This is a genomic window from Clostridioides sp. LIBA-6622, from assembly GCF_056716095.1.
The window spans coordinates 767,229-824,899 of record NZ_CP196998.1 but is presented as its reverse complement, the minus strand read 5'-3'; the positions used below and the strand labels follow the sequence as shown (position 1 = coordinate 824,899).

The following is a 57,671-nucleotide window of genomic DNA, read 5'->3' as shown; positions in this document are numbered from 1 at the left end:
TAGCATTAAAACTGCAACTTCACTATTTATATTAATTATAGAACGTTTACTGATATATTTAAACAGGATTAACAACATATTTAAAAGCAATTAAGAAACATATAGTTACAAATATTGAAAATAAAGCCTTTACATAATTTTTATTTCTAAATGCACCAAACGATACTAGACCTTGCTGTATAGCTACTGTAATCACTAAAAGTATCATTATTACATTAAGTTGAACTAATTTAAATAAATAAAGCAAAGAAAATATTACTAAAAGGACACATAATACAATACTAGACTTATTGATAATATCATCAATTTTATCTACTTTTTTAGAATTTTTATTAGTTTCTTTTAATTTTTCTTTATTTAAAGTCTCAACTTTTTTGTTATACCTTTGTCTTGTTTTATCTTTATACTTTGTGTTTTTATTCTTATTACTCATTTGTTCCCTCACCCTCTATTAAAATTTTTTAAATTGAGTTTTTTATCATCTAAACATTTATATATTTAAGATACCATATATTCTTCCAAAAAGGTAACTTACTGTTCATCTATTTTTAATTTTTGCATAAAAAAACTATCTCTTTTTAGAAATAATTCTTTACTGAGATAGTTCATTTAACTATTTATTTTCACCAACATTTTCTACATTATCATATTTACTATCAACTAAAACTATATCAACTCTTCTATTTTTTGACCTACCATCTTGAGATGAATTTTCTGCTATTGGCCTGAATTCTCCATACCCTACAGCAGACAACTTATCTGGTGCTATACCTGCATTGTCAATAAGAAGTTGAACAACATTAGTTGCTCTCATAACTGATAAATCCCAGTTTGATTTAAACTCAGAATTTTTTATAGACATGTTGTCTGTATGACCTTCTACCCTTATGTAACTATTCATTTCATTTAACATCTTACCTATTTGAATAATCTTATCTCTAGAATTATTCTTTATGACTGCTTTTCCAGTATCAAATAATATAGTATCTTTAAGACTTATTACCAACCCTCTATCTTGAGCCTTTAATGATACAGAATTAGACATACCATTTTCATTTAAATACTTCTGAATTTCCTCTCCAACTTTTTTAAATTCAGCATTTTGCAAACTATCTAAATTACTACTTCCTGGTTCAACTACTGGTTCCATTTGACTCTTACCACCTTCAATAACCCCAGAAGAACCACCAAACGCAGAATTTAGAGATTCAGATAATTGTTTATATTTCTCTGCATCAACATTACTCATAGAATACATTATGACAAAGAAAATCATAAGTAGTGTTATGAGGTCTGAATAAGTTAAAAGCCATCGCTCATTGTTTTCTTCTTTTTCATCTTCATCATGTAACATAAATATTCCATCCTTATTATATTATTCAGTTCTACTATCATTTCCTTCAAGTTCAATTAATTCCTTTGAATTTAAAAATATTTTTAATTTTTCTGTCATTAAATTAGAATTATCACCCTCAAGTATAGATAATATCGCTTCTATCACCAAAAGTCTTTCATTTATTTCTTGTTGATTTATAGCTTTAAGTTTTGATGCTACTGGTATCCATATTAAGTTGGCAGAACCAACACCATATAATGTAGCTAGAAATGCAACAGATATTTGAGGACCCAGCGCATCTGGATTACTCGAAAGATTACCTAAAATATGTACTAACCCCATAACTGTACCTATTATCCCCAGTGTAGGCGCAAATCCCCCTGCTGAATCGAATATTGATATACCTTCTTTATGTCGTTTTGATGTTATTTGTATCTGCGATTCCAAAATATTTCTTATAGTAGCTGCATCAACTCCATCTACCATAAGTTCAAGTCCTTTTCTAATAAAGGGGTCTAAGTCATCATTCTCACTTATTTCTTTATCAATGCTAAGAAGACCCTCTTTTCTAGCTTTGATTGCAATTTCTTTAAAATAGATTATATTTTCTACATTATTAGGTTTTTTATTTTTAAAAGCTAATAACATTATCTTTATTGACTTTTTAAACACAGGGAAGGGTGTTGAGGCTCCAACAGCCCCTATAGTTCCACCAAAAACAACCAGTGCTGATGAAAATACAAATAATGCTCCAACATGTCCTCCATCAATAACAAAAGCAACCACTAAAGATGCTATTCCCACTATGAAAAAAATTAAAGTTGTCATCTATTTCCTCCTTTCTCTAGTTCTTCTTTATAAATTACTTTTATTAATAGACACTACAAAAAGACTACCTTTTAACAAGAATAGCCTTTAATAATTGGCGGAGAAGGAGGGATTCGAACCCTCGCACCGGTTACCCAGCCTAATCCCTTAGCAGGGGATCCTCTTGAGCCACTTGAGTACTTCTCCAGATTATCTATACTAGTAAATTATATAATAAAATTATATTTTAGTCAATTATTTTGTAAAATTTAAGTTATTTAGAATTATTAAATATCTATTTTTACTTTTTTGTTTAAATGTAAGTTTCAAATAATGAATGTGTATTGTCTTCTATATTAGATAAGGAAGATGCTGATTTATTAGTTAGCAATGGTGTTTTTGGAGAAAGACTAGAAAAAATATTATCTGCTTATAATGTCACTTTAATAGCTATTAATGAAACTTTAACCGAATTTTTAGAAGAGGACAATAAAATAGAAAGATATAGATAATGTTCTGCTAGTAACTTTTCTTTTTAACGCTCTTTAATCTTTATTGATTAAATTCTATAGAATATTAGTACAAATTGAATAGACTGATTTTTTAAATTTTAATTTAACAAGTTATATTTTTTATTTAATATAAGGATAAACTCTAAATATATAAAGTTCACCCTCATATTAAATTTTATATTGATGCAACCTTTTATGTTTAATTATTTTATATTTTTAATACAATCGTTTTAGATTTGGTTATCTTATATTTTTAATACATTTGTTTTTAGATTTGGTTATTTTATATTTTAATACATTTTTTAAATTTAATTATCCTATATTTTTGATACAATGTTTTTGAATTTAATTACTTTATATTTTTATACAAGCATGTTTACATTTAATATTATTTTTCAAGCTCATCAAAGTAGTTATATACAACAACTTCACCTGTTTCTTTATCTGTTGTCTTTATAATTCCTTTTGCTCCATTTACTTCTTCTTTTGTAAATTCATCATCTAATACAACTTTAAACTTATCTTCTTTTCCATATCCTTGTTGGAATTCGTCTCTTAAAATCGAATTTTTTTCTTCTTTTGGCTTCAACTCAAATTCAATTCCAGATTTCATCTCATCAAAATAATTTAATATTACTACTTCATTATTCACTTTATTAGTCGTCTTTATAAGCCCCTTAGCTCCATTAACTTCTTCTTTTGTAAATTCATCATCTAATGTTATATTGAATTTGTCCTCGTTTCCATATTCCTCTTGAAAATCTCTTTTCATTTCATTGTATTTAGTCTCAAATTCCTTACTCTTATTTAATTCCATAGCTGATACATTTGTCAATGATGCTCCAATCATCATAATTGTTAATGCTGATACTACACTATTTTTTAATTTTTTCACTTTCATATCTTACCTCCTAAATTAAATATTCTCAATGCAATTATATAAAGAAAGTCATAAGTTTTACAGTTTCATTCTTGTAACTAAAATTACTATTATGTAACCAAACTTTTTGTTTCAACTATTCCTTAAAAGCTACTTTTTTGAGGAATAGTTGAAATCAAATAATAAGATTTTTATATTTATCAATAGCTTTAAAATCAAACTAATAAAATATCTTTTTAATAAAATGAAAAGTTTGAATATATCTCAATCCAACTTATTTACTTAAAAACTTATAATAATTAAATCTAAAATATCTACCTATTCTAGCACCAATTTATTTATTTCTGCTATACAAGATATATAAGACATATTAAGAACAATTATCTAAATATTCAAAAAACACATACCCTATCTTAGTATATATATTTACATATTAAAAAAAAGTTTTAAATAAAGTTATATTTTTTACAACAGTTTTGTAATTAAAAACATATTGAAGCTAAAATTAAATGTACTATATACTATAAATATGTCGACAAAATAAATTAAAAAAGGAGAGATAGAAGTGAAAAAAAATCTATTAATAATAATATGCTCAGTTGTCTTAGTGTTATCAAGTATGATTACTATATTTGCATATTCCAATATCAAGAATAATAAATTAGTTTATTCTAATATGATAGATAAAAAAGTTCAAAATAATGTAAAAGAAGTTTTAGAAGAAAATAAGGTTAATAAAAAAGACATAGATATATTTATTAAAGCAGTTAATAATTATAACAGACATCAAGTTAAAATACTTCAAAATAATATAAACATATCTAAATCTGGATATTCTTCAACTGGTGAAAAACAAGTTCCATACGACCTAGAAAAACTACAAGATAATTGGATGAAAAAATATACTGATTATATGGATGTAAATTGTAGAATAACAGCTTTTAGACTTTTCAAAGATTTTATAAATTCAAATAAGAAATTTACTGGAGACTCCATTGATTTAAGTATAGATTTAGATACTATAACAAACAATAAAGATGCTAAGTTTAGTCCTAAAGATGTAGATAAATTTATTAACTTTTTTTCTGCAATACCAACTAAAGATACAGATGATATAAACAAAAATGCAGAACAAATAAAAAATGAATGGAAAAAGAGAAAAATATCTTTTAAAGATAATAAAAATATGTCTATTATAAGTGGATTTATTCGCTATCCAGAAACTAAAAACGTATTTATAGGTCATACAGGTATATGTATTAAGACTAATAATGATATTCTATTTATAGAAAAGTATGGAGTTACATCTCCTTATCAAGTTACTAAATTTAAAAGTAAAAAAGATGTAAAAAATTATATGTTCAATAGATTGAAAATGACAGAGTGGGGAGAAGAATTGCTTGACCCAATAATAATGGAAAATGATAAACTTATGAAGTAATAGCTTTAAACACAAAATAATTTTTCAAATTACTAAATTGACATAAGAACATACAAATAAAATATATTAGTTTTAATTTCCATTATTATTTTAAATTAACTAAACTTGAAAAAGACTGTAGATAAATTTATTTTATACAAACTTATCTACAGTCTTTTATGTGAATATCTCTAAAAAATATTATAGTTATTTATTTCCTCTGCACAATGAGAATCTGAACCTAGCACTAGTGGAATATCATATTCTTTTACTAACTTTAATAAGTATCCATCTATATAAGGTTCTTTACAGTATTCTTTTCTATTTCCAGAAACATTGTAGTCAAGCTCGTAGCTTTTTTCTTTGACTAGCTTTATTAACTCTTCAAGAGTTTTATTTCCTTCATAATTATATGGGAATACTTGATTAAACTTTCTAACTAAATTTAAATGACCTATTCTTCTTGGCTTATATATTCCTAAATCTGAATTTATAGCTTTTATCAATGTTTCATAATATTTATTATAAACAGCTTCAATACTTCCTAGTTTATCAATCAAATTTTGAAACTCTTCCACACTATAATCCACACAATAGTAGTCATCATCAATCTTAATTATATGTACTGATAAAAGAGAATCCTCTAATTCATATCCATATTTATCTAAGTTTTGCTTTATTCCTTCTTCATAACCCTCTATAAAATCTACTTCCGACCCTACATTTATCTTGATTTTACCTTTATATTTATCCTTCAACTTCCTAACATCATTGAGATACTTAGGTAAGTCTTCAATACTCATACAACTATCATTTTCAGGAGCAGGGTCTTTAAATCCATCTGCATATGGAAAATGCTCTGTAAATGTCATTTCTGTTATGCCAACATCAATTGCTCTTTGTATGTATTTCTCAAAATCATCCTTGCTTCCATGAGGACAATAAGGTGAATGTATATGACCATCTTTCATAAATAACTCATCTCCTTTTCAAACAAAAAATTTCATATAAACATATAAATTTTTTGAACTCTAAAATAAAATCTTTTAATCATATTAATCTTTATTATATCTAATATTGAAGTAATTTTAAACAGTTTTAAGAGTATCTTAACATTAGTACTAGTTTTAAATAATAATACACAGTATATCAACACTGAGCATTAAATAATTCAATTTTATAATAAAATTTACTCATTAAAGTATATTACATAACTTCTAGAAATTTCAATAATTAAATATCAAAAAACGTAAAAATCGCCTATATCAAACAATATAAGCGATTAATCATATTTACATATGTTTTTTAGCCTCTAACAACATCTTATTAGCCTCTTCCATACACTCTATAGCTTTTTCAATATTTTTTGCTGTCTCTTCTTTTCCAATAGCTCTAGCCTTTTCAACCCACTCTCTAAATCCTTCTTCATGAGTTTCATTGTGATTTATCCAATGTACTAAAAGTATTTTTAAAGTTTTTTCATCCTTAGACTCTGATGATTCCTCATGACTATGTTCGTGGTCATTATCATGAGCATGGTCATGTGGATGTTCATGACATATATCTCCATGAGTATGTTCGTGGCAGTGGTCATGGTCATGATTACCATGATGATATCTTACAATCTCTCTATCAAAAATCATTAGTTATTCCCCCTGTTATTTTATATTAAATTCTTTCTTTATAAGACTTACAGAATCTTTTACAAGTAGTGCTAATGGTTTACCTTCTAATCCAACTAACTCTATATTTTCAGGCATAATAGGTAACAGTATCTTTAGTGCCTCACTATCTGCAATAGCTTCACTTATATTGCAAGTAACTTCTCCCATCATAGAATTAGGTATTATTACAGAAATAGGTGCAACTACTATATTCGCTTTTTTGGCTGACACTACTATAGCATTTTCCCCTGTAGCTCCTTTATTAGCATGAGCCTTCATCATAGAACTAGTTGCTATAGAATTAGTCCCTAGTGCATAAATTTCCACATATGTAGGTAATTCTTCTCTCAGAGAAGAAACTATCTGGGCTCCAATACCTCCACCCATTCCATCTATCACTGCTATTATCATATAAAATTCCCCTATTAATTAATTTTCTTGTATTATTATCTTATGGTCCATCAATCTTATTTCTTTAATTATTCCATCTATTATCTTTTGCTCTCCTAATAAATCAGTTAAATAAATCTTTCCATCACAAGGGTCTATATTAACCACATTTTCCATAACCTTTTCTAATTCATTATTACTTTTACAAATGAAAGCTGATGATTCACACATATAAATCTCCTCCTAATATGATTTTTTTATTAAAAATCAAAAAAAGATTTCCTTAGGTATTTCAATACACCAAAGAAATCTTCATGATTTCAATTTTCGTATATTATTATACCTTAAGTATAGCACTTTAATTTATATAAAGTCAATTAAAGTTAACGCTTTTTATTGTACTCTTCATTCTTATATTTTTCATATAATTCTTCAGCTAATTGCTTCTCATAATCAGTCAAATCTTCCTCTACAAACTCAACATTAAATTGGTTGGCTAATCCTTTTACTATATTTTCTTGCAGAATATCTATGTCTATTTTTTTGCCAAGTTCATTTTCTATTCCACTAGCCTTCTTAGATGTAAATTTCATAGCCCTTTCCTTAAGTTCTGGTGTTTTTGTTTTTATTAATTTGAATAATTTTTCTACATCAAAATTCAATATTATTGAACCATGTTGCAATAAAACTCCATCTTTTCTGCTTTGAGCACTTCCAATGACCTTCTTATTATTAATAGTAACTTCATATGATGCATGTGCATTAAAACATGCAGCTGATAGATTTTCCCTACTTATTCTCTCACCTCTATTTAAATTATCTGTTTCTATACCACTTAAATTCAAACCTTTAACTAGACCTTCACTTATATATCTATAAGATTGATTGATACTCTTATCTATTAAAGGATTATCTTCTCCTATAGTTATACTATAAGTTAGCTCATTATCATGTAATACCGCTCTTCCCCCTGTAATTCTTCTAGTATAATCTATATTCATACATCTACACTTATCCAAATCTATCTCATCTTCCAATTTCTGAAAATATCCTATACTTAAACAAGCTGGCTCCCATGTATAAAATCTAAGTGTCGGCTTATTATGTCCCTTCTTGTATGCAGTAAATATAGCTTCATCAATTGCCATATTCATTGCACCATCATATGATTTATTATGTATAACTCTCCACTGATTCATGATTATTACGCCCCCATCTTTAGTATAAATATATCCTAGAAATCACTTATAAATTTATTTCTCTTATCGCTAAATCTATCTCATTTTGATTTAAAGGTCTTGAATAGTTGTATATAGTACTTCCTGGTCTTTCATTATAATATGGTCTATTACAGTCCTTACATCCTCTTATTTCAAAAGGGTATCCTTTGTTTATGTCTTTTATAACATCATTATCAAGCTTGATACTATCTAAATATCCATTTTTAAATTCAAAACATTCTTTTGAATAACCTTTATTTATCATATAAGACATTAATTGTACTCTTCTATAACTTTCTATATTTGGTTGACTTACTTTTTCCATTTTAGTTCCTCTAACTGGAGTAAATGCAAATAAACTAATCGTTATATTATTTTCCTTTAAATAATTATATAAGTTATATATATCCTTATGACTTTCACCCATACCAACTATTATATGAGTACTTATTTTATTAGGATAGGATTTTGACATATCAGTTATAAATTTTAACTTTTCATTATAATTATTTCCTTTTATTTTTTCATATAATTCTTTATTTGCTGCATCTATTGCTATTCCTATTTTATCTACTCCTGCTGAAAAAAACTTATTTATTTCTTCATCACTCTCTAACTTTGCAGACAATGAAATAGGCATATCTATTTTACCATTTATATAATTTATAAAATCTAAAACAGATTTATGCGCTTCTTCACTCGCCATTGATTGAATACATATTCTCTTTATATTTTTCTTTCTATAAATTCTTAAAGCATCCAATATTTCTTCTTTAGAAAACGCTGGCCAAACTACTCTTGATAACTTATCTTTTCTAGTACTACTTTCTATTGATTGAGAACAAAAACTGCATTTATTTATACATTTTTCTCCAATCATTATATATGCTGTAGTGGGAGGTATATCGCTTTTTTTATTTAATATTCCAAGTTCTATTGCTGTCCCAGATGATAATCTAATCATAAAACGCAACACTCCTTACACTCAGTTATTGTCATATTCATTTCTATAGCCTTATTCTTAGCAGACTTTGATGGTAATACTATTTTATTGACTCCACACATTATAGATAGCTGGTCTAACTCTTTTCTATATGTTCCTCTCGGTCTCATACAACCTAGATTAATTTCAGTATCTGGCAAATTAATTCTAGCTTCACATAGGATGTCTATTACTCTTTCTAGCTCAGGAGGCTCTACATTCTCATACTCAGTTCCTTTTGTTGGAATAAGGACTATAAATGTAAGTTTATTAGGAGGATTTTTTTGTAGATATTCTATGATTTCATATTCACCCTTTATTTGTCCTCCCTTTAAACCAATACATATATGTGGTGCTACTTCTGTATTTTCTCTTATTGTATTGTAAACTTCAATATAATCTTCTTTGCTTTTTTCTATCTTGTAAACTTCTCTTATTGTTTCTTTATCAAATACTAAATCAAAAGAAACTATATCTAAATACTTACACAACTCTATAATACTATATTTATCCATAAGTCCTAAATGAGCATTCAGTCTATATCCTTGCTCTTTTAAGTCTTTAATAGTCTTAATATGGATATTTATTGGCACATCTCCTTCATAGCTACAACCACCACTTAATAGAAAACTAGTTATATTTCTTGATTTTACTTTTTCTTTATAATCCTCTATTGGCACCATATTGTTTAAGTAGTGACCATTACAATGAGCACACTTTAAACTACATTTATTACTTGTAGTACTAAGTGCTAGTGTCTGATTAGGATAAGCAAATTCTATTTTATTTCCAAAATTATTTAGTTTAACATCAAAAGCCATTTTCATTTTTTCAGATAAATTTTTATTCATAATTTATTCCTTTTCAGTTACGTTTTACTCTTCAAGTAATCTTTTTGCTGTTGGGAACTGCTCTATATTTGTATGTGGCAAAAAGCAAGCAGATATAAATTCATCCATATAACTTGGATATACACTAAGTTCAACATAAGTCATTTGATTACCTATTTCTTCAAGCTTATTTTTTGCATCTTTACTTATAAGAGCTAAGTAAGAACCAACAAGAGAACTATTTCCAATATAAGTAAATTTTTCTCTCTCAATATCAGGAAGTAATCCTATAATTATTGAATTTTCTATGTCTAAATTATTTCCTATACCTCCTGCTATATAAACTCTATCTAATACGCTAAAATCCATACCTAAGCTGTCTACAAGAGTATATGCACCTGAATATATAGCTCCCTTAGCTCTAATGAAGTTATCTATATCAACTTCATTGACTACTATATCATTTTCTAAATCAAATTCTTCTTTAAATGCTAATACATATTCTCCTATCTCATGCTCATTAAATCTAACTCTCTTATTATCTAAATCCCTGTATATCTTACCTCTTCTATCTATTACACCTTTAGTAATCATTTGGCAAATTAAATCAATTATACCAGAACCACATATCCCAACTGGAGCACATTCATCAATAATCTTTAATGTTGGCTCTAAAGTCTCTTTATCAATAGTTACTTTTTCTATTGCTCCTGCTGATGCTCTCATTCCACAGCTTATTCCTCCACCTTCAAAGGCAGGTCCTGCTGAACATGCACAACTCATCATATAATCTTGATTGCCAAATACTATCTCTCCATTAGTTCCTAAATCTATAAATAAAACATTTTCTTCACTTGACCATATACCTGCTGATAATACACCTGCTGTTATATCTCCTCCTACATAACTTGCAACAGATGGAGCTAAGTACACATATGCACTATCATTTACAAAAAGACCCACATTTTCACCCATCAGTTTTGGAGATTTTAAAAATGGAGGTATGTAAGGCTCTTGTCTTAAGAAGTCTGTATACACACCTAAGAATAAGCTTGTCATAGTTGTATTTCCAGCAGCTACTAATGTAACTACATCCTCTTTATTTATGCCATTTCTTTCGTATATTGTTTTCAATAGTGGATTTATAGTTTCTTCAACTATAGCTTTGTTAAGTGTCTCTAGTCCATTTTTCTTAGTTGAATATATAATTCTATTTATAACATCTGCTCCGTATTTTATTTGTGCATTTCCAGAAGAAGCTTTGTCTACTACTTCTTTTGAATATAAGTCAACTAGGCATACAACTACTGAAGTTGTACCAATATCTATTGCAATTCCATACAATGAATTTTCTTTGTTGCCTTCTTCTATATTTATAATCGTAAGCTTCTTTTGTTTTTGGACATATGTTATTGTAACTTTAAAATCGCTCTTTCTAAATATTGTTGGCATCTTTCTAAGTATATCAAGTCTAAAATCGATTTCATTATATCCTAGATTATTTCTAACATATCGCTCTAATCTATCTACATCACTTATATTATCATCTAAGTTTGGCTCTTCCATTTCTATGTATTTCTTTTTTATATTTGTTTTAAATTGAAGATTATGCTCTTCAATTATCTTTTTAGCTCTTTCAAATATTTCTCTATCTCCCTTTTTATTACTACCTTCTATCTTCATACCATGCATAGAAGATGATACCTTAGAAGGAACTTCAATTTCTATATCTGAGACTACTTTTGTACAACAAGCTAATATATAACCTTGTTCCCACTCATCATCTGTTATATGTCTTGTTTTTTCTGTGTCAACCTTCCCATTCAATAATTTTACCTTACATTTACCACATGATACATTTCCATTACAAGGAGCATCTATAAACACATCTGCATTTCTTGCAACCTCTAATAATATATCTCCCTCATTACAATAAACTTCTTTATTGTTTGGTGTAAAAGTTACTTTTATCATGTTATCCCTCCCAATTTGTTTTATATATTATAAAAGGAAAGTATAGCTAAATTTGCGTGCACTCAAATTTTACTATACTTTCCCCAATTATAATAATATACTAATCTTTAATTATTCTAATCCAGCCTCGTATTCTTTATCACTTAATAACGTATCAAGTTCAGCAACATCAGCTAGTTTTACTTTTAATATCCAGTTTTCGTATGGGTCTTCATTTATACATTCTGGCTCATCTTCTAATTTTTCATTAACTTCTAATACCTCACCATTAACAGGAGATATTAAGTCAGAAGCTACTTTAGAAGATTCAACTACTCCAAAATCTACTCCCTTAGTTACAGTATCTTCTACTTCTGGTGTTTCAACAAATAATATTTCTCCTAATTGATCTTGAGCATAATCTGTTATACCTATATATACAACATCTCCATCAATTACTTTCACCCACTCATGATCTTTAGAGTATTTTAATTCTGGTAATAATTTCATTTCGATAGACCCCCAATATTATATTATTGATTAAATTATTTAAATCATATTAATATTATATCACACTATTTTAAATTTTCCATCAATTACATTACACTTTCCATAGCTAATGCTGGATGACCTTTTTCTTCTAAGAAAGCTAATACGCCTTCAGAATCGTCAGCTATAGTTTCATCACAAACCATATCACAGAAGTTTTCTATTCCAGTCATTTCTTTAACTGTAGCATTTAATTTATCAGCTACATAATCTTTTAATTCTTTTGGCATCCAAACTATTCTTTCTGGTCCACCTTCTGCATAAGCAAACTTTTTAGAAGATATGAAATGTCTTCCATGTCCCATGAATCCTGGAGTTTGAACTCCTCCACCTGTCATAGAAGCAAGTTCTCCGAAAGTCATACCAACTGGAGTAACACTTGGGAACTCTCTATTAACTACAACAAATCCGTTTGCTTCTGGCATTATACCACAGATACACTCGAAGCATCCACAAGAAGTCATAGGGTCTTCTAATATAGAGTATAATGTAACAGCTTCAACTGCACCTTGAGATATTTGGTTTACAGTTTCGTTTACTGAATTCCATACACCTGTTCTATCGTCTAAGCACTCGCCTTTTTCTATTGGTTGACAAGGTCCTGTTGGGTCTAGTTCTTTAGTAGCCTTAGCATCTAACCAGCTAACTGCTCCACAAAGACCAAGTCTTTCAGGAGTAACAACACAAACGTGAGCTGGTGCAAATGATTGACATAAGTTACAAGAATAGAAAGTTTCAACACTCTCATCAACTAATGAAGCTAATCTTTCATCTCTAGCATTGTACTTAGCTATTGCTTCACCTTTTAATTCAGAAACTTTATCAGCATCTGTAATTATAGTTATTTCACACTTATCAACTACTGATTCAAATTCATCTAACATCTTAGCATATAAAACTTCTCCTATATGCTCAAGTCTAAATCCTTTATCAAATGCATCTTTAGAAATTCTTACCCAAGCCATATCTCTTTGTCCAACGTGCATTACACCTTCTATATAGTTTAAGAAGTAGTGGAAACGTCTCTCAAGAACTGGCTCGAAATCTTCTTGCATGTTTTTACCAGCTATCTTAACTATTACAGCAAGTGGTAATCTTAATACACCATCTGCTTCAACTTCATCTATATTTGGTCCTATTATTTCTATCTTATGGTCTTCAACTTCTGCTGCTTCTTTCTTAACAACAAGTTCCCAAGCTTCAGTTCTATTTCCACCAAACTCAGCGAACATGTCACTCTTTCTAATTCTTTCACCTTCAAATGCTGCTGCAAATGAAACTGGGATAGGTATTTCAGTAACTTTTATTTTTATTCCTCTAGCTTCTAATGAAGTAGCTACTATCTTATCATAATCTTTTTGAGTTAATAAGTTCATTGGAACTTCAAGAACTGTTTGGTCAGTTACAACTGGGAATCCTAAAGCTATTGCTCCAGCACCTGCAGATACAACTAATTCACTTAATGGTCCAAATGCATTAACAAATGCAGGAACTCTATTAGCTGTGTATTCTAATAATCCATTTAAATCACCAGGAGTTAATCCACCGAATATTAATGCTGCTCTTACTGCAACAGATACAACATGTATAACAGAAGTTACATCGTATCCTAGAGGTATAACTCTTAGTTCAAGACCCATTTTTACTCCAGCTTCTATAGCTTGGTCTATAACTTTACCAACTAAGAAAGTTAATAAACCTTTAGATTGGTAATCTTTTATAACTTTTGCTGCTGATTCAGCATCAGGACATTCACCAAGAACAACTGCAACACCAGGTATATCTCCTGTAACTAGTGGTACACCAAGTGATCTGATTATAGGGTCAGTTATATGACCTGCACATGGCTCACTATATGGAGCATCCATAGTTGAGTATTTTAATGCTTCAATTACTTCTGCAGCTAAAGCTGTAGCTAAACCAGCATTAAAAGCATGTTCTAATAAATGAGTTCTGTTTATTAAAGATTTTACTACTTCTAAAGCACCTTCTAAGTCCCCTAAAGTGTTCATTTTTTGTCCTGTTGCAGCATATATACAAGGTAATGAGTATGCTGTATCAGGGAAAGCAACTTTATGTTCTTTTCCGTTTTTTTCTATAGCTTCAGCTAGCATAGCTTGAGCTGCACCTAAAGCTTGTTCTGACCCTGTAAAGATTATATTATATAGATTCATTCTATTTCCCCCTTTAATATTTACACCTATTTTTTATTAACTATACCCTAAAAACCCTAGAAAGCAAATCCACCTTCATTTAACTCTAAGAAAGAGTCTGCATATAAAGATGCCCCATTGATTATGTCACAAGATTTTACAGTTTTCATTAATTCTGGGTCACATGGATTCATTATAGCTGAACTAAATCCATTAGCCATTGCCATTGCTAAGAATGCACTATCTAAAACAGGTCTAACATGTTTAGGACATCCATTAGATACGTTAGATAATCCTCCTGTAGTTAAAAGTCCCATCTCAGTCATCATTTTTATAGCTTCTAAAACTTCTACTTGTTTTTCTTGCATACCTTTTATAACTAAGCATAATGGGTCGAATAATATATCAGTTGGCTCCATTCCTAACATTAAGCCTTTTTCTAATATTTCTTGGCAATAAGCCATACGCTCATCATTATCTCTTGGGATACCTTCTTTTGCACATAAACCTATAACCATTGATTCATATTCAGCTGCTATATCTATTAAATCAAATCTTGAACCAGCATCAGCAGAGTTTATTATTGGCTTTGCATTAGTTCTATCATAAACTTTAAGCCCAGCTTCAATAGCCTTTTTATTAGCTGTATCTAGTGCTATAGGAACATTGTTAAACTCAGATTGAAGTAATTTGATTCCCCATGTCATTATTTCTTCGCCATCTCTTTCAGCAGGTCCTATGTTGAAATCTATATAATGTGCTCCTGCTTCTAATTGTTCTTTTGCTCTTTTTAATATTGGAGCTGGATCTCTTTCTGCTAATGCCTTTCTTATTGAAGGTGAGATACAGTGTATTCTTTCACCTATAATCATAAATTTTTCCATTTATAATGTCCCCCTTTAAATTTAATATTAATAGTTAGTTAATATTTTATTAGTTTGTTTGGCATGCTTTTTCTTGGTATCCTTTTAAGAACTTAGGTAATTCCATAGATTCTTCTGGTCCTATAACTACACTCCATCCTGGTAAGTTGTCTTCTATATCACCTTTAAGTACTGCAACTTTCCCTGGAATGATAAGGTCTTTACAATTAGTTACTTCTTCTACTTTACTTTCTTTAATGAAAGCAGAGATTGAGTTTCCACCAAATTTACCAGCAGCCCAAGATGTAAGAACTGAATATCCACCTGCATCTGGTATTACTAACCATACTGGAACTTTTGATCTTTCTATGTCTCCAGCAACTATGAAGTAAGTTAATGCAAAGTCAACAGTAACTAATACTGGAGAGTTTTCATCTGGGTTATTGATTGGATAAATCTTTGGTTCAACTCTCATTGGTCTTTGTGGGTCAGTGTATATATTTTGTCTTAGTGCAAATAATGGTAATGCCTTAGCATAACTGATATCATCTATTACTATTATAGAACCATATTTTATAGTAAATATTGATGATAAAGCAATTTCCATCATAGGGTTAGAATTAGATAATCTATTTGCAAATACTATTGAAGGATATCCAAATGTTCTATCTTGTTCTTTTAAAGCTATTCTTCTAACTTGTATAGCATTAGTGTAAGTATCTTTTATGTTTTCTCCTGTTACATCTAATACTAATTCTTTATATCCAGCAGCTTGAACTAATTCAACTGTTTCATATAATTCTTCTAGGCTACCAGCTTTTACACCTAATGGTAAGCTTGCTCCTTTAACTGCTTCTATCATATCTTTGTAGTTTTCTTTAGTTGCTCCATATACCATTGGTCTAGTATCTTTTAATACTTCAACAGCTTCTTTAACTACTTGTGCATCATCACAAGCTAAAATATAAGCTACTTCTAATCCACTACCTTTTATTTTATCTATTAATTTTAAATATGCGTCTTTATCTCCACAATACTCTAAAACAACCATTTCAACTTTCATTTGTTCACCAATTCTTATATAGTCAACTTTTTTCATGTTAGCTATTTTAGAATCTACTGCTTCATCACTCATACAAGTACAGAATGAAACTGCATATCTATTTCTACTTACTAATGTTTTTTCATGTCTAAATAATACTGTTTCTCCACCTAGTTCATATTCAGATGCACCAGTACCAACTTTTAAAGCTTTCATTAAAGGTGCTGTAGCTTCTGATAATTTCGCTATAGCGTCATCAGACATGTGTGGGCATTTACCTACTTCTACAGCTCCTGAAGCAACCTTCATAGAGAAAGCCATACAAGTTGGGAATCCACAATCCTTACAGTTTTTCTTTGGTGTTAATTTAAATATATCTAAAGCTTTTAATGCCATTATTTTTTCCCCCTAACCTTAACAATTTAATTAAGCTAATGCGTTAACCAATTCTTTTATAGTTTCTATTGATTTTGGATGACGAAGTATAACTGCGTTTGAACCACCTACTAAAACACTTGCTGCAGTTGAAACTTCCATTGCTATAGTTCTTTCTTCTGGACAACCCCAATCTGGCTCATCTTCTATAGGAGCTATAGCTTCTTTAACATGACCTACTTCAAAAGCTACTGGTGTTATGATAGGCATTTGTAATGTCTTATCATTTTGACCAAATGCTGCAAGTCTAATTCTATCCATAGTAGATGCAACATACTCATATCCATAACCAACTGCTGAACATCCAACATTCATAACTATATTTTCACCTTTAACGCCTAGTTGAGTTAACAGTACGTTTAATTGTTTAGCTAGGTTTATATCAACAGAAGATTCAGCTCCAACTTTGTGTGCATAAGCCATACCAGCTGATGCTCCTACTCCTTTGTAGTTATCTTCTACTGCTGACATAAATAAGCAATTATGCCCATCTAATGTTTGAGCTAATTTTTCAAACAATTTACCATCTTTTTCATGGTTTCCTGAACCTGCTACAACTAAAGGTAATTCTATTACTTCAATTACTGCTTTAGCTACATCAGCACATTCATCAACTGACTTATCTAATCCATTTGGGTCAGAACCATCAAATTTTAAACAAATAAAGTCTGCTTGTGTATTAGCTTCAACATATTTAGCCCATTCTACTGGACACTTAGCTACATCTTTGTATAACTCTTTATATGAATCAGTCCAGCTTTCAGGATAAACGTCTGATATTTGTATACCTATTTTTGGAGAATTCCCTACTTCTCCATCAAAACTATAAAAAGGTAATACATTTTCCCCACCTAATTTAATTGCCTTTTCCCCTATTCCTACTTCAACTTCTGATATTTTTCCAGAATATTTTTGAGTAGACATTTTAAATGCCATATTTTTTTCCCCCTTAAACCTATTTTAATTCTAATTTAGCAAAAATCTCTTTCATAGCCACTTTAGATTTTGAATCTTCAGGTAAATTAACTAAAGGAATACCTGTAGAGTCATATTCATATATCAATTCATCCATAGGTACAACACCGATTAACTCTAGGTTATGCTTTTCAATTTCTTCTTTAACACCATCATTCATAACCCCATTTGGAACTTTATTTACAATTAGAAGTATTCTTCCAACATTTAATTTTAGTTCCTCAGCTAAATCTCTTATTCTAGCAACAGCTTGTATGCTACGTCTTGAGCAATCACTAACCAATAAAAGTGTATCAACATGTCTAGTGACTTTTCTGCTTAGGTGTTCCATACCAGCTTCGTTGTCCATGACTAAGTATTTGTAATGACCAGATATTTTGTTTACTTGTTCTCTAAGTATTCCATTTACAAAACAGTAACATCCTTCACCTTCTGATCTACCCATTACTAATAAGTCATATCCTTCGCCTTCTTCAATTATAGAATTTAATCTAAATTGTAGATATTGTGCTTTTGTCATACCACCAGGGAATGCATTGCCTAACTTTTCTCTTTGATTTACTTCTTCTCTTATTTCTCCTATCGTTGCTTCAACTTCGATACCTAATACTTCATTTATATTAGCATTGGCATCAGCATCTACAACTAATACTGGTCCCTTATTGTCCTTAACCAAATAATCAATCAAAAGCCCTGTGAGACTTGTTTTACCAGTTCCACCTTTTCCTGCAACAGCTATATTGTATCCCATTTTAAGACTTCCCCCTTAAATCTAGCCACAGAGCCTTATGTACTCTGTTTACGTATTATAATTTAGGTACAGAATGAACACATTCACCATGTACATCATGAAGAGCTTCCATTAGTCCTTCTGATAAACTTGGATGTGGATGTATTGCATCCCCTACTTGTTCTACTGTTAATCCTAGATGAACAGCTAGTGACAACTCTGTTAATAAATCTGTAGCATGAGGTCCTACTACTGCTGCACCTATTATTTTATCTGTTTCTTTATCAGCTATAATCTTTACAAATCCTTGGAAATGTCCTATAGCTTGTGCTTTTCCAAGACCTCTAAAATCAAATTGACCTACATTGTATTCTACACCTTCAGCTTCAAGTTGCTTTTCAGTTTTACCAACACCAGCAACTTCAGGCTCTGTATAAACACATCTTGGAATTGCTCTATAATCTACTGCCTTAGTTTTACCTAAAGCATTTTCAACTGCTACGATACCTTCCTTAGATGCAACATGTGCTAGGAAAGGAGTATCTATTATGTCACCTATTGCATATATACCTTCCACATTAGTTTCAAGATGCTCATTAACTACTACTTTTCCTCTCTCCATTTCAATTCCTATATCTTCTACTCCAGAATTATCAAGGTTAGGTCTTCTACCAACACATACTAGCGCATATTGTGCTTCTATAACCTTTCCATTAGAAAGAGTTGCAACAGCTTTGCCATCAACTACTTCACAAGTTTGAACTCCAATACCTGTGATAACTTTAATTTTATCTTTCTTAAATTGTCTAAGTAGTTGTTTAGCTACATCTTTATCTTCATTTAACAGTATTTGGTCAACCATCTCAACTATAGTTACTTCTGTTCCTAAGGCTCTAAAGAACTGCCCTATCTCACATCCTATAACTCCACCACCTACTATTAACATAGATTCAGGTATCTCTTCAAGTCCAAGAACTTCATCACTAGTTATTACTATTTTTCCATCATATGGGAACATTCTTGGTACAACTGGAACAGAACCATTTGCTAGTATTATCTTGTCAGCTTTTATAGTTTCTACTGTTCCATCTTCTTTTGTTACTTCTATATTATTCTTATCAATTAATTTTCCAAACCCATTAACTAGTTTTACTCCTCTTTTTTCAAATAGGAATTCTATACCACTTATTAATTGATTTACTACTTTATTTTTTCTTTCCATTATGGCAGTGAAGTTTGGTGTAACTGTTCCATCTATTTCTATACCAAAATCTTTTGCTTCTCTTACAGTGTTTAATACTCCTGAAGAAGCAAGAAGTGCTTTAGTTGGTATACATCCTGCATTTAAGCAAGTTCCTCCAACTCTTCTTTTCTCAATAACTGTTACCTCTGCACCAAGCATAGAAGCTTTTATAGCTGCTACATATCCACCTGGTCCACCACCTACTACTACTATCTTCATCCTTAATTCCCCCAAACCTTATATAATCTATAATATTACAATACTATAAACCTGCGGCATCTAGTATAGCAGGTATATTCTCTTCTGCCCCAATTGCCATTATATGAACACCATCACATAAATCTTCTTCTTTTAATTGTTTGATAAGTTCTCCTGCCATTTTTATTCCTTCGCTTGCCCAGTTTTCTTTCCCAACTGCTCTTAATCTTTCGATTTGTTCATCTGGAACAAATATTCCTGGTACATTTGCAGTCATAAATTTGGCCATTCCTGGTGATTTCAAAGGTACTATCCCTGCTAATACCTTGCAATCCATATCCCTTGTTAATTCTCTAAACTTTCTCATTGTATTTATGTCATAAAGTGCTTGAGTTTGGAAAAATTTAGCTCCTGCTTTTATTTTCTTTTGCATTTTTAATAATTGAACTTCTATTGGAGAATATTCTGGAGTTACTGATGCCCCTAGATAAAAATCTGGAGAACCTTTTAATTTATTACCAGCCATGTCCGTACCTGCCATTAAAGTCTCAGCAGTTTGAAGTATCCCAACAGAGTCTAAATCAAAGACTCCCTTAGCTTGTGGATGGTCTCCTACGCTAGTATGGTCTCCTGTCAGTGCCAACAGATTGTTTATCCCAAATACGCCTGCTGACAGCATTTCTCCTTGTATAGCTATCCTATTTCTATCTCTCCCTGTTATTTGAATAACTGGCTCTAATCCAGCATCTTTTAGTAATTTACATGTAGCAAGAGAAGTTGCTCTCATAACTGCTGATTGAAAGTCTGTTACATTTGCTGCATGAACCCTCCCAACTAATGGCTTTGCACATTCTATTAAATGTGAAAGGTCAGTCCCTTTTGGAGGAGCCATTTCAGTAGTAACTGCAAATTTTCCACTTTCTAATGTTTCTCTTAATAAGCTCATCTCTAATCCCCCTTTTAACCTTCTAAAAAAAACTTTTATGAATTTGCTGCTGCTTCTTTCTTTTTCTTTGCACTTAAGCTTCTTGGATTATTTTGCTTAGAATAGTCTTTTGGTGGTCTTATTTCTGCTAAATTGCTCAATTGTCCTATAGTTTCTAATCTTTCATATATCTTTATCCAAGCACAATCATTCTCTGAATTTACTTCACACTTACCATTTTTAGCTCCACCACAAGCTCCATTCATAAGACCTTTAGCACACATAGTTACTGGACATATTCCACCTGTCCAACCAAGTTCACAGTCTCCACAAGCTTTACAAGCTTCTTCATATTCTCCAACCCTTTGTACTTCCCCTATGAACAAAGTATTGTTGGCTGGATAAACTGGCTTATCTTTTAGGTTCTTAACTATTGTTTGTGTACCATCTCCACATGCTAAAGATAAAACTGCATCAGCTTCTTTAGTCTCTTCTTTTAGAGCCTTTAAATCCTTTTTAGACTTTAAAAGGTTACAAGCAGGGTCAAGCATTACATATCCTAAGATTTTTTTGCCTTCGCCTTCAAGAGTTTCTTTCATTTTTAGAACTTCTTCTTCTCCACCACTTTTACAAGTCGCTGCACATTGATTACAACCAACTAAAACTAGCTTGTCAAAATTCTTTAAGTACCCTAGTACTTCTTCTAATGGTTTATTTTCAGAAATTATCATATCTACTTCCCCCCTAAACCTTCCACTTATATATATCTATTTATTATTTTGTAATTTACAAGCTTTAACTACATGTTTTGCAAGTATAGATGTTGTAACTGAACCAACCCCCGCTGGAACTGGAGTTATCATTGATACTTTATCTAAAACTGCATTTGTATCAACATCTCCACATAAATTTCCTTCTTCATCAACATTTATACCAACGTCTATAACTACTGCTCCATCTTTAACAAAAGTTTCATCAACCATCTTAGCTCTACCAATAGCTGCTATTAATACATCCGCGTCTGCTGCTACACCTGATAAATTTTTAGTTTTTGAGTGACATATTGTAACAGTTGCATGTTCACTTAATAAAAGCATTGATACTGGCTTCCCAACAACCATTGATCTTCCAAGAACTGTTACCTTACTTCCTTTTAAATCGACGTTATAATGTTTTAATATTTCTACTACTGCTGTAGGAGTACATGGTGGGAATCCACTCTTATCACCTTCCATGACTTTAGCAGAGTTTATTGGACTAAAACAGTCTACATCTTTTTCTGGTGCAATAACATATTTTATAACTTCTTCATTTAAGTGTTTTGGAAGAGGTCTAAAACATAATATACCATTAACATTTTTGTCATCATTAACTCTCTTTAATACATCAATGTATTCATCTTGAGTTATATCTTCAGCTAATTCCAACACTTCTGTTGTTATACCAATGTTTTGACATCTTTTTAGTGCGCCTCTTTCATATGATAAATCATCACTTCTTGCTCCAACCCTAACTATTGTTAGCTTAGGACTTATACCTTCTTTTACTAATAACTCAACTTCTTTTATTAACTCTTCACTAATTTTATCAGCTACAGGTTTTCCTTTTATAATTTGTCCTTTAGTTGACATTCCTTCCATATATTCACAACTCCCCTACAAGCAAACTTAAATTAATTTATTCTATATACCACATATTAACAACATAGTATTTACTTTCGTCATTTAAAAATTATTTTCCAAGAGCTTTTTCAACTTTAGCATAAACTTCATCACAAGTCTTTACGCCTTCTTCAACTAATTTATCCACTTCTGTTTTTACTTTATCAACATATTCCTTGTCTTGTATAGAATTTATATTTATAACTACATTTAATTGTCCACCAAGTATAGCAGCTCTTAGACATTGAACTCCTACACCAACATCGCTTATAGCAAGTCTTGAACCTTTATCAACTAAATCTTCATGTAACTTAATAGCTTCATAGCAAACTCTTACTATATTTAATGGTACTTCACAAGCAACTTTAAGTGCTTTTTCCATTGTCTCTGCTTTTATTCTTTTTTCTTCTTCTGTTTCTTTAGGAAGCCCGTAAGCTTTTGATAATGGTAAGAAACATTCTGCATCATCATCTATCATTTTTAATAAATCTTTTTCTAGTTTTCCAGCTTTACTTAATATCTCTTTTACGCTTTCTTCATATTCAGCATATTTTTTCTTTCCTATTGTAAGATTACAGACCATACTACCTAGAGCCATACCAATTGCACCAACTAGTGCAGCAGCTCCACCGCCACCTGGTACTGCTTCTTTAGAAGATAGTACTTCTACAAAATCAACACAAGTTTTATCTGCTATTTTCATGATAATCCTCCTTGAAAGGATGTAGGAAAATATCTCAAATTATTCGAGATATTTTACGAAGTATTTTAAGATATCTCCTACTCTTTATTTATAAATTAAAGTGCTTAGAATAATCCAGCTATTACTCCATTTTCATCAACATCTATTTTTTCTGCTGCTGGAACTTTTGGTAATCCTGGCATCTTCATAATTTCTCCAGTAAGTGCAACTATAAATCCAGCACCTGCTGAAATTGCTGCTTGTCTTACAGTTATTCTAAATCCTGTTGGTCTACCTAATTTAGTTTGGTCATCAGTTAAAGAATACTGAGTCTTAGCCATACATACTGGAACCTTAGTAAATCCAAGTTTTTCTAAATTAGCTATTTCTTTATCAGCCTCTGGAGTATAATCTACACCATCTGCTCCATAAATCTTAGTAGCTATAGCATTTATCTTGTCTTTTATAGATAAATCATCTTCATAGCAGAATCTAAAGTTATTTTCTTCTTCATCTAATAATCTTAGAACTTCTTTAGCTACTGCAATTCCACCTTCTCCACCTTTTGCCCATACTTCAGAAAGAGCAACATTTACACCTAATTCTTTACACTTGTCTTCAACAAGTTTAAGTTCAGCTTCAGTGTCAAGTGGGAATCTGTTTATTGCAACAACTGCTGGTAATCCATATACTTGAGTTATGTTTTCAACATGTTTTAATAAGTTTGGAAGTCCTTTTTCAAGAGCTTCTAGGTTTTCGTTATTTAAGTCTGCTTTAGCAACTCCACCATTGTATTTTAATGCTCTTACAGTAGCAACTATTATAACAGCATCTGGTTTTAAGTTTGCCATTCTACATTTTATATCTAAGAATTTTTCTGCTCCAAGGTCAGCACCGAAACCAGCCTCAGTTATTACATAGTCTGCAAAGTGCATAGCCATTCTTGTAGCTATAACAGAGTTACATCCATGAGCGATATTTGCGAATGGTCCACCGTGTACAAATGATGGTGTTCCTTCAAGAGTTTGAACTAAGTTTGGTTTTAAAGCATCTTTTAATAATGCAGCCATAGCACCATTAGCTTTTAATTGTCTAGCTGTTACAGGGTCACCCTCGTAGCTATATCCAACTATTATGTTTCCTAATCTTTCTTTTAAGTCAGATATATCACTTGCCAAACAGAACGCTGCCATTATCTCAGAAGCAACAGTTATATCAAATCCGTCTTGTCTAACTGCTCCATCACCTTTTTTACCCATACCATCAACGATATTTCTAAGTTGTCTATCGTTCATGTCTACACATCTTCTCCAAGTTATTTTCTTAGGGTCTATTCTAAGAGCATTTCCTTGGTGAATATGGTTATCAAGCATAGCAGCTAAAAGGTTATTAGCAGCTCCTATAGCATGGAAGTCACCTGTAAAGTGTAAGTTTATATCTTCCATAGGAACAACTTGTGCATATCCTCCACCAGCTGCTCCACCTTTAACACCAAATACTGGTCCTAGAGATGGTTCTCTTAAAGCAACTAATACATTTTGGTCTAACTTAGCAAATGCATCTGCAACACCTATAGTAGTAGTAGTTTTTCCTTCACCTGCTGGAGTTGGATTTATAGCTGTAGTTAATATTAACTTAGCTTTTTTGCCAGTCTCTCTTTTTAGTAGATTGTAGTCAACTTTGGCTTTGTATTTACCATAAAGTTCTACATCATCTTCACCTAGTCCTAATTTTTTTGCAACCTCTCTAATATCTTGAGGTTTAGCTTCTTGAGCTATTTCAATATCAGATTTAAATCCCATAACTGAATCTCCTCCCACAACCTAAATAGATTTAAAATATAATTTTTTTCAAAAATTGTATTAATATGTAAAAATTATATTTTATAAGATAATTATACATGTAAAATTACTTAAAAACTAGCTACTAAGCTATTAAAATATTCAAACTTAATAGCTAGTTATTTATCTAATTCCTTATTTATTACCTATCTATTACCTATGTCTAACCTTTAACCAACCTAAAATCCCAAATCAAAATTCTATTTATCTTTAAGTGACATTAATTTATCTTTTACTGCTTTAATTTGTGCTTTTGTTGTTTCACTAGAATCATATGGAGATTGATTTGCTCTATCAGAATCTATAACATCTTGATTGTAATAAATAAATCCTAAAGATTCTCCATCTTCTAAGTTTTGAATTATAAATTCTTCATCTTCCTTATTTCTAATTTTATTACCTACAACAAATACCTTATTTACTCCTATATCGTGTCCAAGTTTTTTAACTTTTCTATAAGTCTGTAGACTTCTTTCCCCTGGTTCTACAACTACTATAAAAGCATCTACACCTTGAGCTGTTCCTCTTCCTAAATGTTCAATTCCTGCTTCCATATCCATAACAACTACATCTTTATTTTGTAGTATTAAATGTGAACATAATCTTTTTAAAAGAACATGCTCTGGACATACACATCCAGTACCACCAGAATCTACTGTTCCTAAAGTAAGTAATCTTACTCCATTATATTCTTTACAGAAATTTTCAGGGATATCATCCACTTTAGGATTCATCTTAAACATTTTTCCAAAGGAACCTACAGAAGCAGCTGTTCTATCTGAAACTAATTTCTTCATTTCTGATATAGGTACTATTGATTCATATACTTCTTTTGGAAAACCTAGTGCTAAAGCTAAATTAGCATCCGGGTCGGCGTCAACAGCAACAACTCTGTATCCGTCTTCAGCAAACATCCTAGAGAGCATTGAAGAAAAAGTCGTTTTACCTACTCCACCTTTACCTGTTATTGCTATCTTCATAATCCTTACCACCTTTATTACTATTTGCTTTTTATGCAGTTAATTTATAGTTGTTTATTTTTTGTACACTAAAAATAAACTACAGCTAGTCCTTACAGGAACCAATTACATTTACCTTACTAGCTTTTCAAAGCAGCATGTATAGTTTTATTATTCTTCATTATATTGTTTATATTTTATTTATTCAGTATATTCGTTATATTCCGATGTTCTTTGCTTTAACATTTAACTTTATTCATCCATAAAATTTCTTATAAAATCGTTTTTTCTATGCTTTCTATCTCTCTTAAGCTTCAGCCTTTTCTGCCATTTTTTCTTCAACTAATGCTTCAAAGTGAACACGTTTTTTCTCTATATCTTCTATTATTGTAGCTGCTAATTCTTTTGGATTAGTATTTACAGTAAATGTTGCTCCAACTTTATCTTTTAATTCGCTAGTTAATATGTCTACTGCTCTTGAAGAACCAGTTATTGGAGGCATTATTCCTAAATAAGTGTCTATACCAGAAGCTACAACATAACATCCTATAGCAACTGCTTTTTCTGACATCCACTCTGGAGCTATACCTACAACTGGAAGGTCACACATATCCATATCTAAGTAATTAGCTGCTGCTCCAACTAAATCTAATATACGGCTTATATCAACGCAAGAACCCATATGTAGTACTGGTGGGATTCCTACTAGTTTACAGACAGTTGCAAGACCTTTACCTGCATATTTTTCTGCTGCATCAGTTTCCATTAAACCAAATTTAGCTGCTGCTGAAGCACCACATCCTGTAGTAACTACTATTATGTCATTTTTAATTAATTCTTTCATTATTGTTACATGAGCCTCATTTGAAACTCCTTTAGCATTGTTACATCCAACTACACCAGCTGCTCCTCTTAATACTCCAGATTTTAAACAGTCTGTTAATGGCTTAACTGTTCCTGCTGGGTCTATATGAGAGTTTACAACTCTATCTAATTGGTTTACTACTGCTTCTACACTATACCCAACTGTTGCCCCTGATTTTAATTCAGGTATAAGTACTTTTGATTTATCTCTATTTTTAAAGTTTAAAATAGCTTCTTTAACTATTGCTTTGGCATCATCAAGTGCTTGTTCTTCTCTAAATTCAATATAAGTTGAACCTGTTATTTTAGCTTTTGGAGAAGTTGTTACAAATTTAGTATGGTAACAATCTGCAACTCTAGCTAATGCAGGGAATATACATTGAACGTCAACTATTACAGCTTCAACTGCTCCAGTTATTATTGCAAGTTCTTGTTGATGGAAGTCTCCTGCTATTCTTACACCATGTCTCATTGTAATCTCATTACCTGTACAACACATACCAGCTAAGTTTATTCCATCAGCTCCAACTTCTTTAGCTAAAGCTACTAAGTCTGGCTCTTCTGAAGCTAAAACTATCATTTCTGATAATGCTGGCTCATGTCCATGTAATATTATATTAACTTTATTTTCTTCTAATACTGCTAAGTTAGCCTCTGTTCTTCTTGGCACTGGAGTTCCAAATAAAATATCGCTTAGACGAGTACCTATCATAGAACCGCCCCAACCATCAGCCATAGAAGTTCTAAGACTCATGTGTATTAAACTATCTATATCACCAGTACATCCTATATGAGTAGAGTGCATTATTGTTGCAATTTCTCTATCTATAGCTCTTGGTTCTATAGCATATTCTTTCCATATTTTTTGTCTTGGTTCTGGTGCGTTTTTTATAAATCTTAATGTTCCAAAAGGCTTCCCAAACTCCATTAATGCAATTTCTGCCACTTCATGTGCTACATCATAGATATCTCTACCTTCTGTCTCTACATCCCATTCTTTAGCTAAAGTTATTAACTTAGCTTCATCTCTTATTTTATAGTTTCCATTTGGATCAGCTAATGCTAATGTATGTGCGATATCTCTAGCATGGTCTGAATGGGCAGCTGTCCCACCAGCAACCATTCTTGCAAAGTTTCTACCTACTATAGTATGTTCATCTGCTCCACATAACCCTCTTGGAGTTTTAGGACTTATTCTACATGGTCCCATTCCACATATTCTACAGCAAACACCTTGAAGACCAAAACCACATTGTGCCTTGAAGCCTTCTTTTCTATCATACATTGTTTCTACGCCTTCTTCTCTAGCTTTTGCTATCATCTTCTGGCTGTTTAAATCAATTGTTAACATTTTTTCATCCATATTCCTATCCCCTTTTTTTGATTTTTAAAATCCCCCAGGTGACTGACTTCATGTCATAAAATAATAAAATAAATGCTTTCTAAGTTGATTATATACTAATTTCCAACACTTTGCTTTAGATTTAAATATTTTTTTAACAAAATTAGATAATACATAAAAATTTAATTTTTGGTACCTAATTTAAGTTAATTTTACTTCCTATTTTTGGCTATTTTTTAATACTTAAACCCATTTTTTGATGCTTTAGTTTAATTAAATTATGTTTTGATTTTTTTTAAATCAAGTTTGAATTATTTCTATTCATTTTTTTGTTTTTATATATTGATTGTGTATTTATTATTTTTCATTGCTTTTGGACTTGTTACAGATTTTTACTCCCTAAACTCAATTAGTAAAAACTTCTTAGAATAGCATTTTTTGGACTAATTTTTTTGAATTTTTTTACTTTTCCTACTTTAATATTAATTATAGCTTCAAATTGAACATTTGTATATATTCATTTGAAGCCATAATTATTTTTTATATAAAATTTTTTTAATATCGGATTAATTTAGACATTTTGACTTATTTTTCTATTTTTATTCATTTATTTTATACGTTTGATTTTATTTCATACTCTTAGCTACGATAGCACCATATGCAATAGAATATAATTTAGATTCATGTGAATCAGCTCTTGATACTAAAACTATAGGAGCCTTTGCACCCATGATTATACCTGCTGATTTAGAGTCTGCCATATATGTAAAGGCTTTCCCTATTCCATTACCAACCTCAATTGTTGGAACCAACATAATATCTACATCACCAGATACTTCACTCTTAAATCCCTTTATTTCACTAGCTTCTTTTGAAACAGCTAAATCAAAAGCTAAAGGACCTTCTACAATTACATTTTCTCCAAATTCTCCTTCTTTACAAGCCTTCGCTAACATATCTGCATCTACAGTAGCTTGCATCTTAGGATTTACTTTTTCTTTAGCTGCTAAGCATGCAACTTTTACAGTTTCCATACCTAAAGCTTTTGCAGCTTTTATTGAATTTTTTAATATTTTTGCCTTTTGCTCATAATCAGGAGCTATGTTCATACCTCCATCCGTAGTTATAAGTAATTTATGGTATCTTTCTAACTCATATACCATTACATGGCTTAATAAACTATCAGTTCTAAGACCATAGTCTTTATTTAACACTTCTTTTAAGATAACTGATGTATCTAATAATCCTTTCATTACAAAATCAGCTTCTTTACTTGATACTAGTTTAACTGCTATTTCTGCACAATCTTTGATATCATCCTTATCCACTATTCTGATACCATTTAAATCAAATCCTATTTCTTTTGATATGTCTCTTATTTTTTCTTCATTTCCAACTAATATAGGAGTAATTATATTTCTTTCTACAGCATCTTTTATTGCCATCAAAACCTCTTTGTCATGAGCTGCTGCTACAGAAAGTACTATTTTCTCTCCTCCCTTAAGTTGCTCTAAAATATCATCTAATTTCTTTATCAAAAGTAACCCCTCCCTTATATATATTTAACTAAATAATACCATATTTATTATCTCTTTTCCCAATTTATTTTTTATGTTACAAAGAATTGATACAACTAAAAATTTGGTTAATATCCCAAATTTATGTTGATTTAATATTCATGTTATATTACTGTCCATAGCTTAGTTTTATTTATATGTATCCATATATATATAAAATCAATTTTTTTATTTCTATTTATTTTTAATTGAGTTTATATGATACTGATTTACTAATGTTCTAATTCCATTTTGTTTCACATGTATCTTTACACATAACAATAAAAAAGTATGTGCCTATAGTCAAAATCAACTATAAACACATACTTTTTATACTTATATTTAGATTAACATATCTAAAATATTTACATTAGCATATCTAAGTATTTCATCTTCATCTTAGTATTTTTTAAGATGGAGTATTCGCATATACTTATAAAATTTACTATTACCTTACTTATTTATTCCAAGCTCTTTTAAACAAGCAATCGTAATTTCATCTTGCGGATTCAATTCATAAGCTCTTTCTATATAGTAAGTCGCATCATCAATATCACCATTATTTAAATAAGCCATACCTAAATTACAAAGTATTTCTGGGTCTTCCTTTATCTTAGCAGCTTGTTCAAAATACTCTATCGCTTTATCTAGATTATTTTTATAAGCTTCACAAAGCCCTAATTCCACTATAGCATCTACTTGCTTAGGCTTTATTATCAATATCTTCTCCAAATACATCTCAGCCTGTTCTATCTCTCCCATACCCTTATATCCAAGTGCTATCATGAACAACAAGTTCCACCAATCCATATGTTCTTCTTCTAATGGAAGTAGTTTCTCTAATCCTTCTTTAAATTTACCTTGGAATACAAGCGTATATCCTTCTTCATACTGAACTTTAAAGTCCATCTTTCCTAAGTTATCTTGTATCTCCGCCACCAAATCAGCATCTAATCCAAGTCTTAATGCATCTTCCCAAGTTAGCTTAGTTTTTAGATATTGACCTTGATTATAATAATGATAACCTAAATGGTAATAACCTAATGCAAAATTCTCATCAACATAGATTATATTCTCAAGTTTAGCCATTGCTTCAAGTAAAAATGCATTCATTGCCTTCTCATCCATATCTTTTTGATACTGTTTTGCTATCTCTTGGCAAACTATTGCATAGTTATACATTGCATCTAAATCATCTGGATACATTGTTATAAATGCTTTTATATATATTAAAGAATCTGTATGTTCGCCAATCTCAAAGTATTTTCTTGACATATATCCCATATACGCCTTTAAGTCCAGATTAATATCTTTAGATAAAGCATTTAAAAACTTTTCATATTCTCCATTGTTTTTAAATTTACTATCTACACCAATTATATATATCATAGCATCTGCTATAGACATTGAGTTCAACTTATCTTGGGCAGTCTTTTCTTTTATTCCTTTTACCAATACTTCATTTTTTATAGGTACATCTAACCCACCTTTTGGGACATCATAACTCTTTAATTTAAACTCTCCACCATGCTTTATAGTAATAAAAGCTAGTTCCTCTGCCTTTTTTAGCAAATATTTTTCTATTTTAAAATCCATTTTTTCCTCCTAAATATTTAAATCTCTACTTTATGAGTTTTAGATTTCTCAAATACTTTTTTATCATCATATTCAAACAAGACTATATTTTTTTCTTTTCTTATTTCTATATTTATATCACTTTTTAAATCCACAACATTGAATTTAAATGGCTCGAAATGAACATATTTTATTATATGTTTAGCTGGTTTATCAACAAAATTAGGTAAATATGTTGATAAGTTATCATTATCTTGTAAAAATACATGGCATCTATTCTTAAAATCATCCACATCTAACTTATTAAAAAACTGTGGTGTATTTGATGTTTTTCCCAGTGATATATAGTCATACTTTAATATATCATTGAATACATCATTATCTACATTTATATTTTGATTATAGAAATCCATCAATATTTTATACAGTTGATTCTTTCCTTGTGCTAAATCAAAGTATCCATTTTCATCGAAATACTTGGCAAAAGTCTCAAAGAATTTAAAAGGACTTTGTTTATAAAATCTCCCTATAATATATCTCATAGATAGCACAAAATTTTTAGAATTGTAATATCTCTCCAATATATCCTCTATATCCTTTAACTTCAATGTCTCCTCATAACTTATATAATTATTATATAAAAATTCATATGGAGCATAATCTTTATATTTAAAACCATGTTCATCTGCCACTTTTCTCATGCCTGTCCCTTTAATCATCTTTAAAAAACCTAATTGTAGATGCTCTATACCTAAATTAAATACATCATTAAAGGAATTCTCAAAGCTCTTATAATCTTCATAAGGAAGCCCTGCAATTAAATCTAAGTGCTGATGTATATTTCTATAAGATGCTACAGTCTGCACAACATGAGACAATTTTTTAAAATCATCCCTTCTACCTACTGCATCAAGTGTTTTTTCATTTGTAGATTGTACCCCTATTTCAAACTGAAAAAGACCTTCTTTACAATCAGCTAAAAATTCAAGCATCTTATCATCTATCAAATACGCTGTAACTTCAAAATGATAAGTTGTATATCCATTATCATTTTTCATAAGAAAATCCATAATTTCCATAGCCACTTTTTTATTTGCATTAAAGGTTCTATCAATAAACTTTATCTGTGATACCCTTGCATCTATTAAAGCTTTCAAATCACTTTTTATCCTATCTAAGCTAAAATATCTTAAACCTGGAATAGTAGATGATAAACAATACTGACAGTTAAAAGGACAACCTCTTGATGATTCATAATACACTATTCTGTTTTCATATTCCTTTGGATTTAAATTTTCATAAGGGCTAGGAATCTCGTCCAAGTTCTGAAGTAATTCCATCGGTTTATTCACTATTATCTCATTGCCTTGTCTATATACAAGTCCATTTACATCGTTTATTTCTTTTTTACCTTGTAAGTGAAGTATTAAGTCTTTAAAAATTAATTCTCCTTCTCCATAAAGTATATAATCCACAAAATCATACTTTTTCATTGCCTCATAGCTATCATAACTAACTTCTGGTCCGCCCAAAGCTATTTTAGTATTAGGTCTAATTTTCTTCAGATTATCGCAAAGCTTAACTATATCTCCCACATTCCAAATATATGTGGAGAATAATATTATATCATACTCGTTTTTGTATATATCCTTTAAAATATAGTCCAAATCATTATTTATTGTATATTCTTTCATATCAACTTCTATCAAATCTCTTACAAATTCTTTTAGATATCTTATAGCTAAATTTGTATGAATAAACTTAGAATTTAATGTTGTTAATAAAATTTTCAAATATTTCTCACCTCTTTTTAATATTATACTGTCTTTTTGTACCCCTTATAGGTTAGAATAGTATATGTAAAGTTTTAATAATATCTATATAATTAATTTATTAATTTCAAGTAATGTGAGGAAAGGAAGTTTTTTATGGAATTAATTGAAAAAGTATCTATCAACTCTTTATCAAAAAGAGATCTACTACTTATTATAAAGTCTCTTGAATACACTAATGAAAATACTCAAATTAGTGATTTCATCGACCTTAGAAATAATATTGTAAAGGAATTATGTTTTTTAACTGACACTAAGGAAAAAGATTTTCTGGATTATCTAGAGAAAAATAGCACACTCTGATAGCCTAAACCTTTTTAAATTTCAATATATGAATACCTGATTTAGAATTTATTTTTATGCTTAATATGTTATCATTAAAGGTTTTTGACATAACTGTTATTTGATTAAATATGGGGTCTATTATAGTATTACCTTCTTCAAGTCTTATAAGACTTTTTGGATCTATTTTTTTATTGTATGCCTTAACTCCAATTTTATATTTTCTCAATTTAACAACATATTCCGACATAGAAAAAATGAAATCTATATTATCTTCATTTAATTCACTATCTTCACCCAAAATGGATAATATAGATTTTTTTATACTCTTAATTCCTTCATTTTCTACAGCTCTATCTTGCATATATACATCATATAAGACGTTTAACACGTTTAATAGAACACTTTCTTCATCATACTCTTCAAACTTTGAATCAATATATTTATCAATTAATTGTATTGCTTTAATCCTTGCCATCTGAAATTTTACAATATCTGATTTGTCTAATTCTATAGAAAATCCTATTATCTTGTCTTTAATACTCTGTAGTAATTCGACATATTCTATTTTACTATTATTTATAAGATTGTGCATAACAGAATTATACGCCACAGAACCTAATAAATAATCAAATAAAGATTCTTCTTTTTTAAAATAATTCACATATCTTTTTATTAATCTAACAACCTCATCCTCACTTTTTTGGATATTAGTATTCGATAAAATTAATGGTAATAAAATATTTAAAAAATTAATAGTCCCTATTTTCTCTCCATAAAATCTATAGTAAATAAGTTCATCTCTCAGTCTATTTTCGTCTATATATACACATCTTTGCGTTTTATCATCTATTAAGGATTTTGTATTTATTATAATTAAATCTTTAAGAGCCCTACTTGCACTGCTAAAGGAAGATGTATAGACTTTTTTTAGTAATTCATCATTCATAAATATATCCTTTCTAAAAAATTGAATCTAAATATCTTGCCATTAAAAAAAAAGAGACAGCCCGTTTAAGAAGCTGTCATATATAGGGGGATAGTAGTGTACAAAAATCATTGTAATCTACTATCTATATATTATTATACGATACTACTTTTTTATATGTAAAGCATCAGTTTTCGACATCCCTATATTTTACAGTTATACAAATTGCGTACTAAGTTCAATTTTATTCTTTTTATTTCAACATTTTATCGTATTACATTCTTTCAGGAGCGTGCATTCCCAACAGTTTCAAGGAATTCTCTAAAGTTTGTTTTGTAGCTAAAACTAATGCAAGTCTCGCTTTTCTAATTTCCAAATTTTCTACTAAAATTGGATTGTCATGATAAAATTTATTAAACGCTTGAGCCAAATCTAACATAAATCTAGTCACTATATGTGGTTCATTTTTCTTTAGAGCAAGTAAAATATTTTTGTTAAATGATTCTATAACTCTAAGAACTTCTGCACTATCTTCATCAGCTAACAGACTATAATCTATATCAGAAGTTATTTCTTCTTCTGCTTTTCTTAAAACTGCACAACATCTCGCATGTGTATATTGAACATATGGTCCAGTCTCACCATCAAAGCTTAATGTTCTTTCCCATGAGAATGTGTAGTCTTTAATTCTACTATTGGACAATTCTTGGAATACTACTGCACCAACACCTACTTGTTTAGATATTTCATCTACATTTTTAGCATTTGGATTTTTAGTAAGTATAATGTCTTTAGTCTTATCTATAGCTTGATTTAAAGCGTCTTCTAAAAATACTACTCTTCCTTTTCTAGTTGACATAGTCCCTTCTTCAAGAGCTACCATACCAAATCCAACATGAGTCAAATCTTTTGCCCAATCGTATCCCATAAGCTCAATTACCTTAAACCATTGTTGGAAATGTAAGTTTTGTTGAGAACCAACTACATATATACATTTGTCAAAATTATAAGTTTCTTTTCTATATATTGCAGCAGCTAAATCTCTTGTCATATATAATGTTGAACCATCATTCTTAGTAATAAGTGCTGGTGGCATTTTATATTCTTCTAAATCAACAATCTTTGCACCTTTAGACTCTATTAGAAGATTTTTTTCTTCTAATAACTCAATAACTTTACCCATCTTATCAGAATAGAAGCTTTCCCCTGCCAAAGAATCAAATTCTATATCTAAAAGCTTATATACTCTATTAAATTCTTTTAAACTCTCATCTCTGAACCATTGCCATAATTCTTTTGCTTCCTCGTCGCCATTTTCTAATTTAGTAAACCATGCTCTTGCTTCATCTTCCATTTCTGGATATTGTTCAGCCTCATCATGGAATCTTACATATAATTTTAGTAATTCTGGGATTGGATTAGATTCTACTACTTCTTTTTCTCCCCACTTTTTAAAGGCCACTATTAACTTACCAAATTGAGTTCCATAGTCACCTAAATGATTTATTCTTATAGTCTTGTATCCTTGTGAGTCATATATCTTATATAAGGCATTACCTATAACTGTAGTTCTTATATGCCCTATATGGAAAGGTTTTGCTATATTTGGAGAAGAATACTCAACTATTACAGTTTTATCTTTACCAAAATCACTATGACCGTAATTTTCTTTTTCCGCTAGTACTTTTTTGATTACAGTTTCTGCTAATTGAGATTTATTTACAAAAAAGTTTACATATCCACCTAATTGTATTACCTTTGTTATCTCTCCACTTGGTTCTATACTTTCTGCCAATTCATTTGCTATCATGTTTGGAGCTTTTCTAAACACTTTAGCTAATTTAAAGCATGGAAAAGCATAGTCACCCATGTCCTTATTTGGTGGAACTTCTATAAGTGCCTCTATCTCTTCTTTCGATAAATCTTCTATTTTTTCTTTAAGGCAATTTGATATTGCTACCTTGAAATCTTGCATCTTGTTGCTCCTCTCTACATTGTACCTGGTTTATATTGTGCTTATCTCTTTATGTTAAATCAAATTTCGTGTTTTTTCAAGTATTTCATTACATGGCAAAGTACTTTAAAAATTGTACCTTTTGTACTAATTATCCCTACGTTAAAAATACTATTTTTACATGCAATTTTTTATTCTTCTATTAATTTTCTACAACTCTTTTTCACTTTTAACTTTTATTCCTGCTTCTTCAAGTAGTTTTGCTGTGACACCTTTTCCTGAGATTTTTTTACCAGAAAAACTACCATCATAAATTAAATTACACCCACAAGATGGACTACCTTCTTTTAATATTGCTTCGCTACATACATATAAATTTGCTATTTTTAGAGTCTCTTTAGCACCCTTTACAAAGTTTTCTGTCACATCCTTATTATCTTTGGTAATTACCTTATTATCAACTATCTCAGCAGGTGGTCTTGGTGTAGATAGACCACCTAACTGTTCTGGACACACAAGTGTAAATTCTTTGCCTTTTAAATATTCCTTAACTTTTTCATTTTCATTATTATCGCCACTATATTTACAATTTATTCCTATTAAACATGCAGATACTAATATCATAAAAATGTGCTCCCATACAAATTATTTTAGTTTAACAATCGTTACTCCTGCTCCACCTTCTCCATATTGACCACCTCTTTGTGATTTTACATGTCTATTTCTTCTTAAAATATCTTGTAGCCCTGCTTTTAGTACTCCTGTACCTATTCCATGTATTACTGTTACAGATTCTAATCCTGCCACATATGCATCATCAAGGTATTTTTCAACTTCCATTATAGCTTCTTCTAAGTTTAATCCTCTAAGGTCAACTTCATTTTTTATATTACCAGATTTTGACCTTATGATATTTCTTGTTGATTTAGTTACATTTGTTGAAACATCCTTGCGAGTTTTTTGTAAAGACTTAAAAGGTAGAGTCATCTTCATTATACCAATTTGTACAACTGCTTCTTTTCTCTTTTTATCCACTGAAACCACACTACCATTTTGATTTAAAGTTATTACCTTAACTTCTTCACCTGGCTTTAGGTCTTTTATCTCTTTATTTGAAACCTTTGGAACTATCATACTTTTTACTGTTGGTTGAAGACTTCCCATAGAACTAGTCAATTCTTTTCTAAGTTCTTCTATCTTACGATTCTTTTCTTTTGAAGCTCTTTCCTGCTCAAGATTTCTAAGTTCCTTTATTATAAGGTCTACTTCTTCTTTAGCTTGTCTTATAATTGAAAAGGCTTCTGACTTAGCTTTTTCAATCATCTTATCTCTTTGGCTAATCAACTTTTCAAGTTTTTCATCATACTCTTCTTTTAGTCTTTCAATCTCTTCTTTTAGTCTTTCAGCTTCTTCTCTGTCTTCTACTGCTTTGATTCTATTCTTTTCAACATTCTGTAATACATCTTCTAAAGCTATGTTATCTGTATTTATATATTCTTTAGCACGTGAAATTACATAGTCGCTTAGTCCAAGTTTTCTAGAAATCTCAAAAGCATTCGATTTTCCTGGAACACCTATAAGTAGTTTATATGTTGGACTTAAAGTTTCTATATCAAACTCAACCGCTGCATTTTCTACACCAGATTTAGTAAGAGCATAGTTTTTAAGCTCACTATAGTGAGTAGTTGCTATACATTTAGCTCCTACAGAATTTATATCTTCTAATACTGCTATTGCAAGGGCAGCTCCTTCAACAGGGTCTGTCCCTGCTCCTAATTCGTCAAATATAACTAAAGAGTCTGCTGTTACGTTTTGTAGTATTGATACTATATTCGTCATATGAGATGAAAATGTTGATAAACTCTGCTCAATACTTTGCTCATCTCCTATATCCGCAAATACATTATCATATACACACATACTACTCCCATAATCAGCAGGTATATGAAGTCCACTTTGTGTCATAAGTGCAAATAGCCCCACAGTTTTTATTGTAACGGTCTTACCTCCTGTGTTTGGACCTGTTATTACTAATGTGTGGAAGTCTCTTCCTAAATAAATCGTATTTGCTACTACTTTTTTCTTATCTAGCAAAGGATGTCTTCCATTTTTTATATTTAAATACTTATCCTCATTTAAAGTTGGTTCTATACCTCTCATTTGTATAGAAAGTTTTCCTTTTGAAAATGCAAAGTCCAATCTCCCTAGTATCTCTTGATTAGAAGTTAAGTGTTCACTCACTTCTCCAACCATAGCAGAAAGTTCTGATAAAATTCTTTCTATCTCTTCTTGCTCTCCTAATTTCAACTGTCTCAACTCATTATTCATCTCTACTATAGTCATTGGCTCTATAAAAAGTGTCGCACCAGAAGATGACTGGTCATGTACTATACCAGCTACTTGCGACCTATATTCAGCTTTTACAGGTACTACAAATCTATCACCTCTTAGAGAAATTATGGCATCTTGTAAGTATTTTTGATAAGTAGTTGAACTTATTATTGAATTTAGTTTAGACCTAATGGATTGATTTTTTTGAGATATTCTTCTTCTGATATCTCTAAGTGTACTTGAAGCATTGTCAGATATTTCTACTTCACTAATTATCGCATTATATATCTGGTCTTCTATGTCTTTATACACATACAGAGAATTTGATAGAGATTGTATTATTGGATAATTGAAATCTTCTTCATCACTGCTGGATAGACTATTTTTCAATCTCCTAGCTACTCTTAAAGTATCTGCTATCATAATTAGACTTCCTGGGTCAAGAGATGCTCCTATATAGGCTCTCTTTACCTTGTCTTCTATATCATAAATACCTTCCAAACCTACTGAACCTCTCTTTATAATAATTGATTGAGCTTCACTAGTTTCTTCTAGCATTGATTTTACTTCTATAAAATCAGTATTGGGAACTAAATTTTCTATATATTTTAGACCTAAAGAAGATGAGGCTTTCTTCTTTAATAAGTCTATTATTTTATTGTATTCTAGAACTCTTAACGATTTCTCATTCATTTTCTATATTCACCATCCTCGATATTTTAACTTTTTTATTTAATTTTAAAAATGTATGTTTTCAAGCATTTCCAATAAAAACTGCAAGTTTTATTTCTTTTTCATTTGTAAAATTATTATATTTTTTCTCTTTTAGATATATTTTAAACATATTTTGTATTATACTATGTATGTAGCTATCTATATATTATACATAAACATGCTTTATTTGTAATATAATCTGTTAAAAAATCTTCTTTAATATTTTTAAAGTGGTTTATTTTAGCATGTTTTTAAAGAATAGCTACTTATATAGATAAACTAAGGAGGAACATGAGTCATGGGAAATGTATTAGAAGGATTAAAACCAGAAAATGTTTTTAAAAACTTTGAGAAAATATCTCAAATTCCTAGAGGTTCTGGAAATGAAAAAGGTATAAGTGATTATTTACTTAACTTTGGTAAAGATTTAGGTCTTGAAACTATTCAAGATGAAAGCTTAAACATAATAATAAGAAAGCCTGCTACAAAGGGATATGAAAATTGTCCAGGTGTAGTTCTTCAAGGACATATGGATATGGTTTGTGAAAAAGAAAAGAATGTTGAACATGATTTTCTTAAAGACCCTATAAAATTAAGAATCGATGGTGACATGATATATGCTACTGGAACTACTCTAGGAGCTGACAATGGTATAGCTGTTGCTATGGGTATGGCTATATTAGAAGACAACACTTTAGAGCATCCAGCATTAGAAGTTTTAGTTACTGTTAATGAAGAAGATGGTATGAATGGTGCTGATGCATTAGAGCCTAGCTTAATTAAAGGTCAATATATCCTAAATATGGACTCCGAGGAGGAAGGATACTTATTAGTTAGCTGTGCTGGTGGTAAAACTTGTGTTGTTAGTTTACCTGTTGAATACAAAGAAGTTGAAGCTGACAAACAAGGTTTATTAGTTGAAGTTACTGGACTATTAGGTGGACACTCTGGTATGGAAATTGTTTTACAAAGAGCAAATGCTAATAAAGCAATCGCTAGAGTATTAAGTGTATTAGATGTTGATTATGATTTAGCTTCAGTTGATGGTGGAACTAAGCACAATGCTATACCTCGTGAAGCTAAGTGTGTAATAGCTGTTAATAAAGCTGATGTTGAAGTTGCTAAAAAACAAATAAATGAAATTTTAACTGCATTTAAACATGAGTTCACTACTTCTGACCCTGGTATGACTTATTCAGTAGCTGAAACTTCTGTAGAAAAAGTTCTTGCTAAAGATTGCAAAGAAAAAGTTGTTCAAATGTCAAGCTTAACTCCTCATGGTGTTCAATCTGTAAGCCTTGATATAGAAGGATTAGTTGAAAGTTCTACTAACTTCGCTATAATTGAAACTAAAGAATCTACTATTGAATTTTTAACTTCTGTTAGAAGTTCTGTTATGTCTATTAGAGATGAAATAGCAGATAGAATAAGACTTTTAGCTCAAGCTTTAGGTGCTGATTATGGTCTTACTTCTCAATATCCAGCTTGGGAATTCAAAAAAGGTTCTAAATTAGAAAAAATATGTAGTGAAACTTATGAAAAATTAACTGGTAAAGTTCCTACTGTTATGGCTCTACATGCTGGTCTTGAGTGTGGATTATTACTTGATAAACTTCCTCATGCTGAAGCTATTTCTATAGGACCAGATATGTTTGATGTTCATACTCCAAATGAACATGTTAGTATCCCTTCTATAGCTAATGTTTGGGATTATGTTATAGAAATACTAAAATCTATGAACCAATATTAAATCTAAATTTTATTTAGATTAAGTCTTGGATACAAATATAGATTATAAATAAATCTATATTAAACTTAGTCTATAAATTAATATTACAATAATTTATAGGAATAAAGCCTAATGATGCATTTTTATATTTGTCATTAGGCTTTATTATTTTACTACTATTTTTCTTTGATAGATTTTTTATTCTTTAAATATATAGCAAAGTTTTTTCTATTCAGTAATCTTAAAACGATTTCTACCTTGCTTCTTCGAATTATAAAGAGCATCGTCAGCAATTTTGTATATATCATCATAGGTTTGTCCTTGCTTTGACATTACACCACCCATACTTATAGATATACTATTGCCATTTGGTAGTTTGATACCATGAATTTTGTCATATAAAATATTACATTTTTCTATAAGGCTTTCCATATTCTTTGCATTTTTAACATATATACTAAATTCGTCACCTCCTAGGCGACCTACTATGTCACATTCATCAAAACATTTAACAAGAATATTTGCAACTGCAACTAACATTTTATCTCCAACAAGATGACCATAATTATCATTTATCTCTTTAAAATGGTCAATATCTAAGATAAGTAAAGCTCCTTTTTCACTATTAGATAAATTACCTAAACTTTTTGTAGCCATCTCCCTTATAGATGCAGCGTTAAAAATATTTGTTAAACTATCTCTTTGTGCTTTATCTAACAACCTCATTTTTTCCTCTTTTTCACAATCAATATTATGTAATTTGCCTATTGAATACACAGGAACATTCTTTTCATTATGAATTATCTTCGATGTGATTCTAATCCAATGAAACTCACCATCAGGGCAAACACAATAAATTTCTGTTGAACCATTTTCTTGTTCCCTAATCAAATTAAAAAATTGCTCCTTATACTCTTTTTCAATTTCATTTTTATCTTCATATTCGTTTTTACTATGACTTAAACCATTAAAGACATTAACTCCACTTTCTTGCATAGCAATCGTGATTTTATCTGCTTGATAATCATATTCAAAGAAATACTCACTTGCCATCTCATATACTTCAGTATGTTTTTTAAGCTCTAAAGAAATTCTCTGATTCATACTTGTACGAGTACGAAGACTCCAAGCCATAATTATAATAATACATAATGATATACTAGAAACTACAAGGATAGTTTGAATTGGATTTTCCTGCATAATATGAATTAGAGAAAAATTTGATATATATGTCGTATTCTTATAAATAATTGATTGCATGTTTTCAGTAGGCATACTATTGATAGCCTTATTTAATATACTATATAATTCCTGTTTGTTCTGTTTAGCTACACCAAAGCAAAAACGATGTGGTTCATAGTTTTGTTGAATTAGACGAACATACCTATACTTGGGTTGATTGACATAATACTGTATGGCATATCCTTCACCATATGTATAATCAGCTTTTCCACTATTTACAGCTTCAATACATTCTTCTAAAGTATCATACCAAGTAATGTTATTAGATGAATATTCCTTATATGAGGTATCTTTTGCGAGAGCTAAACGTTTATTTTCTAGGCTATCTTCATTAATCTTATTATTAATCATCATAATATATTGTGTAGAAATAAATGGGCGAGTCATAGCTACGTGCTGTTCACGTGCCCTTTCATAATCATAAGACATCCCAGCTACAATATCAATCTTAGAATCTTTTATCATATTGTTCAAATCTTTCTGAGATTCTACAGGTATCATTTCAAGTTTTAAACCAGTTTTATCTGAGATATAATTAAGTAAATCTATTGAAATTCCCTTTAATTTCCCTGTTTTGTCATCTACATATTGAAATGGTGGATTTTTTAGTAAAACTCCTACTTTCAAAGTTTCTATATTTTTTATATATTCAGATTCCTTATTGGATAAAATTAACTCTTTATTTTCTGGTGTAAAATATTTCTCATATAATGTTTGTGAAAAATATGGGTCTGTTTGCTCAATATTGGATACTGCTGAGTTGAGTTGTTGAGATAATTCTTTATTGCCTTTATATGTAATAAAATAGAAAGGTTTAGGAGCAAATTTAGCTATAGTTTTCAAGCCATCTATGTGATTCATGCTGACATTAAGCATTGCATCTGCCTTTCCATCCTTTAACGCTTGTAACTGTGCTTCTATTGTCTTACAAGACACCAATTCAGGAGATATTTGATTCATTTCACAATATCTATCTAATTCTTTAATCTTATTTGTTGCATTTTCTGGTACTGCAATACGCATGTTCTTTGTGACTTGTGAACTTACGCTGTCAATATCTACATTGTCTTTAAGCACTTGTAATGTTGTATTTACAGTCCCATAGCTAGAACCTGCATAATCATATATCTTCTCTAATTGTTCCTCGTATAACATTCCACCCATTAAGTCAACTTCACCTTTTTCCAACATCTCCATAGATTTAAGAAGAGAAGTGTTTAAATCGCCTCCAACTCGAACAAACTCGTAATTCCATCCAGTATACTGAGCAATTTCTTGTAAGTATTCATAGTTATATCCAGAGTATCTACCTTGTTCATCTACTTCATTTAAACCTTCTTGAATAGGATAAGCAACACGTATAGTACGATTATCATTATTCATGGCATTAATATCAAAAGGAAATATATAAAAAGTGAATATAGACACAATTATAAAAGTTAAAGAAAATAACTTTTTCAAATTCACTACCGCTTCCTCCATATAATAATATTTACAGTGTATACACTGTATAAATTTTGGGGTTTGAAATATAAGTTAGTATAAAAAAGGACATAAAATTTCGTAAAAAATTTAATATCCTCATTCACACATAATATAACTTGATTATACTCCATTTACCTTGCCTTTACAATGAATTTGATATATTAGCAAATTATTTATCTTAATTTGATATATAATATGATTTTTAATCTACATTATATCAAATTTAGCATCATTTCTATTTACAGTCCTTTTATATTTTACCTTTGGATAACCTAATATAAATGAAGTTATAACTGCCTCACTATCATTCATTCCTAATAACTCTTTTATCTTTGGTTCTATATTTGATGCCATAACAAAAAATCCATTATAACACATTCCTAATCCTTGCGAATAAGTCATAAGCTCCATATTAGATGCAGCCAATCCTCCATCTACATATACACTCCCACCTAAAGAAATATCACCAACAACTACCATAAGCAATGGTGCATCATAAAATAAAGAATCAATTCCCTTTTCTTTATATCCTTTATACATTCTCTTAAATGTGTTCTTATATATAGAGCGAACAGGGTCTTCATCATCAGTATTTAATGCCATATTATAAAGCCCTTCTATTGCCAATTCTTTTACTTCTTTTAATTTGTCTTTTACTAATATGTATCTTAAAGGCTGTCTATTTCCACCTGTTGGTGTATATCTACCAGCCTCTACTATATTTCTTATTTTTTCTTCTTCTACTTCTATATCTTTGTAGTCTCTTATACTTCTTCTAAACTTTATAAAATTCATCAAGTTTTCAGATTTTAAGTCAAAAGTTTCATGATTATATTCTAATACTTCACTCTTATCAAATCCCTGTATTTCTATAGAATCTGTTGGACAAATTGCCATACAATGACCACAATTAATACAGAGAATATTTTTTACCTTTGCTTTATTTTCTCTAACTTTTATTGCATTTACAAGGCAGTCTGATTCGCACAAGCCACAACCTACACATGTTTCTAAATTTATGTCTATCATCCTAGATTTTTCCTCCATTTGAAAATTTTACTTTAGTATAAAGCAAATAGTTGTCTAAGTCAATTTTTATTTTTTTAACAATATTAAGTCTAAGTCAGGTCTAAATTGAAAATGTGTATACAGATTAAGTTAAGAAATGTACACTATAATCTTCCAATTTTCCGTTATTATATATTATCTTTGCACTAAAAATTTTCCCAGTCTTAGCCCAATTCAAAAATAATCTGTCACCTTCCCACATATTTAAGTCGAATATTTTATCACTGTCTACCCAAAGTAATTTTCCTTCCTTACAATCATCCAAATCTTTTTCAGATAAATCGCCTTCAAAATCATCTGAAAAATATAAGAACATGTACCAGTCTTCATCATTCTTAAATTTTGGAAAAGTTATCAGTCCTTTATATGTTAGTGAGTTAAGAGTAAGCCCAGTTTCTTCTTTGACTTCCCTAATTACACAATCTTCAGGAGTCTCCCCTTGCTCAAATTTTCCTCCAACTCCTACATATTTACCTTCATGTATATCATCTTTCTTTTTATTTCTATATAACATCAATGTCTTGTCATCTTTTTCTATATAACAAATAGTTGTAAGCTTCATACATCCCGCCTTACTTTCTTTTTCTGTTTTTTATTCGTATATTATTGGTATTATTCATTTTCATTACTCTCAAGAACATCACTGATATTCTTCATTGCATTAAGAGAAAGCTCTGCAAATTCATCAAATGGAATCCCTATATCTTCTATACTTCTCATTGCATCTCTATTTACATTTGAAGCAAATCTTGTTTCTTTCATTCTTTTAATTACAGACTTTGTTTTTACACTAGTAAGTTTTTTATCTGGATAAACCAATGCTATAGCAGTTATAAATCCAGTTATAGGGTCTGCTGCATATATAGCTTTTTCCATTAGACTAGTTCTTGTAACTCCCATTCCATCATGATGACCAAGTATCGCTCTATACATTTCTTCATCACCAAAGTTTTCTTTTTTAAGCAGTTCAACCGTTGTTGTAGCATGCCCTTCACATATTTCCCCTGGTTTTCTTCCAACTATATCTGAATCTAAATCATGTAAGAGACCTGCAACTGCCCACTCTTCTTCTTTTTCTGGCTCTAATTTTTTAGCCAAATCTCTCATAACTGCTTCAACAGCATAGCAATGTTTTCTCATTCTGTCAGTCTCTAAATACCTAAATAAAATTTCTAAAGCTTCTTCTCTCATTTTCATTATTCCCCCTATTTTTTCATGTATATGATATTTTTATATTTTAATACACATAAATTTAAGATTATTTATATATTTATGTATATTTTTCATATTATATCTATTCTACACCTTTATAGTAGTGTCCTGCAACTGTTCCAACTTTATCCAACTGCTTATATAGGTTAGTCGCCTTTTCTCCAAGCTTATAATCATTACTCAAAACCTCAAGATGGGCTTCGATAACTTTTTTAACCATCTCATTATCTTCCACTGTAAAATCGATTCTAAAAGCATCTATTCCAATTTCATCTAACTCATATAGATTATCTAACATACAAGTAACTTTTGAATTGTAAATTGTACTTCTACAGAATACATCTTGTGTTATCCTATAACTTGCATCTGTAAAATCTCTCAAGGCATAGCTACTTTCCTTACATTTAGCAACTCTCTTATCCTTTTTACAATCCCTAACAACAACTCCCATAGGACAGTATTCTGTAATCATCATAGGAGTATATCCATATATTACTGCTTCAATTTCTACATCTGTATATTTTAAAGTTTGTTTAATTTCATTTAGATTTAATTCTTGTGACAAACAAACTGTACCTGCTCCCTCATCTTTAAAGTGATTTATACTTTCACTATTAAATGTATTTAAATAGCAATCTATATTTAAATCTTTTCCTTTAAAATATTCCATAGAACCCCAATTACCAATTTGAACCTTATTAACTCCTTTTATTTTTTCTAATGCTTCAAACTGCTTATACTCTTTATTTCTAATAATTCTTGGTACTGAATATATTAATCTACTTTCAGTATTTTCAATACTAGAACTCTTTTCATCAGAAGTACTTATGTTATCTACATTTGAAACCATTGATTCTTTAGAAATACTTGATACCATCTCTAAGGCTTTTGATAATGTATTTATATCTTCATAATAAATTAAATCCACATTATATTTTAATACCGCTTCTAATTGCTCCAAATTCTTAACTTTAACTCTAACTTTAGGAACTGTATTAAATTTTTGCTGTTTAGTTACTCTGTTTGGTTGGTATTTTAATCTATTCTTCTTAAACTTTCTATCTTTTATTTTTATTCTTTCTTCATCCAAAAGCTCAATACAATCTCTTCTCATTTGATTTAACACACTTATAGGCATACTTACACCTTCATCCAAATCAATTTCTATATCTTTTAATGTATAAGGTGTATTTCCAAGCTTTTGTATTTGTGTCTCTATTTTTTCTTTGCTTAAAGCTACTTTTATAGCTTTTTCAACTAACTTTTCTCCCTCTACAATTGATGTATTCCCACAGAAATCACTTATAGAAAGTACTGGTTTTTTACCTAGCTTAATACTTGCCTTTGCTTTTATATTAGTCTTTATTAACTCTTTATCTTGTTGGAATGTAGCTTGTACTCTATCCATTAATTCACTATCTGATGTCTTAAATATAAGCTGATTTCTCTTTGCTTCTCCAACAAAATCTAGTTCTATTAAATCCCCTTTATGTGCTATTGTATTTATCTCTCCATCCTTTATTATCCTTCCAATAGTACCTCCACCTAGATTTATTCCATCACCTTTTTTAAGTGTATTTTCTAACATGACTCTAAGCCTTTTACTTTTTCTATTATAATCTAAAACTTTTCCAACATATAAACCTTGATTATTAGGTCTATTGGAGTTCATTACATCTTTACCAACTTCACCTAGTATATATCCTCTTGTAAATTTTCTATTAAATATCGTATACAAATTATTTATTATTTCCTCAGAGATACTTATTTTATTCTTATCTACAAATTCATTAATTGCTTCTCTATATCCTGAAACTACAGTAGCTACATATTCAGGCTTTTTCATTCTTCCTTCTATTTTTAAAGATAGTACACCTGCCTCAATTATTTTATCTAATTCCTTTATAGTACTTAAATCTCTAGGGCTCAACAAATAGTCTCCATCACTATTTACAACTTCCCCTGTATTTATATCTATTAACTCATATTTTTGTCTACATGGTTGTGCACACCTACCCCTATTTCCAGACCTATTTCCTATCATACTACTCATAAGGCACTGACCTGAGTAACATACACATAAAGCCCCATGAACAAAGACTTCTATATCCACAGTTGTATTCTCACAAATCCACTTTATCTCATCAACATTTAATTCTCTTGCCAAGACAACTCTATCAAACCCAACACTTTGAAGATACTTAACATCTTCTAATGAATGAGCTACCATTTGAGTACTTGCATGTAGTTCAAAATCAGGTAATAGTTTTTTTATAAGACTTGCCATTCCTATATCTTGTACTATTAAAGCATCAACATCTATATCATATAAAAATTTTACATACTCTACAAAATCCTCTATTTCGTATTGTTTTATCAATGTATTCACTGTGACAAAAACTTGTACTCCTCTTATATGAGAGTATTTAACAGCATCAATTAGCTCATTTCTATCAAAGTTGTTTGCAGATGCTCTTGCACTAAAGTCTTTACCACCTAGATACACAGCATTTGCTCCATTTTGTACTGCTGCCTTTAATGAATCAAAAGAGCCAACTGGTGCAAGTAATTCTATTTTTTTCATATTTTTCTCCTCTATTTATACTTATTAGGTTAATATAATTATATCTATAACATAAATATTTACATTAAATTTATACACTATTTACTATATCTAAAATACATCAAATAATTTATATCTTCTTTATTATATTTAATGTATTTAAAATAACTTATTTACTACTTATTATATTTAATATATCTCAAACAATTTATACACTACTTGTTATATTTGAATTGATATGTCTCAAATACTTTATACATTACTTGCTATATTTGAACTGATATACTATTTACTATATATAAAGTATATCAAATAATAACTCATTTTTTATCAATTTATACTAAGTTAGTTTTCATTAAATGAATCATCTTTATTGATAAACATAATTCCAAAAACCACTGCTAAAATAAATAAACATACTAGAATTGATTTTTCTACAAAAAGTTTTGTACAAAAAGTTCCTAAAATAGCTCCAGATATAAAGAATACGATAATAGCATAATACTGCAAACTCTTTTTTATCATAAAAATATTCTTAGTCTGTATATAATGAAATAATGTTTCTGTGGCACTTCTTAAATTTCCAGTACACATTGTAGTTGCAAAACTATTTCCATTTACCTTTCTAAAACTTTCTACTTGCATCGAACAAACAAAAGAAATAGCAATATTTACAAACATATTAAATTCTCCTCTAGGTACAAAAGAAACTACAAGTATAGTAATCATTTCAATTATAATAATAACTTGGCGCCAATGAATCTTGGAATTATTTTTAAAATACTTTCTTATCTTCTCTGCTATAAACACACCTAACATAAATGCCAAAATAGGAATCAAATAATAAAAAGATTTTTTTAGATTTCCTTCAGCTATATTAAGCCCCAATAAAACTATGTTTCCAGTCTGTGCATTAGCAAATACCTTTCCTCTTACTACATAAGTATAAATATCTAAAAATCCTCCTGTTATTGCCAATAAAGAGCATAAGAAGAATGATTCAGACATCTGGCTCTGGTTTGTCATATATAAAACATCTCACTTTCTAATGATAGATACCAAATCAAAATTATTTTAGATACTATTTTTTATTAACATAAAACAACTTTTATCTTTACACATCATTTGTATTTATACATTAAAAGAAGCTGTCTCAACAAACAATAGAGACAGCAAATCTTTTAATTTTATTTCACATTTTTTTCATCGTTATTTAACCCTGTACATTTTAGCTGTAAATCATAAGCTTTGTTTTGAAACTCAGAAGCCAAATTCTCAGCTATTGTAGCTCTTTCATTTGCCTCTTCAAGTTGAGCACTTAATTCCTCAATCTTGCTTTTATAAGAATCTAACTCGGCTCTAGAACCTTCTGTCGTATTACTAAGTTCGAATATTTCTTGCTTTTTATTTTCTATAATATCAATTAACTCTTTCATCTTAGCCTCAGTTTCACGACTTTCTGCTTCTTTCTCTGCTATTGTAAGCTTTAGAGACTTGATTTCTAATTGAAGCTCTTCATTAGATGCCCCAACTTTTTTACTCAATTCTTCATTAGCTTTAATCAACTTCTCATTCTCATCTGAACATTCAAATAAAAGGTCTGATATATTTAATGCAGTTAATATCGCAGCAACTGATAAGCTTAATTTCGGGTTTTGACGTGTTATTTTATCCATTTCTTTGTCAACAAAATCAGCGATACTAATCATAAACTTCTCTGACTTATCTCCAACCATTGGATATTCAGCGCCATGGATTTTAACCATTACTTTGTTCATCCTAACCTCCCCCGACATTAGTTGTTAATTTGATCTTAAGTTAGCATTCAATTTTTCGCTTAATTCACTTAATATCTTATCATGCACCTTAGCTACATCTTCATCTGTTAGAGTTTTATCTTTACTTCTATAAGTTATTGAATATGCAATTGACTTGTATCCAGCCTCTATTTGAGAACCTTTATAAACGTCAAATAACTTGTAACTTTCTACTAATCCTTGACCATTTTCCTTTATTATATCTTCTATTTGTTTTACAAATACATCCTCTTTAACAATAAGAGCTATATCTCTTGATGTAGATGGATATTTTGGTAATGGTACATAATTCTTTGTTCTATTAGAATTATCAAATACAAAGTCAATATCTATTTCAGCTACATAAACCCTTTGACCTAGATTGTAGTTTTCTATAACATCTGGATGCAATTCACCTAATGTACCTACATATTTATTATTATACACTATTTTAGCACATCTACCAGGGTGGAAGGTAGTATTATTATCTTGAGGTTCAATTTCATACCCTTCAAATCCTACATTTACAAGTATTGTTTCTATAGCACCTTTTAATGCAAAGAAATCAACATCTTTACCATACATACCTACACACATTCTATTTTCTTCTTTAGGTAACTCTGAGTCTTGTGGTATGAATATATGGCCACACTCAAATGCATATACTTCTTCTATTTTATGAGATACATTAGTTGATAAAACATCTAACATGTTTGGTATTAAAGTAGTTCTCATTACAGAAGTTTCTTCTCCTAATGGGTTAAGCAATTTAACAAAGTTTCTCTTAGCATTACCTTCTGGTACTCTTATCTTATCTACGCCCTTAGGGCTTACAAATGAATATGTTAATATTTCGTTTAATCCTACAGCAGTTGAATTATCTTTTAAAGAATCCATGAATTTTTGTTTTGAAGTTTTGATTCCCGCTGTTGTATTTCCTTCTAATTGTACAGAAGGTATGTTTTCAAATCCATAAATTCTAGCTATTTCTTCCCATACATCAGCTTCTTGCTCCATATCTGTTCTAAAACTTGGTACATCTATTTCTAATTTATCATTAGCTATTAAATTACATTTAAATTCTAATGATTCTAAAATTCCCACAAACTGTTCCATTGGTACATCTACACCTAGAAGATGGTTAATTCTTTGAGGATTTACTACCAATTTTTTAGGCTCTGGTTTATTTGGATATACATCTACAACACCTTTTAGAACTTTTCCTGCTCCTAACATCTCAACAAGTTGTACAGCTCTATTTGCTGCTATCTCTGCAATATTAGGGTCTAAATCTTTTTCATTTCTTGAAGATGCTTCTGATCTAATTCCAACTTTTTTTGCTGTCATTCTTATATTTTCTGGTTTGAAATTAGCACTCTCGAAAAGTACAGTCTTTGTACTGTTAGTTATTTCTGAGTTAGCACCACCCATTACACCAGCTATACCAAGCGATTTTTCTCCATTTGTTATAACTAGCACATCTTTATCTAAAGTTCTTTCAACATCATCTAATGTTACAAGTTTTTCTCCATCTTTAGCAGTTCTTACTACTATTCTTCCAGTCTCTACTTGATTTATATCAAAAGCATGAAGTGGTTGACCAAGCTCTAACATTACGAAGTTTGTTATATCAACTATGTTACTTATAGGTCTTACACCTGCTTCTGTAAGTCTTCTTTGCATCCAATATGGAGAAGGCTCTATTTTTACATCAGTAACCATTCTAGCAAAATATCTTCTACATAAGTCTGGATTATCTATTTCAACTTTGAAGTCTATCTCTTCATCACTTTCTTTTACTTCAATTTCAGGATATTTTACTTTTGTTCCTATAGTTGCAGCCGCTTCTCTAGCTATACCTAACATACATTTGCAGTCAGGTCTGTTTGAAGTTAATTCAAAATCTATTAAAGCATCTTTTAATCCTAAAACATCTTTTATATCTTTTCCTAATTCATAAGACTCTTCGTGGTCTAAAATATATATACCACCTCTTTTGTACTCTTCAATGTAATGTTCATCTATACCTAATTCAGCTGCTGAACACATCATACCATCTGATAATTCCCCTCTGAAGTCAGTTTGATTGATTTCCACTCCTCCAGGTAATTTAGAACCATTTACAGCTACTGGAATATAATCTCCTTCTGATATATTTGTAGCTCCTGTAACTATTTGAACAACTTTATCTCCAATATCTACTTTAGTTACAACTAACTTATCAGCATTTGGATGTTGTTTTATTTCTAAAATCTTTCCAACTAATATATTTTCTATTTCTTCACCATAATAATCTATTGTTTCAACTTTAGTTCCTGTCATTGTCATTTTATCAGCGAACTCTTTTACATCCATGTCTATATCAACATAGTCTCTAAGCCATTTTAAAGATACTAACATCTACATACCCTCCTAATTAAAATTGATTTAAGAATCTCATATCATTTTCGAATAATAATCTAATATCATCTATTTCATATTTAAGCATTGCAAGTCTTTCAACTCCAACACCAAATGCAAATCCACTATAAACCTCTGGGTCTATTCCACAATTTCTAAGAACGTTTGGATGAATCATACCTGAACCTAATATTTCTATCCAACCTTCATACTTACACATTGGGCAACCTTTACCACCACATTTGAAACAAGTAACATCAACTTCTGCACTTGGCTCCGTAAATGGGAAGTTGTGAGGTCTAAACTTCGTTTTGATATCAGAACCAAACAATTTTTCAACGAAGATATCCATAGTTCCTTTAAATTCTGCCATAGTTACATCTTTCCCAACAACAAGACCTTCTATCTGATGGAACATTGGTGAATGTGTTGCATCTGGCGAATCTGATCTAAAGCATCTACCTGGTGCAATTACTTTTATTGGTAACTCTTGACTTCTCATAGTTCTTACTTGAACTGGAGATGTTTGAGTTCTAAGTAATACCCCATCATTCATATAGAATGTATCACTCATATCTCTTGAAGGATGGTCTTTAGGAGCATTTAAAGCATCAAAGTTATTATCAACAGTCTCAACCTCTGGACCTTCCGCTACAGAGAATCCCATTCCGATAAATATATCTGTTACTTCATCTATGATTTGAGTTATTGGATGTCTCTTTCCAACTTTTAAAACTTTTCCTGGTTGAGTAACATCTATTACTTCTTCTTTTAATTTTCTTTCTTTTTCAATAGCATTTATTTCTTCTTTCTTAGAATTTATGCTAAGCTCAATATTCTCTCTTACATCATTAGCAACTTTACCAATTACTGGTCTTTCTTCAGCAGATAATTTTCCCATCTCTTTAAGTATGGCAGTTATCTCACCTTTTTTTCCTAAATACTTAACTCTTAAACTTTCTACACTTTCTATGCTTTGTGCCTCTTTTATTTCAGCCAAAGCTGCTTCATGTAAAGCAAGTAATTTTTCTTGCACATATATCACCCTTTCATTTTTTTGTATAAAAAAAGCCCCTCAATCCCTGTCTAGGGACGAAAGGCTATAGTTTCGCGGTACCACCCTAGTAGTTTAACAATTAAAAAATTATCAAACCACCTCTAACAAACTTAACGCGTTTTTCACGTCAAAGCCTACTATCAAATTTCAGCTCTGTTACTCCAGAGGGAACTTCTCCTGACCTCTTAGAAAACACTCCCAGCCTAGGTGTTTATCTCTTTGCTAAGTTTAATCAAAATACTTTCCTCTTTCATTGCATCTAAAATATTATATTGTTTATTTTAGTATTATATCATTTCCATTAAAATTATGTGACTATTTTTAATATACATCTAATACATAATTAATTCAATTATTTTTTTAAATATATTGACTATTTTTGATACTCTACTATTTAATTCAAGATTATAACATGACATTATATTTATTACAATACATTAAATCAAGTATTTTTTTATTTCATACATCAATATAGCAGAGCTTATTGCCGCATTTAACGACTCAGCTTTACCATATATAGGTATCTTAACCAAAATATCAGACTTTGATACAAGTTCTTCATTTATTCCATTAGCTTCATTTCCTATCACCAAAGCAACTTTTGAACCATAATCTATTTTGTCATAAAAATTATCTGTATTTAGGTAACTTGAAACTATATTAAAATCCAATGATTTAAGCATGTCCACAGTATCATCTTGAGAAGCATTAATTATATTCATATCAAAAATAGAACCCATAGTCGACCTAATTACCTTTGGATTATATATATCAACACATCCCTTTAGTGCTATTATTGCATCCACTCCAGCAGAATCAGCAGTTCTTATTATAGTTCCCATATTTCCTGGGTCCTGTATCCTGTCCAAAATCAATACAAATTTATCTTTCTCCTTTATATTTTCTTTTAAATTTTTTTCCTCAAATGAAACTACTCCTATTATACCTTGAGTATTTTCTGTATCTACAAGTTCCTTAAAGTTTTTGTTAGTAGTCTTATATATCTTCGTGTTTTTTTTATCTAAATCTTCTAATAGTTCTAAATGTTCCTTCTTATTTTCAAAGTCCTCATTAATAAATACATAATCAAGATTTGCGCTACATTCAAGTGCAAGTACTACTATTCTATAACCTTCTATTATGAATTTTGATTCTTTATTTCTGTTTTTTGACTTCAAGAGTGCTTTTGTATACTTTAATTTTTCATTATCCTTACTGCTTATATTCGTAATCATTTTATTTAAATGCTAAATCTATCTTAGCATAACCTCCTTACCTTACTTTTAATTAAAATCATACTCATCTAAATCCTATTTTTGATTAAATAAAAATAGTATCATATAACTATTCATAATTATATGATACTATCTACTTTTATTGCAAATTAAATATATACTAAATAATAAATTATCTTCTTCTAATTATCCCCTTATCTCCAGATGTTATGGCTGTTATACTAGTATTTTGACCAATTATAACTAGAATACTTCCGGATATAAGTTCCTCATCTGGAGAAGGTGTAACATTTATATTTTTACCTGTTTTTATAGCAAGTACAGTTATTTCATACCTAGCTCTTAACTCAAGCTCTACTAATGTCTTACCAACCCAACCATTTGGAGTTACGATTTCAACAATTGAGTACTCTGGGTCAAGCTCTATATGGTCTAATATGTTATCAGAAACTAAATTGTGTGCAACTCTTACTCCCATATCTCTTTCTGGGAATACTACCCTATCTGCACCAATTTTATAAAGTACTTTAGCTTGTAGTTCATCTTTTGCCTTACATATTATCAACTCTACACCCATTTCTTTAGCTATAAGAGTTGCCATTATAGATGCTCTTATATCAGAACCTATTGCAACTACTGCCACATCAAAGTTACCTAATCCTAATGATCTTAATGCTTGTTCATCAGTAACATCCACTATAAGTGAGTGAGTTACCTTATCAGATACACTTTGAACTGAATCTTCATTTTTGTCTATTGCCATTACTTGATGTCCTAAAAGATGCATAGTAGATGCAACGGAACTTCCAAATCTCCCACACCCAATGACTATATATTGCTTCATCTCGAAACTTCCTCCCTAATACACAATTTGTATAATATCTTTTAATTTAATTTTAATTTACCATTTTTATTTTATTTATTAATCAAATTTATCTGTTCGCATAACTGTATCTAAGTTCATTACTTTATTAATAAATTTATATTTTAACCAACCATAATCTTGCCTTCTGCATATCTAACTGGTTGACTCTTTCTTCTACCTCCAGAAAGTATAGCCATAAATAAAGTAAGAGAACCAACTCTACCCATAAACATAAAGATTATTATTATAATCTTTCCTAAAGCATTTAAGTTTGAACTTCCAGCTAAACTTGAACCAACTGTAGCAAGTGCTGATGTAACCTCAAATGCTGATTGAATTAGTGTAAAATTAGGCTGAGTTATTGAAATAATTAAAGTTCCAAAAATAACTGCTGATATACTAATTACAAATATCCCCAGAGATTTTTTTATAGTTGCTGGAGCTAATCTTCTTTCAAAAGCTTCTATATCTGATTTTCCTGATATAAAACTTCTAACAGTAATTATTAAAACAGCCAGTGTCGTAGTTTTTATACCTCCACCAGTAGATGCAGGTGATGCTCCAATAAACATCAAAATTATCATTATAAATATACTACTTTCTTGTAAAGTAGCTAAATCAAGTGTATTAAAACCAGCAGTTCTTGCTGTTACTGATTGAAATATTGCTGATAATACTTTTCCCTTTAAAGGCAAGTCTGCCATAGTGGCTTTTTGATTAAATTCTATAAGAAAAATAAATAATGCACCGACTATAATAAGTGTCGCAGTTGAAAATAAGACAACTTTAGAATGCACATTTAATTTTGATAATCTTCTTTTTCTTACAATATCAAGTACAACTGGGAATCCTAGTCCCCCAAACACTATAAGTGAAGAAATAGTCATTGATACTGTAAAGTTATTTACATAAGAATTTAGCGATGTAAATGGTCCACTTACACTTCCCATCAAATCAAATCCGGCATTACAAAACGCTGATATTGCGTGAAATACACTATACCATATCCCTCTAGATAAACCAAATTGTGGAATAAAGACAGTTGATAAAATCAGTGCACCTATTCCTTCTATTGTTATGGTTATTATCAATACAAATCTTGTAAGCTTTACAAGACCCGACAAATCAGCTTGATTCAATGATTCTTGTATTAATAACCTTTCTCTTAGTTGTATTTTTTTTCGTGCCATAAGTGAAAACATTGTGGCTACAGTCATAAATCCAAGTCCACCAATTTGTATCAATGTTATTATAACTATCTGTCCAAATAAACTCCAATAAGTTGCCGTATCTACCATAACTAGACCAGTGACACAAACCGCTGAGGTAGCCGTAAATAGAGCATTTAATAACCCTATACTTTCTCTACTCTGTGACGCTATCGGGAGCGT

49 protein-coding genes, 1 tRNA gene and 1 other annotated feature (1 of these 51 only partly in view) are annotated in these 57,671 nt (G+C 30.2%); of the genes, 4 read left to right on the top strand and 46 right to left on the bottom strand.

What is annotated here, in order from left to right:
- Window positions 1-58: 58 nt before the first annotated feature.
- The 4 genes from ACTG47_RS04080 to ACTG47_RS04065 all read right to left on the bottom strand — a co-directional run bounded on the left by ACTG47_RS04080 (window position 59) and on the right by ACTG47_RS04065 (window position 2,350).
- Window positions 59-433, bottom strand: a complete 375-nt coding sequence (locus tag ACTG47_RS04080) for a hypothetical protein (RefSeq protein WP_479926217.1) — start codon at window positions 431-433, stop codon at window positions 59-61.
- A 180-nt stretch (window positions 434-613) separates the two neighbouring features.
- Window positions 614-1,354 (bottom strand): flagellar motor protein MotB, encoded by a 741-nt coding sequence (locus ACTG47_RS04075; protein ID WP_479926216.1) that lies wholly within the window; start codon window positions 1,352-1,354, stop codon window positions 614-616.
- Window positions 1,355-1,375: 21 nt separating this feature from the next.
- Complete coding sequence (locus ACTG47_RS04070; RefSeq protein ID WP_479926215.1) at window positions 1,376-2,164, bottom strand: motility protein A; 789 nt, start codon at window positions 2,162-2,164, stop codon at window positions 1,376-1,378.
- 95 nt (window positions 2,165-2,259) lie between these two features.
- Window positions 2,260-2,350, bottom strand: a tRNA-Ser gene (locus ACTG47_RS04065).
- A 137-nt stretch (window positions 2,351-2,487) separates the two neighbouring features.
- Between ACTG47_RS04065 and ACTG47_RS04060 the strand changes: the two genes are divergently transcribed.
- Window positions 2,488-2,655, top strand: coding sequence for a hypothetical protein (locus ACTG47_RS04060; protein WP_479926214.1), 168 nt, complete (start codon window positions 2,488-2,490; stop codon window positions 2,653-2,655).
- Between the two features lie 388 nt (window positions 2,656-3,043).
- Here the strand turns inward: ACTG47_RS04060 and ACTG47_RS04055 are convergent, their stop codons facing one another.
- Window positions 3,044-3,556, bottom strand: a complete 513-nt coding sequence (locus tag ACTG47_RS04055) for a hypothetical protein (protein ID WP_479926213.1) — start codon at window positions 3,554-3,556, stop codon at window positions 3,044-3,046.
- 544 nt (window positions 3,557-4,100) lie between these two features.
- Here ACTG47_RS04055 and ACTG47_RS04050 point away from each other — a divergent pair.
- Window positions 4,101-4,976, top strand: a complete 876-nt coding sequence (locus ACTG47_RS04050; RefSeq protein ID WP_479926212.1) for a DUF4300 family protein — start codon at window positions 4,101-4,103, stop codon at window positions 4,974-4,976.
- A gap of 170 nt (window positions 4,977-5,146) precedes the next feature.
- On the opposite strand, the gene hisJ is transcribed toward ACTG47_RS04050, so the two are convergent.
- From hisJ to ACTG47_RS03925, 25 genes are all read right to left on the bottom strand, one after another.
- Complete coding sequence (gene hisJ, locus ACTG47_RS04045; protein ID WP_479926211.1) at window positions 5,147-5,926, bottom strand: histidinol-phosphatase HisJ; 780 nt, start codon at window positions 5,924-5,926, stop codon at window positions 5,147-5,149.
- Between the two features lie 321 nt (window positions 5,927-6,247).
- Window positions 6,248-6,598, bottom strand: a complete 351-nt coding sequence (locus ACTG47_RS04040) for a DUF8180 domain-containing protein (protein WP_479926210.1) — start codon at window positions 6,596-6,598, stop codon at window positions 6,248-6,250.
- Window positions 6,599-6,613: 15 nt separating this feature from the next.
- On the bottom strand, window positions 6,614-7,030 hold the full coding sequence (locus tag ACTG47_RS04035) for a DUF3842 family protein (RefSeq protein WP_054269261.1): 417 nt from the start codon (window positions 7,028-7,030) through the stop codon (window positions 6,614-6,616).
- 18 nt (window positions 7,031-7,048) lie between these two features.
- Window positions 7,049-7,240, bottom strand: a complete 192-nt coding sequence (locus ACTG47_RS04030) for a CooT family nickel-binding protein (protein WP_003418375.1) — start codon at window positions 7,238-7,240, stop codon at window positions 7,049-7,051.
- Between the two features lie 152 nt (window positions 7,241-7,392).
- Window positions 7,393-8,208, bottom strand: coding sequence for a lipoate--protein ligase family protein (locus tag ACTG47_RS04025; RefSeq protein ID WP_479926209.1), 816 nt, complete (start codon window positions 8,206-8,208; stop codon window positions 7,393-7,395).
- Between the two features lie 46 nt (window positions 8,209-8,254).
- Window positions 8,255-9,193: a LipS2 family lipoyl synthase gene (lipS2, locus tag ACTG47_RS04020; RefSeq protein ID WP_479926208.1), complete on the bottom strand. Its 939-nt coding sequence runs from the start codon at window positions 9,191-9,193 to the stop codon at window positions 8,255-8,257.
- Complete coding sequence (gene lipS1 / locus ACTG47_RS04015; protein ID WP_479926207.1) at window positions 9,190-10,062, bottom strand: LipS1 family lipoyl synthase; 873 nt, start codon at window positions 10,060-10,062, stop codon at window positions 9,190-9,192. Before lipS1 ends, lipS2 begins: the two co-directional genes overlap by 4 nt.
- A 24-nt stretch (window positions 10,063-10,086) precedes the next feature.
- Window positions 10,087-12,015 carry a corrinoid activation/regeneration protein AcsV gene (gene acsV / locus ACTG47_RS04010; RefSeq protein ID WP_479926206.1) on the bottom strand — a complete coding sequence of 643 codons (1,929 nt, stop codon included), beginning with the start codon at window positions 12,013-12,015 and terminating at the stop codon, window positions 10,087-10,089.
- 111 nt (window positions 12,016-12,126) lie between these two features.
- The gene (gene gcvH / locus ACTG47_RS04005) at window positions 12,127-12,504 is read right to left on the bottom strand and encodes a glycine cleavage system protein GcvH (protein ID WP_003418363.1); all 378 of its coding nucleotides are present in this window, start codon (window positions 12,502-12,504) and stop codon (window positions 12,127-12,129) included.
- Between the two features lie 86 nt (window positions 12,505-12,590).
- Window positions 12,591-14,717 (bottom strand): acetyl-CoA decarbonylase/synthase complex subunit alpha/beta, encoded by a 2,127-nt coding sequence (gene acsB, locus ACTG47_RS04000; protein ID WP_479926205.1) that lies wholly within the window; start codon window positions 14,715-14,717, stop codon window positions 12,591-12,593.
- Window positions 14,718-14,773: 56 nt separating this feature from the next.
- A complete protein-coding gene (gene acsE / locus ACTG47_RS03995) occupies window positions 14,774-15,580 on the bottom strand; it encodes a carbon monoxide dehydrogenase/acetyl-CoA synthase methytransferase subunit (protein WP_021383485.1) in 807 nt (268 codons plus the stop codon).
- Window positions 15,581-15,629: 49 nt separating this feature from the next.
- On the bottom strand, window positions 15,630-16,997 hold the full coding sequence (gene acsC / locus ACTG47_RS03990; RefSeq protein ID WP_169469562.1) for an acetyl-CoA decarbonylase/synthase complex subunit gamma: 1,368 nt from the start codon (window positions 16,995-16,997) through the stop codon (window positions 15,630-15,632).
- 30 nt (window positions 16,998-17,027) lie between these two features.
- Complete coding sequence (acsD, locus tag ACTG47_RS03985) at window positions 17,028-17,972, bottom strand: acetyl-CoA decarbonylase/synthase complex subunit delta (protein WP_169469564.1); 945 nt, start codon at window positions 17,970-17,972, stop codon at window positions 17,028-17,030.
- A gap of 19 nt (window positions 17,973-17,991) precedes the next feature.
- Complete coding sequence (locus ACTG47_RS03980) at window positions 17,992-18,762, bottom strand: carbon monoxide dehydrogenase accessory protein CooC (protein WP_021383511.1); 771 nt, start codon at window positions 18,760-18,762, stop codon at window positions 17,992-17,994.
- 55 nt (window positions 18,763-18,817) lie between these two features.
- Entirely contained in the window at window positions 18,818-20,203 is a 1,386-nt protein-coding gene (gene lpdA, locus ACTG47_RS03975) for a dihydrolipoyl dehydrogenase (protein ID WP_479926204.1), read from the bottom strand.
- A 43-nt stretch (window positions 20,204-20,246) separates the two neighbouring features.
- Complete coding sequence (locus ACTG47_RS03970; RefSeq protein ID WP_169469568.1) at window positions 20,247-21,128, bottom strand: methylenetetrahydrofolate reductase; 882 nt, start codon at window positions 21,126-21,128, stop codon at window positions 20,247-20,249.
- A 35-nt stretch (window positions 21,129-21,163) separates the two neighbouring features.
- Window positions 21,164-21,838: a methylenetetrahydrofolate reductase C-terminal domain-containing protein gene (locus ACTG47_RS03965; protein ID WP_479926203.1), complete on the bottom strand. Its 675-nt coding sequence runs from the start codon at window positions 21,836-21,838 to the stop codon at window positions 21,164-21,166.
- A 36-nt stretch (window positions 21,839-21,874) separates the two neighbouring features.
- Window positions 21,875-22,747, bottom strand: coding sequence for a bifunctional 5,10-methylenetetrahydrofolate dehydrogenase/5,10-methenyltetrahydrofolate cyclohydrolase (locus ACTG47_RS03960; RefSeq protein WP_479926202.1), 873 nt, complete (start codon window positions 22,745-22,747; stop codon window positions 21,875-21,877).
- A 91-nt stretch (window positions 22,748-22,838) separates the two neighbouring features.
- A complete protein-coding gene (locus tag ACTG47_RS03955) occupies window positions 22,839-23,471 on the bottom strand; it encodes a cyclodeaminase/cyclohydrolase family protein (protein ID WP_054269252.1) in 633 nt (210 codons plus the stop codon).
- Between the two features lie 104 nt (window positions 23,472-23,575).
- Window positions 23,576-25,252, bottom strand: a complete 1,677-nt coding sequence (locus ACTG47_RS03950) for a formate--tetrahydrofolate ligase (protein WP_169469574.1) — start codon at window positions 25,250-25,252, stop codon at window positions 23,576-23,578.
- Window positions 25,253-25,491: 239 nt separating this feature from the next.
- A complete protein-coding gene (locus tag ACTG47_RS03945) occupies window positions 25,492-26,271 on the bottom strand; it encodes an ATP-binding protein (protein ID WP_479926201.1) in 780 nt (259 codons plus the stop codon).
- A gap of 286 nt (window positions 26,272-26,557) precedes the next feature.
- On the bottom strand, window positions 26,558-28,477 hold the full coding sequence (cooS, locus tag ACTG47_RS03940; protein WP_021383498.1) for an anaerobic carbon-monoxide dehydrogenase catalytic subunit: 1,920 nt from the start codon (window positions 28,475-28,477) through the stop codon (window positions 26,558-26,560).
- A gap of 605 nt (window positions 28,478-29,082) precedes the next feature.
- Window positions 29,083-29,994, bottom strand: a complete 912-nt coding sequence (locus ACTG47_RS03935) for a bifunctional enoyl-CoA hydratase/phosphate acetyltransferase (protein ID WP_169469576.1) — start codon at window positions 29,992-29,994, stop codon at window positions 29,083-29,085.
- 471 nt (window positions 29,995-30,465) lie between these two features.
- Window positions 30,466-31,608: a tetratricopeptide repeat protein gene (locus tag ACTG47_RS03930; protein ID WP_479926200.1), complete on the bottom strand. Its 1,143-nt coding sequence runs from the start codon at window positions 31,606-31,608 to the stop codon at window positions 30,466-30,468.
- Between the two features lie 17 nt (window positions 31,609-31,625).
- Complete coding sequence (locus tag ACTG47_RS03925) at window positions 31,626-33,380, bottom strand: B12-binding domain-containing radical SAM protein (RefSeq protein ID WP_479926199.1); 1,755 nt, start codon at window positions 33,378-33,380, stop codon at window positions 31,626-31,628.
- Window positions 33,381-33,515: 135 nt separating this feature from the next.
- On the opposite strand from ACTG47_RS03925, the gene ACTG47_RS03920 reads away from it, so the two are divergent.
- Entirely contained in the window at window positions 33,516-33,722 is a 207-nt protein-coding gene (locus ACTG47_RS03920) for a hypothetical protein (protein ID WP_003418305.1), read from the top strand.
- Window positions 33,723-33,726: 4 nt separating this feature from the next.
- On the opposite strand, the gene ACTG47_RS03915 is transcribed toward ACTG47_RS03920, so the two are convergent.
- The 4 genes from ACTG47_RS03915 to ACTG47_RS03900 all read right to left on the bottom strand — a co-directional run bounded on the left by ACTG47_RS03915 (window position 33,727) and on the right by ACTG47_RS03900 (window position 39,607).
- Window positions 33,727-34,650: a hypothetical protein gene (locus ACTG47_RS03915; protein ID WP_479926198.1), complete on the bottom strand. Its 924-nt coding sequence runs from the start codon at window positions 34,648-34,650 to the stop codon at window positions 33,727-33,729.
- A 253-nt stretch (window positions 34,651-34,903) separates the two neighbouring features.
- Window positions 34,904-36,604, bottom strand: a complete 1,701-nt coding sequence (argS, locus tag ACTG47_RS03910; RefSeq protein WP_479926197.1) for an arginine--tRNA ligase — start codon at window positions 36,602-36,604, stop codon at window positions 34,904-34,906.
- A 189-nt stretch (window positions 36,605-36,793) separates the two neighbouring features.
- Window positions 36,794-37,207: a 2-thiouracil desulfurase family protein gene (locus ACTG47_RS03905; RefSeq protein ID WP_479926196.1), complete on the bottom strand. Its 414-nt coding sequence runs from the start codon at window positions 37,205-37,207 to the stop codon at window positions 36,794-36,796.
- Window positions 37,208-37,228: 21 nt separating this feature from the next.
- Window positions 37,229-39,607, bottom strand: a complete 2,379-nt coding sequence (locus ACTG47_RS03900; RefSeq protein ID WP_479926195.1) for an endonuclease MutS2 — start codon at window positions 39,605-39,607, stop codon at window positions 37,229-37,231.
- A 319-nt stretch (window positions 39,608-39,926) separates the two neighbouring features.
- On the opposite strand from ACTG47_RS03900, the gene ACTG47_RS03895 reads away from it, so the two are divergent.
- Window positions 39,927-41,378: an aminoacyl-histidine dipeptidase gene (locus ACTG47_RS03895; RefSeq protein ID WP_054269240.1), complete on the top strand. Its 1,452-nt coding sequence runs from the start codon at window positions 39,927-39,929 to the stop codon at window positions 41,376-41,378.
- Window positions 41,379-41,585: 207 nt separating this feature from the next.
- On the opposite strand, the gene ACTG47_RS03890 is transcribed toward ACTG47_RS03895, so the two are convergent.
- The 12 genes from ACTG47_RS03890 to ACTG47_RS03835 form a co-directional block, all read right to left on the bottom strand.
- The gene (locus tag ACTG47_RS03890; RefSeq protein ID WP_479926194.1) at window positions 41,586-44,066 is read right to left on the bottom strand and encodes a diguanylate cyclase domain-containing protein; all 2,481 of its coding nucleotides are present in this window, start codon (window positions 44,064-44,066) and stop codon (window positions 41,586-41,588) included.
- Window positions 44,067-44,291: 225 nt separating this feature from the next.
- Window positions 44,292-45,113: a nitroreductase family protein gene (locus tag ACTG47_RS03885; protein WP_479926193.1), complete on the bottom strand. Its 822-nt coding sequence runs from the start codon at window positions 45,111-45,113 to the stop codon at window positions 44,292-44,294.
- 124 nt (window positions 45,114-45,237) lie between these two features.
- Complete coding sequence (locus tag ACTG47_RS03880; protein ID WP_479926192.1) at window positions 45,238-45,714, bottom strand: NUDIX hydrolase; 477 nt, start codon at window positions 45,712-45,714, stop codon at window positions 45,238-45,240.
- A gap of 50 nt (window positions 45,715-45,764) precedes the next feature.
- On the bottom strand, window positions 45,765-46,349 hold the full coding sequence (locus tag ACTG47_RS03875) for an HD domain-containing protein (protein WP_479926191.1): 585 nt from the start codon (window positions 46,347-46,349) through the stop codon (window positions 45,765-45,767).
- A 97-nt stretch (window positions 46,350-46,446) separates the two neighbouring features.
- Window positions 46,447-48,948, bottom strand: coding sequence for a U32 family peptidase (locus ACTG47_RS03870; RefSeq protein ID WP_479926190.1), 2,502 nt, complete (start codon window positions 48,946-48,948; stop codon window positions 46,447-46,449).
- A gap of 324 nt (window positions 48,949-49,272) precedes the next feature.
- Window positions 49,273-49,935: a YoaK family protein gene (locus ACTG47_RS03865; RefSeq protein WP_479926189.1), complete on the bottom strand. Its 663-nt coding sequence runs from the start codon at window positions 49,933-49,935 to the stop codon at window positions 49,273-49,275.
- A 179-nt stretch (window positions 49,936-50,114) separates the two neighbouring features.
- Window positions 50,115-50,705 (bottom strand): cell division protein ZapA, encoded by a 591-nt coding sequence (locus tag ACTG47_RS03860; RefSeq protein ID WP_169469602.1) that lies wholly within the window; start codon window positions 50,703-50,705, stop codon window positions 50,115-50,117.
- Between the two features lie 24 nt (window positions 50,706-50,729).
- Entirely contained in the window at window positions 50,730-53,123 is a 2,394-nt protein-coding gene (pheT, locus tag ACTG47_RS03855; RefSeq protein ID WP_479926188.1) for a phenylalanine--tRNA ligase subunit beta, read from the bottom strand.
- Between the two features lie 16 nt (window positions 53,124-53,139).
- Window positions 53,140-54,159, bottom strand: a complete 1,020-nt coding sequence (gene pheS / locus ACTG47_RS03850; protein WP_479926187.1) for a phenylalanine--tRNA ligase subunit alpha — start codon at window positions 54,157-54,159, stop codon at window positions 53,140-53,142.
- Between the two features lie 49 nt (window positions 54,160-54,208).
- Window positions 54,209-54,443 (bottom strand) — a binding site (T-box leader).
- A gap of 174 nt (window positions 54,444-54,617) precedes the next feature.
- Complete coding sequence (locus tag ACTG47_RS03845; RefSeq protein WP_479926186.1) at window positions 54,618-55,415, bottom strand: TrmH family RNA methyltransferase; 798 nt, start codon at window positions 55,413-55,415, stop codon at window positions 54,618-54,620.
- 172 nt (window positions 55,416-55,587) lie between these two features.
- Window positions 55,588-56,259 carry a potassium channel family protein gene (locus ACTG47_RS03840; RefSeq protein ID WP_169469610.1) on the bottom strand — a complete coding sequence of 224 codons (672 nt, stop codon included), beginning with the start codon at window positions 56,257-56,259 and terminating at the stop codon, window positions 55,588-55,590.
- A gap of 143 nt (window positions 56,260-56,402) precedes the next feature.
- Window positions 56,403-57,671, bottom strand: partial view of a TrkH family potassium uptake protein gene (locus ACTG47_RS03835; RefSeq protein WP_479926185.1) — the 3' portion only. 108 nt of this gene lie beyond the right edge of the window; the window shows 1,269 of its 1,377 coding nt (coding positions 109-1,377); the start codon falls outside the window, past its right edge — the gene reads right to left on this strand; its stop codon occupies window positions 56,403-56,405.

Coding starts and splice junctions, on each gene's coding strand:
- ACTG47_RS04080 (WP_479926217.1), bottom strand. CDS start 433: ATGAGTAATAAGAATAAAAACACAAAGTATAAAGATAAAACAAGACAA.
- ACTG47_RS04075 (WP_479926216.1), bottom strand. CDS start 1,354: ATGTTACATGATGAAGATGAAAAAGAAGAAAACAATGAGCGATGGCTT.
- ACTG47_RS04070 (WP_479926215.1), bottom strand. CDS start 2,164: ATGACAACTTTAATTTTTTTCATAGTGGGAATAGCATCTTTAGTGGTT.
- ACTG47_RS04055 (WP_479926213.1), bottom strand. CDS start 3,556: ATGAAAGTGAAAAAATTAAAAAATAGTGTAGTATCAGCATTAACAATT.
- hisJ (WP_479926211.1), bottom strand. CDS start 5,926: ATGAAAGATGGTCATATACATTCACCTTATTGTCCTCATGGAAGCAAG.
- ACTG47_RS04040 (WP_479926210.1), bottom strand. CDS start 6,598: ATGATTTTTGATAGAGAGATTGTAAGATATCATCATGGTAATCATGAC.
- ACTG47_RS04035 (WP_054269261.1), bottom strand. CDS start 7,030: ATGATAATAGCAGTGATAGATGGAATGGGTGGAGGTATTGGAGCCCAG.
- ACTG47_RS04030 (WP_003418375.1), bottom strand. CDS start 7,240: ATGTGTGAATCATCAGCTTTCATTTGTAAAAGTAATAATGAATTAGAA.
- ACTG47_RS04025 (WP_479926209.1), bottom strand. CDS start 8,208: ATGAATCAGTGGAGAGTTATACATAATAAATCATATGATGGTGCAATG.
- lipS2 (WP_479926208.1), bottom strand. CDS start 9,193: ATGATTAGATTATCATCTGGGACAGCAATAGAACTTGGAATATTAAAT.
- lipS1 (WP_479926207.1), bottom strand. CDS start 10,062: ATGAATAAAAATTTATCTGAAAAAATGAAAATGGCTTTTGATGTTAAA.
- acsV (WP_479926206.1), bottom strand. CDS start 12,015: ATGATAAAAGTAACTTTTACACCAAACAATAAAGAAGTTTATTGTAAT.
- gcvH (WP_003418363.1), bottom strand. CDS start 12,504: ATGAAATTATTACCAGAATTAAAATACTCTAAAGATCATGAGTGGGTG.
- acsB (WP_479926205.1), bottom strand. CDS start 14,717: ATGAATCTATATAATATAATCTTTACAGGGTCAGAACAAGCTTTAGGT.
- acsE (WP_021383485.1), bottom strand. CDS start 15,580: ATGGAAAAATTTATGATTATAGGTGAAAGAATACACTGTATCTCACCT.
- acsC (WP_169469562.1), bottom strand. CDS start 16,997: ATGGCATTAAAAGCTTTAGATATATTTAAATTAACACCAAAGAAAAAC.
- acsD (WP_169469564.1), bottom strand. CDS start 17,972: ATGGCATTTAAAATGTCTACTCAAAAATATTCTGGAAAAATATCAGAA.
- ACTG47_RS03980 (WP_021383511.1), bottom strand. CDS start 18,762: ATGGGATACAATATAGCTGTTGCAGGAAAAGGTGGAACTGGTAAAACA.
- lpdA (WP_479926204.1), bottom strand. CDS start 20,203: ATGAAGATAGTAGTAGTAGGTGGTGGACCAGGTGGATATGTAGCAGCT.
- ACTG47_RS03970 (WP_169469568.1), bottom strand. CDS start 21,128: ATGAGCTTATTAAGAGAAACATTAGAAAGTGGAAAATTTGCAGTTACT.
- ACTG47_RS03965 (WP_479926203.1), bottom strand. CDS start 21,838: ATGATAATTTCTGAAAATAAACCATTAGAAGAAGTACTAGGGTACTTA.
- ACTG47_RS03960 (WP_479926202.1), bottom strand. CDS start 22,747: ATGGAAGGAATGTCAACTAAAGGACAAATTATAAAAGGAAAACCTGTA.
- ACTG47_RS03955 (WP_054269252.1), bottom strand. CDS start 23,471: ATGAAAATAGCAGATAAAACTTGTGTTGATTTTGTAGAAGTACTATCT.
- ACTG47_RS03950 (WP_169469574.1), bottom strand. CDS start 25,252: ATGGGATTTAAATCTGATATTGAAATAGCTCAAGAAGCTAAACCTCAA.
- ACTG47_RS03945 (WP_479926201.1), bottom strand. CDS start 26,271: ATGAAGATAGCAATAACAGGTAAAGGTGGAGTAGGTAAAACGACTTTT.
- cooS (WP_021383498.1), bottom strand. CDS start 28,477: ATGGATGAAAAAATGTTAACAATTGATTTAAACAGCCAGAAGATGATA.
- ACTG47_RS03930 (WP_479926200.1), bottom strand. CDS start 31,608: ATGGATTTTAAAATAGAAAAATATTTGCTAAAAAAGGCAGAGGAACTA.
- ACTG47_RS03920 (WP_003418305.1), top strand. CDS start 33,516: ATGGAATTAATTGAAAAAGTATCTATCAACTCTTTATCAAAAAGAGAT.
- ACTG47_RS03915 (WP_479926198.1), bottom strand. CDS start 34,650: ATGAATGATGAATTACTAAAAAAAGTCTATACATCTTCCTTTAGCAGT.
- argS (WP_479926197.1), bottom strand. CDS start 36,604: ATGCAAGATTTCAAGGTAGCAATATCAAATTGCCTTAAAGAAAAAATA.
- ACTG47_RS03905 (WP_479926196.1), bottom strand. CDS start 37,207: ATGATATTAGTATCTGCATGTTTAATAGGAATAAATTGTAAATATAGT.
- ACTG47_RS03900 (WP_479926195.1), bottom strand. CDS start 39,607: ATGAATGAGAAATCGTTAAGAGTTCTAGAATACAATAAAATAATAGAC.
- ACTG47_RS03895 (WP_054269240.1), top strand. CDS start 39,927: ATGGGAAATGTATTAGAAGGATTAAAACCAGAAAATGTTTTTAAAAAC.
- ACTG47_RS03885 (WP_479926193.1), bottom strand. CDS start 45,113: ATGATAGACATAAATTTAGAAACATGTGTAGGTTGTGGCTTGTGCGAA.
- ACTG47_RS03880 (WP_479926192.1), bottom strand. CDS start 45,714: ATGAAGCTTACAACTATTTGTTATATAGAAAAAGATGACAAGACATTG.
- ACTG47_RS03875 (WP_479926191.1), bottom strand. CDS start 46,349: ATGAAAATGAGAGAAGAAGCTTTAGAAATTTTATTTAGGTATTTAGAG.
- ACTG47_RS03870 (WP_479926190.1), bottom strand. CDS start 48,948: ATGAAAAAAATAGAATTACTTGCACCAGTTGGCTCTTTTGATTCATTA.
- ACTG47_RS03865 (WP_479926189.1), bottom strand. CDS start 49,935: ATGTCTGAATCATTCTTCTTATGCTCTTTATTGGCAATAACAGGAGGA.
- ACTG47_RS03860 (WP_169469602.1), bottom strand. CDS start 50,705: ATGAACAAAGTAATGGTTAAAATCCATGGCGCTGAATATCCAATGGTT.
- pheT (WP_479926188.1), bottom strand. CDS start 53,123: ATGTTAGTATCTTTAAAATGGCTTAGAGACTATGTTGATATAGACATG.
- ACTG47_RS03845 (WP_479926186.1), bottom strand. CDS start 55,415: ATGATTACGAATATAAGCAGTAAGGATAATGAAAAATTAAAGTATACA.
- ACTG47_RS03840 (WP_169469610.1), bottom strand. CDS start 56,259: ATGAAGCAATATATAGTCATTGGGTGTGGGAGATTTGGAAGTTCCGTT.